This window comes from Algoriphagus oliviformis (assembly GCF_017254915.1).
GTDB lineage: Bacteria > Bacteroidota > Bacteroidia > Cytophagales > Cyclobacteriaceae > Algoriphagus > Algoriphagus oliviformis.
Window position 1 is genome coordinate 89,775 of sequence record NZ_JAFKCT010000007.1, and the last position, 57,671, is coordinate 147,445.

At 50.8% G+C, this 57,671-nt stretch carries 35 protein-coding genes, 1 CRISPR repeat array and 1 riboswitch (1 of these 37 only partly in view); of the genes, 19 read left to right on the forward strand and 16 right to left on the reverse strand.

Features of this window, described 5'->3' with window-relative positions; translation table 11 throughout:
• Window positions 1–791: 791 nt before the first annotated feature.
• The 5 genes from J0A68_RS15875 (at window position 792) to can (ending at window position 9,008) form a co-directional block, all read left to right on the forward strand.
• Window positions 792–1,121, forward strand: a complete 330-nt coding sequence (locus J0A68_RS15875; protein WP_206579213.1) for a DUF6686 family protein — start codon at window positions 792–794, stop codon at window positions 1,119–1,121.
• Window positions 1,122–1,353: 232 nt separating this feature from the next.
• Window positions 1,354–4,626 carry a glycosyl hydrolase gene (locus J0A68_RS15880; protein WP_206579214.1) on the forward strand — a complete coding sequence of 1,091 codons (3,273 nt, stop codon included), beginning with the start codon at window positions 1,354–1,356 and terminating at the stop codon, window positions 4,624–4,626.
• 1,780 nt (window positions 4,627–6,406) lie between these two features.
• Entirely contained in the window at window positions 6,407–6,703 is a 297-nt protein-coding gene (locus J0A68_RS15885) for a hypothetical protein (protein ID WP_206579215.1), read from the forward strand.
• A gap of 55 nt (window positions 6,704–6,758) precedes the next feature.
• Window positions 6,759–8,354 carry a SulP family inorganic anion transporter gene (locus J0A68_RS15890; protein ID WP_206579216.1) on the forward strand — a complete coding sequence of 532 codons (1,596 nt, stop codon included), beginning with the start codon at window positions 6,759–6,761 and terminating at the stop codon, window positions 8,352–8,354.
• 12 nt (window positions 8,355–8,366) lie between these two features.
• Entirely contained in the window at window positions 8,367–9,008 is a 642-nt protein-coding gene (gene can / locus J0A68_RS15895) for a carbonate dehydratase (protein WP_206579217.1), read from the forward strand.
• 194 nt (window positions 9,009–9,202) lie between these two features.
• Here the strand turns inward: can and J0A68_RS15900 are convergent, their stop codons facing one another.
• Window positions 9,203–10,183: an AraC family transcriptional regulator gene (locus J0A68_RS15900; RefSeq protein WP_206579218.1), complete on the reverse strand. Its 981-nt coding sequence runs from the start codon at window positions 10,181–10,183 to the stop codon at window positions 9,203–9,205.
• Window positions 10,184–10,350: 167 nt separating this feature from the next.
• Between J0A68_RS15900 and J0A68_RS15905 the strand changes: the two genes are divergently transcribed.
• The 4 genes from J0A68_RS15905 (at window position 10,351) to J0A68_RS15920 (ending at window position 18,593) form a co-directional block, all read left to right on the forward strand.
• Complete coding sequence (locus J0A68_RS15905; RefSeq protein WP_206579219.1) at window positions 10,351–11,958, forward strand: fucose isomerase; 1,608 nt, start codon at window positions 10,351–10,353, stop codon at window positions 11,956–11,958.
• A gap of 1,380 nt (window positions 11,959–13,338) precedes the next feature.
• Entirely contained in the window at window positions 13,339–15,300 is a 1,962-nt protein-coding gene (locus tag J0A68_RS15910; RefSeq protein WP_206579220.1) for an FG-GAP repeat domain-containing protein, read from the forward strand.
• Between the two features lie 236 nt (window positions 15,301–15,536).
• On the forward strand, window positions 15,537–16,880 hold the full coding sequence (locus J0A68_RS15915; protein WP_206579221.1) for a DUF3748 domain-containing protein: 1,344 nt from the start codon (window positions 15,537–15,539) through the stop codon (window positions 16,878–16,880).
• Window positions 16,881–16,910: 30 nt separating this feature from the next.
• The gene (locus tag J0A68_RS15920; RefSeq protein WP_206579222.1) at window positions 16,911–18,593 is read left to right on the forward strand and encodes a ribulokinase; all 1,683 of its coding nucleotides are present in this window, start codon (window positions 16,911–16,913) and stop codon (window positions 18,591–18,593) included.
• 118 nt (window positions 18,594–18,711) lie between these two features.
• On the opposite strand, the gene J0A68_RS15925 is transcribed toward J0A68_RS15920, so the two are convergent.
• The 9 genes from J0A68_RS15925 to J0A68_RS15965 form a co-directional block, all read right to left on the reverse strand.
• Entirely contained in the window at window positions 18,712–18,897 is a 186-nt protein-coding gene (locus tag J0A68_RS15925) for a hypothetical protein (protein WP_206579223.1), read from the reverse strand.
• A 76-nt stretch (window positions 18,898–18,973) separates the two neighbouring features.
• Entirely contained in the window at window positions 18,974–19,321 is a 348-nt protein-coding gene (locus J0A68_RS15930; protein ID WP_206579224.1) for a hypothetical protein, read from the reverse strand.
• 235 nt (window positions 19,322–19,556) lie between these two features.
• Window positions 19,557–19,940, reverse strand: a complete 384-nt coding sequence (locus tag J0A68_RS15935) for an acyl-CoA thioesterase (RefSeq protein WP_206579225.1) — start codon at window positions 19,938–19,940, stop codon at window positions 19,557–19,559.
• The gene (locus tag J0A68_RS15940) at window positions 19,940–20,422 is read right to left on the reverse strand and encodes a PAS domain-containing protein (protein ID WP_206579226.1); all 483 of its coding nucleotides are present in this window, start codon (window positions 20,420–20,422) and stop codon (window positions 19,940–19,942) included. The genes J0A68_RS15935 and J0A68_RS15940 overlap by 1 nt, the downstream gene beginning before the upstream one ends.
• A gap of 97 nt (window positions 20,423–20,519) precedes the next feature.
• On the reverse strand, window positions 20,520–22,844 hold the full coding sequence (gene metE, locus J0A68_RS15945) for a 5-methyltetrahydropteroyltriglutamate--homocysteine S-methyltransferase (protein WP_206579227.1): 2,325 nt from the start codon (window positions 22,842–22,844) through the stop codon (window positions 20,520–20,522).
• A 156-nt stretch (window positions 22,845–23,000) separates the two neighbouring features.
• Window positions 23,001–23,226: riboswitch (cobalamin riboswitch) on the reverse strand.
• Window positions 23,227–23,449: 223 nt separating this feature from the next.
• A complete protein-coding gene (locus J0A68_RS15950) occupies window positions 23,450–24,106 on the reverse strand; it encodes a DUF6266 family protein (protein WP_206579228.1) in 657 nt (218 codons plus the stop codon).
• A gap of 265 nt (window positions 24,107–24,371) precedes the next feature.
• Window positions 24,372–25,658 carry a hypothetical protein gene (locus J0A68_RS15955; RefSeq protein WP_206579229.1) on the reverse strand — a complete coding sequence of 429 codons (1,287 nt, stop codon included), beginning with the start codon at window positions 25,656–25,658 and terminating at the stop codon, window positions 24,372–24,374.
• Entirely contained in the window at window positions 25,651–26,541 is an 891-nt protein-coding gene (locus J0A68_RS15960; protein WP_206579230.1) for a HEPN domain-containing protein, read from the reverse strand. Before J0A68_RS15960 ends, J0A68_RS15955 begins: the two co-directional genes overlap by 8 nt.
• Before the next feature lie 11 nt (window positions 26,542–26,552).
• The gene (locus J0A68_RS15965) at window positions 26,553–27,149 is read right to left on the reverse strand and encodes a hypothetical protein (protein ID WP_206579231.1); all 597 of its coding nucleotides are present in this window, start codon (window positions 27,147–27,149) and stop codon (window positions 26,553–26,555) included.
• Between the two features lie 665 nt (window positions 27,150–27,814).
• Here J0A68_RS15965 and J0A68_RS15970 point away from each other — a divergent pair.
• The 7 genes from J0A68_RS15970 to cas2 all read left to right on the forward strand — a co-directional run bounded on the left by J0A68_RS15970 (window position 27,815) and on the right by cas2 (window position 35,663).
• Window positions 27,815–28,225, forward strand: coding sequence for a helix-turn-helix domain-containing protein (locus tag J0A68_RS15970; RefSeq protein ID WP_206579232.1), 411 nt, complete (start codon window positions 27,815–27,817; stop codon window positions 28,223–28,225).
• A 287-nt stretch (window positions 28,226–28,512) separates the two neighbouring features.
• Entirely contained in the window at window positions 28,513–28,788 is a 276-nt protein-coding gene (locus J0A68_RS15975) for a hypothetical protein (protein ID WP_206579233.1), read from the forward strand.
• A complete protein-coding gene (locus J0A68_RS15980) occupies window positions 28,760–29,002 on the forward strand; it encodes a hypothetical protein (protein WP_206579234.1) in 243 nt (80 codons plus the stop codon). Before J0A68_RS15975 ends, J0A68_RS15980 begins: the two co-directional genes overlap by 29 nt.
• Before the next feature lie 118 nt (window positions 29,003–29,120).
• The gene (cas9, locus tag J0A68_RS15985) at window positions 29,121–33,782 is read left to right on the forward strand and encodes a type II CRISPR RNA-guided endonuclease Cas9 (protein WP_206579235.1); all 4,662 of its coding nucleotides are present in this window, start codon (window positions 29,121–29,123) and stop codon (window positions 33,780–33,782) included.
• Window positions 33,783–33,785: 3 nt separating this feature from the next.
• Window positions 33,786–34,373, forward strand: a complete 588-nt coding sequence (locus J0A68_RS15990) for a transposase (protein ID WP_206579236.1) — start codon at window positions 33,786–33,788, stop codon at window positions 34,371–34,373.
• Window positions 34,374–34,429: 56 nt separating this feature from the next.
• Window positions 34,430–35,323, forward strand: coding sequence for a type II CRISPR-associated endonuclease Cas1 (gene cas1 / locus J0A68_RS15995; RefSeq protein ID WP_206579237.1), 894 nt, complete (start codon window positions 34,430–34,432; stop codon window positions 35,321–35,323).
• 34 nt (window positions 35,324–35,357) lie between these two features.
• A complete protein-coding gene (cas2, locus tag J0A68_RS16000; RefSeq protein WP_236025624.1) occupies window positions 35,358–35,663 on the forward strand; it encodes a CRISPR-associated endonuclease Cas2 in 306 nt (101 codons plus the stop codon).
• Between the two features lie 126 nt (window positions 35,664–35,789).
• Window positions 35,790–42,735: direct repeats of the CRISPR family, unit length 46 nt; unit sequence GCTGTGATTTCCCTAGGAAAGTACTGATTTGAAAGCAATTCACAAC.
• Window positions 42,736–42,860: 125 nt separating this feature from the next.
• Here the strand turns inward: cas2 and J0A68_RS16005 are convergent.
• Window positions 42,861–43,349 (reverse strand): hypothetical protein, encoded by a 489-nt coding sequence (locus J0A68_RS16005; RefSeq protein ID WP_206579239.1) that lies wholly within the window; start codon window positions 43,347–43,349, stop codon window positions 42,861–42,863.
• Window positions 43,350–43,487: 138 nt separating this feature from the next.
• Window positions 43,488–44,819: a glycoside hydrolase family 2 TIM barrel-domain containing protein gene (locus J0A68_RS16010; RefSeq protein ID WP_206579240.1), complete on the reverse strand. Its 1,332-nt coding sequence runs from the start codon at window positions 44,817–44,819 to the stop codon at window positions 43,488–43,490.
• A 140-nt stretch (window positions 44,820–44,959) separates the two neighbouring features.
• Between J0A68_RS16010 and J0A68_RS16015 the strand changes: the two genes are divergently transcribed.
• A complete protein-coding gene (locus J0A68_RS16015) occupies window positions 44,960–48,856 on the forward strand; it encodes a glycosyltransferase (protein ID WP_206579241.1) in 3,897 nt (1,298 codons plus the stop codon).
• A 133-nt stretch (window positions 48,857–48,989) separates the two neighbouring features.
• On the opposite strand, the gene J0A68_RS16020 is transcribed toward J0A68_RS16015, so the two are convergent.
• Together J0A68_RS16020 and nagB are read right to left on the reverse strand one after the other, a co-directional pair.
• Window positions 48,990–50,333 (reverse strand): Gfo/Idh/MocA family protein, encoded by a 1,344-nt coding sequence (locus J0A68_RS16020; RefSeq protein ID WP_206579242.1) that lies wholly within the window; start codon window positions 50,331–50,333, stop codon window positions 48,990–48,992.
• Window positions 50,334–50,739: 406 nt separating this feature from the next.
• Complete coding sequence (gene nagB, locus J0A68_RS16025) at window positions 50,740–51,570, reverse strand: glucosamine-6-phosphate deaminase (protein ID WP_206579243.1); 831 nt, start codon at window positions 51,568–51,570, stop codon at window positions 50,740–50,742.
• A gap of 250 nt (window positions 51,571–51,820) precedes the next feature.
• Here nagB and J0A68_RS16030 point away from each other — a divergent pair, with 250 nt between their 5' ends.
• The gene (locus J0A68_RS16030; protein ID WP_206579244.1) at window positions 51,821–53,992 is read left to right on the forward strand and encodes a B12-binding domain-containing radical SAM protein; all 2,172 of its coding nucleotides are present in this window, start codon (window positions 51,821–51,823) and stop codon (window positions 53,990–53,992) included.
• Between the two features lie 178 nt (window positions 53,993–54,170).
• Window positions 54,171–54,860, forward strand: coding sequence for an SIMPL domain-containing protein (locus tag J0A68_RS16035; protein ID WP_206579245.1), 690 nt, complete (start codon window positions 54,171–54,173; stop codon window positions 54,858–54,860).
• Between the two features lie 211 nt (window positions 54,861–55,071).
• Here J0A68_RS16035 and J0A68_RS16040 read toward each other — a convergent pair whose 3' ends face one another.
• Window positions 55,072–56,994: an ATP-binding protein gene (locus J0A68_RS16040; protein WP_206579246.1), complete on the reverse strand. Its 1,923-nt coding sequence runs from the start codon at window positions 56,992–56,994 to the stop codon at window positions 55,072–55,074.
• 180 nt (window positions 56,995–57,174) lie between these two features.
• Window positions 57,175–57,671: the 3' portion of a Pycsar system effector family protein gene (locus J0A68_RS16045; RefSeq protein ID WP_206579247.1), read on the reverse strand. 76 nt of this gene lie beyond the right edge of the window; 497 of the gene's 573 nt are visible here — the last part of the coding sequence; its start codon lies beyond the right edge, outside the window; the stop codon is at window positions 57,175–57,177.

Here is a 57,671-nt window from a genome sequence, read left to right on the forward strand (position 1 = left end):
CTGGGTTTACCGCGAAGACGCCGAGGGCGCAAAGGTCTCGCAGAGTTTTACTCCCATTCCTTCGTGCACTCCGTGGTGAGATTTTCTTATTGGATTTTTTTACCACAGAGAGCGGGAGGAATAGGAGGCTTTTGGTTTTGATCTATCCGGTTATTCGTTGTGCTGCTGCTACGAAACAGCGAGTTTTCCGGATTTTTTGCGGCGCTTAGGCTCTGCGAGAAAAGCACTCCCCCGAAGACTCCAAGGCGCGAAGCTTTCTCCCATTCCTCCGTGATCTCCGTGGTAAAAAAGCAGTCAAAGCCCCATCGGGGCGGCCGATGCATAGCCTTGGGTTTCAACCCAAAGATACTGGGTTAGGGTTTGGTATGGGGAGTTTTGGCCGAGAGGAGGCCAAGTGAGTCGTGCAGGTTTCGCCAAAACCGGTTGGGGATTGGGCTAGGTTTTTTGCGCTTCGCGCTGGGTTTACCGCCAAGACGCCGAGGGTGCAAAGGTCTCGCAGAGGTTTTCTCCTTTTCCTCCGTGCACTCAGTGGTAAAAAACTTTCCAAAAAATTGCAAAAAGCCTTTGTCAGCCCAGGCTCAGGGCTTAGATTTGTTTAATTTAAAATTAGTCTAAATAATAATAGGGCTTGACGACGTGTCCATCTTCGGAATGGGCAAGGAGGTCAAGTCGATTTTTAGATCCAAAAAAGACATTCAAGTCCTGGGAGATTGGCGGAATTTGGAAACTAAACCGACCACGCACCACATCCCAGGCACCAATTCCGAGTTTTTCCACCAAAATCCACGCTTATGTCCGCCTGCCATACCGAGATCATCTATCAAAACGAGGACTTTGTCTTTACCCGCTGCCAAGACTGCGGGCGTATGGGGCTGATGTATCGGCAGGCGATGATTGCCTTTGATGAGCTGAACTTTGACGCTTTTCGACGCTACATGCTCCGCATGGACTTCGATGCGGAGAAGTATCCCTTCTTTGACGGGCTGGATCGGGTGGTAATCGAGACCTACCACCCCGACGTACAGTTTACACTCCTGGAGGAAGAGTTTTACTGGCTCAAGGCAGGCGTGATCGAGGCGGACAACCACCTCAAGCTGATCGACATGATACGCAAACTCTAGGGTCAATAGGCCTTTCTTGGTTTCCGAAGCCCCCAGACTCGCGCTGGGGGCTTTTTCGTGAATAGGCCTTTTTATAGACTTTTCATTCCAAGAAAGCACGGGATGGTATTATTGTCTCATTTTGATACATTAGATCATTGTCATGACCTAACCAAAATCCCGCTTTCGTTCTGAAACAGGGCAGGATGGGAATTTGGAATCAAGTGACTAACTCCCGGTAAACTCCGACCTTATGAAAAAGACATGGACCCTCACGCTGGCGCTTTTGGCGGCCAGTCCCAGCTTTGCGCAGCAAGATCCCCTCCTCGGCAACTTCCAAAACCCCACCAACGAAGCCAAACCCCGGGTATGGTGGCACTGGATGAACGGCAACATCACCCAGGAAGGTATCCGCAAGGATCTGGACTGGATGGAAAAAACCGGAATCGGCGGCTTTCAGAACTTTGACGCCAACCTCTTCACTCCCGTGGTCGTCCCGGAGAAGTTGGTCTTCATGACCCCGGCTTGGAAGGACGCCTTCAAATTGGCTACGGACTTAGCTGGGCAAAAAGGCCTGGAAATGGCCATCGCCGGTTCGCCCGGATTGAGTGTGACCGGAGGGCCTTGGGTAAAGCCGGAGGACGGGATGAAGAAATACGTGTGGTCTGAGCTGGAGGTCGAGGGTGGAAAGCCTTTTCAGGGAAAACTTCCCCAGCCATCCAGCCAAACCGGGAAATACCAAGATGCCCACCTCGAAGGGGGAGGGATCAGTGGAGGCTTCATAGGTGAGGTGCCGAGCTTCTATCGGGACGCGCTGGTAGTCGCCTTTCGGTTGCCGGAGAGCGAAAAAGACCTCCAAGCTCTGAACCCGGTGATCACCAAAAGCGGCGGCGACTTTGACCATCAGCTGCTGCTGGACGGCAGCATAGCCGAGGCGGGCTTTTTGCCTCCCATGGAGATCGGGGAGGATATGTGGATACAATACGCCTTTGCGCAGCCCCAGACTTTCAGGGCCTTCAGTGTATCGGGAGCGATGAATGGACCTTTGGCGGAGTTTAACGGCGGGCCGGAAAACCGCCGCCTCAAAGTCTCCGACGATGGAGTGAATTTCAAAACCATCGCGACGGTCTCGGGCAGCACGGTTCCTTTCAACACGGTCGCGATTCCTCCCACGACAGCAAAATACTGGCGGATCACCTACGAAACCTTGCCAATACAGCCCAACCTGTTTGCCGCTATAGCTGGATTGCCTCCCGCGGACAAGCCGGATGGGGTGAACGTGGCCGAGTTCCAGCTTTACACCACTTCGCGCATCGACCAAGTGGAGGACAAGGCGGGTTTTTCTCCCTGGACAGAGGACAATAGGCTCGCAACTGGCTTGGAAACCTCGGGAGTAGAAGGTGTGATTGCGTCTGAAGAGGTCTTGGACCTCACTTCGAAGATGCAGGCGGACGGAAGTCTGGCCTGGGAAGTGCCATCAGGCAAGTGGAAAGTGATCCGCCTGGGTTACTCCCTTACCGGAAGGCAAAACCACCCCGCTTCCCCGGAGGCCACCGGCCTGGAAGTGGACAAGCTGGATGCGGCAGCCGTCAGGAGGTATATCAACCATTACTTGGATTTGTATCAAAGTGCCACAGGCGGAAAGTTGGGTCCTGGCGGGCTGGAGTACATGATCCTCGACAGCTACGAGGCCGGGCACATGAACTGGAGCCTGGGCTTTCCGCAGGAATTCCAAAAGAGACGGGGCTACAGCCTGATTCCTTTTTTGCCAGCCCTGACTGGCCACGTGGTCAATAGCCTGGAGGAAAGCGAGAAGTTTCTATGGGATTTCCGCAAGACCATCGGCGAGCTCATTTCCGACAATCATTACGACGTGATCGGCGAGGAGCTGCACAAGCGCGGCATGAAGCGCTATACCGAATCCCATGAAAACAAGCGCATCTACCTTGCTGACGGCATGGACGTGAAGCGGCACGCCGATATCCCCATGTCGGCGATGTGGACTCCGGGTAGCCTGGCCGGAGGGGCTGACGAAGAGGTGCGGAGCGAGGCCGATATCCGTGAGTCTGCCTCGGTGGCCAATATCTATGGAAAGCCCTTTGTGGCGGCGGAGTCCATGACTTCGGTGGGCAGGCCATTTCAGGAATATCCCGAACGCCTCAAGCGCACTGCCGATCTGGAGCTGGCCTCGGGCCTCAACCGGTTCGTGATCCATACCTCCGTGCATCAGCCCTTGGACGACAAAAAGCCCGGCTTTTCGCTCGGTCCATTTGGACAGTATTTCTCACGGCAGGAGTCTTGGGCGGGAATGGCCAAGCCCTGGATGGACTATCTGGGCAGGAGCTCCTACCTGCTGCAACAGGGGCAAAATGTCGCCGACATCCTCTATCTCTACGGGGAAAATACCAATATCACCTGGGTGGCTCGGGAGAAGCTGCCCGAGATTCCCAAAGGCTATGAGTTTGACTTTGTGAACGCCACGGCCCTGAAAGAAGCGATTTCGGCCGAATCTGGTAAGCTCAAGGCAAAAAGCGGGAACACCTACGAAGTCCTGATGCTGGATGAAAGCACCAGCCTGATGACGCTGTCTGTTTTGCGAAAACTGAAGGAACTGGCGGATGCCGGGGCAAAGATCATCGGCAAGCGCCCGGTGAAGTCTCCGAGTTTGGGAGATTCGGATGCGGAGTTTCAGCGGCTGGCAGACCAGATTTGGGCCAAGGACCATGTGGGGCCGGACGTGAAAATCTCGGCGCCCGAAGATGTCCTGATCACCGGTACGACGCATAAGGTCCTCTTCCGCCACCGCAACATCGACGGAGGGGAAATCTACTGGCTCAACAACCGGGATGTCGCCCCGACTTCGGCATCGGTGAGTTTCCGTGTGGCGGGCAAGAAGCCCATGCTCTGGAATCCCATCGACGGAAGCACGCGGGAGCTTTCCTACGAAATCAAAGACGGCCGCACCCATATTCCCCTGCTGTTTGAGTCTTGGGACGCATATTTTATCCTATTTCAAGAGCAGACTACCCGGACTTCGTTCTCCCTTCCAGTGAAAAAGGAAAGCGTGGCCCTGGCGATAGATGGGGACTGGAAAGTGGATTTTGTAGGGAAAACGGCCGATTTTGCACAGTTGGGCTCCTGGTCAGAGCAGAAGGATCCGGCGATCAAGTATTTCTCTGGGACGGCCAGCTATTCCAAAACCTTCACGCTGCCGGAAAAAAGCGAAACCTCCAGCTACCTGCTGGATCTTGGTGAGGTCAAAAACTTGGCTGAGGTGATCGTCAATGGCCAGAACATGGGCATAGTCTGGAAGACTCCCTTCCGCATAGATATTGGCGAAGCGCTCAAAAGCGGGGAAAACCATCTCGAAATCCGGGTGGTCAATACCTGGGTCAACCGCCTGGTTGGCGATGCCCAGCCTGATGCGCAAAAGACGACCTTCACCACGATGCCGTTCTATCGGGCCGATTCACCTTTGGTTCCATCCGGCCTGTTGGGTCCGGTGAAAGTGCTCCGCGTCGATTGAAATGGAGAGATTCTTTATTTGAGACAATAGGGGCTTTCAGTGAAAATCTGTGTAGTTGATCCGTGAAAGTCTGTGGGAAAGATTGGCAGCCCAGGTCCTTGTTTTTTCCCACAGATACTCACAGAAAAAGGCCCAAATCAGCACGGAAGAGGGAAATGGAGAGATTCTTTATTTGAGACAATAGGGGCTTTCAGTGAAAATCTGTGTCGTTGATCCGTGGAAATCTGTGGGAAAGATTGGCGGTCCAGGCCCTTGTTTTTCCCACGGATAATCACAGAAAAAAGGCACAGATCAGCACGGAAGAGGGAAATGGAGAGATTCTTAATTGAAGTCAGGAGGGGCCTTCTGTGAAAATCTGTGTACTTGATCCGTGGAAGTCTGTGGGAAAGATTGGCAGCCCAGGTCCTTGTTTTTTCCCACAGATACTCACAGAAAAAGACACAGATCAGCACGGAAGAGGGAAATGGAGGGATTCTTAATTGAAGTCAGGAGGGGCCTTCTGTGAAAATCTGTGTAGTTGATCCGTGGAAGTCTGTGGGAAAGATTGGCAGCCCAGGCCCTTGTTTTTCCCACGGATAATCACAGAAAAAAGGCACAGATCAGCACGGAAGAGGGAAATGGAGAGATTCTTAATTGAAGTCAGGAGGGGTCTTCAGTGAAAATCTGTGTAGTTGATCCGTGGAAGTCTGTGGGAAAGATTGGCGGCCCAAGCCCTTGTTTTTCCCACGGATAATCACAGAAAAAAGGCACAGATCAGCACGGAAGAGGGAAATGGAGAGATTCTTAATTGAAGTCAGGAGGGGCCTTCTGTGAAAATCTGTGTAGTTGATCCGTGAAAACCTGTGGGAAAGATTGGAGGCCCAGGCCCTTGTTTTTCCCACGGATAATCACAGAAAAAAGGCACAGATCAGCACGGAAGAGGGAAATGGAGAGATTCTTAATTGAAGTCAGGAGGGGTCTTCAGTGAAAATCTGTGTAGTTGATCCGTGGAAGTCTGTGGGAAAGATTGGCGGTCCAGGCCCTTGTTTTTCCCACGGATAATCACAGAAAAAAGACACAGATCAGCACGGAAGAGGGAAATGGGGAGATTCTTTATTTGAGACAATAGGGGCTTTCAGTGAAAATCTGTGTAGTTGATCCGTGAAAATCTGTGGGAAAGGTTGACGGCCTAGGCCCTTGTTTTTCCCACGGATAATCACAGAAAAAAGGCACAGATCAGCACGGAAGAGGGAAATGGAGAGATTCTTAATTGAAGTCAGGAGGGGCCTTCTGTGAAAATCTGTGTAGTTGATCCGTGAAAACCTGTGGGAAAGATTGGCGGTCCAGGCCCTTGTTTTTCCCACGGATAATCACAGAAAAAAGACACGGATCAGCACGGAAGAGGGAAATGGAGAGATTCTTTATTTGAGACAATAGGGGCTTTCAGTGAAAATCTGTGTAGTTGATCCGTGAAAATCTGTGGGAAAGATTGGCGGCCCAGGCCCTTGTTTTTTCCCAAGATTATCACAGAAAAAGGCACAGATCAGCACGGAAGAGGGAAATTGAGAGATTCTTTATTTGAGACAATAGGGGCTTTCAGTGAAAATCTGTGTACTTGATCCGTGAAAATCTGTGGGAAAGATTGGCAGCCTCGGGCCCTTGTTTTTCCCACAGGTGGCATAAAGCTGAGTTTATTGCTTCCTTTTCAAAATTATCCTCCAAAATAGCGGGCTCATTGAGGAGACTTCAGTTGAAATAGATTTATTTGCAAACGAAAATTCCAAACCTCGTCTTCACCCACTTGAAACATCTCCTGATCATGCTCAGCTTCTCCATGGCGATCCATCTGGTCGCCTGCACGAGCTATGGCATGGTGCAGCTGAACGCAGAGGAGCTGGTGGAGAATGTGGTCTTGCAGGAGCTCCTGGAGAAGGAGATGAACAAAAAGAGTGAGTACACTTTTACTTTTTTCGCCTTGCAGCATCCATTGGTCGAGGAGAAATCTACTTTTTGCTTTACCGAGAACCCGGAGGGATTTTCCACCTACGAGCTGGAGATCCACGTGCCCCCTCCCAATTTTTCCCAGGTTATTTCTTGACCTCGGCCCCCGGAATTCTTTCCGCGGGACATCTTCTCATTCTAAAAATTAAGTTATGACATCCCCATTTAAGCATGTCGGCAAGGACTTGTCGGCAAGTATTGTAGTGTTTTTTGTTGCCCTTCCCCTGTGTTTGGGCATAGCCTTGGCCAGCGGTGCGCCTTTGTTTTCTGGTCTGATCGCAGGCATCATCGGCGGGATCGTGGTCGGGGCTACCAGTGGCTCGGCACTAGGCGTGAGCGGGCCTGCTGCTGGCCTGGCCGTGATCGTGCTTACTGCCATCGGTACGCTGGGCAGCTTCGAAAATTTCCTCCTGGCAGTCATCCTTGCCGGAGTGATACAGCTGGTCTTCGGTGTGCTCAAGGCAGGCGTGATCGGCTACTATTTCCCCAGTGCCGTGATCAAAGGCATGCTGGCCGCCATCGGCATCATCATCATCCTGAAGCAGATCCCCCACGCGCTGGGTTATGACGCCGACTATGAAGGCGACGAGTCATTTGCACAGGCGGACGGTGAAAACACCTTCTCGGCGCTCTCGTCCATGCTCGACTCCTTTACCCCTGGAGCGATTGTGCTTTCTGTGGTGGCGCTGCTTATCCTGATCCTTTGGGACAAAGTGCTCAGCAAAAAACACCAGATCTTCAAGCTCATCCCCGGCCCTCTGGCAGTGGTCGTGTTGGGAATCCTCTTTCAGACGCTCATTCCACAGAGCTCGTTTCTCTACATCGGTGCTTCCCATCTGGTGAATGTACCAATCCCCGAAAACGTGGACATGTTTCTGGGACAGTTTACCCTGCCCAATTTCGCAGCCATCACCAATCCCCAGGTGTGGACCGTGGCGCTGACTTTGGCCATCGTGGCGAGTTTGGAGACCCTCCTCTCCGTGGAGGCTGCGGACAAGATCGACCCTGAAAAAAGGACTACCCCGACCAACCGGGAGCTTTTGGCCCAAGGGACGGGAAATATCCTCTCTGGCCTGATTGGCGGCTTGCCGCTCACACAAGTGATCGTGCGCTCCTCCGCCAACGTGATGTCCGGTGGTAGGACCAAGCTCTCGACCATCTTTCACGGCTTCTTTCTCCTGCTTTCCATCATCCTGATTCCCCGTCTGCTCAACAAGATTCCGCTCGCGGTGCTGGCGGCAGTCCTGCTGATGGTAGGCTTCAAGCTGGCCAATCCCGGTCTTTTCAAGTCCATGTTTAAACTGGGCAGGACTCAGTTTCTACCCTTCATCGTGACGGTGCTGGGCGTGGTCTTCACGGATATCCTGGTGGGAATCTCCCTGGGCATGGCCGTGTCCGTGCTGATCATCCTGATCGAAAACTATAAGAATTCCCACTTCCTGCACATCGTCAAGGACTCTGACTCCGAAAACCACATCCGCATGACCTTGGCCGAGGAACTTTCCTTTCTCAACAAGGGAGCGATCCTACGGGAGCTCAGCAACCTGCAGCCGGGGACATTCCTGGAGCTTGACGTGCGCAAAACCATCCACATGAACTATGACGTGATCGAGATCCTGGAGGACTTTACCTCCAAGGCTAGAGAGCGCAAAATCAGCATACAGCTCGTCACCGCCGACGGTACCATCACCAATCCGGAAAGCTATTCCGCGCTTTTCGGTGTCAAAAACGCAGTTACATCCCATTAAACTCTTATGACCATGGAAAATTCTTTCTACAAAAGCCTACTCGACAACAACAAGAAGTGGGTGGAGTCCAAGCTGTCCTTGGACCCTGATTTCTTTCACAAGCTGGCCAATGGCCAAAAGCCGCCCTTGCTTTGGATAGGCTGTGCGGATAGCCGTGTGCCGGCCAACGAGATCATCGGTGCCCAGCCGGGTGAGGTCTTCGTACACCGCAACATCGCCAACATGGTCGTCCACTCCGACATGAACATGCTGAGCGTGCTCGACTACGCCGTCAACGTGCTCAAGGTACAGCATATCATCGTCTGTGGACACTACGGCTGCGGAGGAGTGAAAGCTGCCATGGGTTCCGACGCCATCGGCCTCATCGACAACTGGATCCGCCACATCAAGGACGTGTACCGATTCCACCATGCCGAGCTGGATAGCATCGCAGATGAGGACGAGCGCTTCAACCGCTTTGTGGAGCTGAATGTCATCGAGCAGGTGCACGACCTGGCAAAGACCTCCATTGTGCAGGGAGCTTGGAGAAACCAGCAGGATCTGAGTATCCACGGCTGGGTCTACGGCGTGGGCTCTGGGGTGGTGAAAGACCTCGGGGTAAACATCGAATCCAACGAGAGCCTGGATCAGGTGTATCAGTTGAATATCAAATAGAGTATCTAGTATAGAGTAGCAAGTATCTAGTGTTATTTGTTGTATGAACAAGGTCTCGACTCCGCTCGACCTGACAATCCGGTGTCACCTTGAGCGAAGTCGAAAGGTTATTTAGGAGTCAGCGTAACACTAGTACAGCGTATCTGGTACAAAGTCCGAAGTACCAAGTCTAAAGTACAAAGCCCAAGGTGGGTTTACTGGGCTTGGCTTTGCTGCTGGAATGGAGAGGCTCCGGGGATGTAGGTTTCCGGAGTCTTTTTGTTTGTGCGGGCTTTTGGGAATTGGCTTTTTGGGCTGGGTTTGAGGCCTAAGGCGATACTTTTTTTGTAGGCAAAAGGAGTCATACCGGTGACGTTTTTGAAGTGGCGGTAGAAGTTGCTCACATTCTGAAAGCCGCACTCCGAGGAGATGGTTTCCAGTGGCAGCCTGTCTTCTAAGATGCGCTTGCAGACGTTGGAGATCCGGACCTCGATCAGGAAGCCAAAGAAAGATTTGTTGGTCATCTTCTTGAAGTAGCGGCAAAAGCTCGTGATGCTCAGATGGGAGAGGGAGGCCATCTCTTCCAGGCTGATGGTTTTGGGATAGTTTTCCATCACGTAGGAATAGATTTTTTCCAGCCGGGCCATCTCCGAGACATTGTGGAGGTGGCCGAAGGAATAGCCCGGGGAGATGGTCTCCACGTCCCGACTTTCCGCCAGGATATTGAGGATCTGCAGGAGCAGGATCAGGCGGTCCAGCTGGGAGGCCTGCAGGAGCGCGCGCAGCAGCTCGGCGACCTTTTCCTTGGTTTTTCCATTTACCTTCAGACCTTTTTTTGCCTTTTCAAAAAGAAGGGGAATTTGCTGTGCCTCGGGCAGCAGGAGAAAGTTTTTGCCCAGGCAGGTGGGCGAAAAATGCAGCACGATCGCCTCTGCTTGGACATCCGGCTTGTCCTGGAAGTACTCTTGGCTGCAGCGCCAGGAGTGGGGCAGGTTTTCTCCCAACAGGATCAGATCCCCGTCCGAAAAGCCGCTGACCGTGTCCCCGATGTACTGGATGCCACGGCCGCGGATGATGAAGTGCAGCTCTAGCTCGGGATGGTAGTGCCACAGCGTCCCAAAGTTGGGCTCGCGGTCATGGCGTATGCCAAAGGACTGGGCCAGTCCTATGGGGACTTTGTGGTAGTGGGGCTTCATCGCGCGGGGGAGTTTGCATGGAATACTGTCGCTGCCATGCCTTTGGACTAGCGTCGGGGGCGATTTCAGGATAAGATCGTATAGTTTTTTGGCAAAAAACGGGAGATCGCCGCCTCGGTTTTTCTTCATCTTTGGCAGGTACAAAAGATTGAAAACCCCGGATAACAATGGAATCGAACAAGAAAATACAGCTGGTAGCCAGCGGTGACCTGCGCCTGTCTGCCAACCAAGTGGGATGGAAGTACCAGTCGGCCATGGAGGCCAAGCTGCAGGCGGTATTGGCCGGGCTTGGATTCGAGATCGTCAGAGGCCATCCCTACAATCCCGTGAAAAAGCACGGCTTCATCGATTCCCAAAAGATGGGATTGGCGGTTTTTCGCCAGCTCGATCCGCAGCTGCCGATCATCGTGGCGGAGAGCGTGTGGCAATATTCCCACCACGTGCTGCCGGGGCTGACCACGCACCAGGGGCCTATCCTGACCTTGGCCAATTTCGACGGGGCCTCCTCGGGTTTGGTGGGTTTGCTGAATCTCAACGGCTCCCTGACCAAGGCCGGAGTGGCCTACAGCACGCTCTGGAGCATCAATTTTGACGACGATTTTTTCTTGGGAAAGCTGAAGGATTGGCTGGAAACAGGCATGGTGAAGCATGACGATTCCCATGTCAGGTCTTTGGAAAGCCTTCCGGAGGATGCCGCCACCAAAGCCGAAGCGATCGCCTACGCCCGGGATTTTCAGCGAAAGAAAGCCATCATGGGCGTTTTGGACGAGGGGTGCATGGGCATGTTCAACGCCATCGTGCCGGACAAGCTCCTCAATCCCCTCGGGATCTTCAAGGAGCGGCTCAGCCAGTCTGCTCTCTATGCCGAGATGCTCAAGGTGTCCGACAGCGAGGCGGAGGAAGTGTTGGATTGGCTCTTGGAGAAAGGCATGAAGTTCAACTGGGGCAGCGATTCCGCGATGGAGCTCACCTGGAGCCAAAGTCTGGAGCAGTGCAAGATGTACATCGCTGCCCTGCGCATGGCGGATGAGTTTGGATGCGATACCATCGGCATCCAGTACCAGCAGGGCCTGAAGGACCTGGTGGCGGCCAGCGATCTGGTGGAAGGACTGCTCAACAATGTCCATCGTCCTCCGGCCTACAGCACCGACGGTCGGGAGCTTTTCCCGGGCAAGTCCATGCCCCACTTCAACGAGGTGGACGAGTGTGCTGGCATCGACGCGCTGGTCACCACGCAGCTATGGGAGAAGCTTGGCCTTTCTCCCGAAAACACGCTCCATGACATCCGTTGGGGGCAGGAGTATGTGTTGGATGGGCAGGAGGAGTTCGTTTGGGTGTTTTTGATCTCGGGAGCTGCGCCGCCGGAGCACTTCATAGGTGGCTATGCCGGAGCGCAGAGCGACCGCCAGCCGCCCATGTATTTCCAAAAAGGTGGAGGCAGCCTCAAGGGTATTTCCAAGCCCGGTTCTATCGTGTGGAGCCGCGTCTACATCGAGGACGAGCAGCTGTGCTGCGACTTGGGAGTGGGCAAGGCGGTTTACCTGCCTGAGGAGGAAACGCAGCGCAGATGGGAAGCGACCACTCCGGCTTGGCCGATCATGCATGCCGTGCTGCCGGGTGTCTCGCGGGACCAGATGATGGGTCGTCACAAGGCCAACCACATCCAAGTTGCCTATGCCAAAGACCAAGACTCCGCGCTGCGGGCTGCCAGGCTGAAGGCGGAGGTTTTTGCCGCTCTGGGCATGCGCGTCAGCTGGTGCGGGGAGGGGATCTAGGAAGTGGGTTGGAAAATTGACGACTAAGCTGTCTTTGGGGAGACCTTTGATATTTTGAAGCTTGTAGTTCTAAAGTGGGAAGGTTGTAAAGTGCTAAAGACTGGCAATTCAGTGCATGTCTTGCCGGTAGTCTCCGCCCACCGCAAAAAAGCGAGGCTTTAAACTTTGCGTCCTTGAAGTGGCCTGGCAAAAGCAAACCTAGAACAGGGTTTCCTGTGGCGCATGAGGCAAGGTTTCTTCTTCTCTTTGTCGCCTTTGTGGTAAACCCAGCTCGAAGCGCATAAAATCCAGCCAACCCTCAACCGGTTTTGGCGAAACCAAAATGGCTCCATTGGCTTCTTCTCGGCCAAAACTCCCCATACCAAACCCCAATCCGGTATCCTTGGGTCAAAACCCAAGGCTATGCACCTGTCGCCCCGACGGGGCTTTGAATCCGTCATTGTATCATGAAGGGAAAACAAAAAAAGGTTTTCGTCCGGGTTTTTATCCCTCCTAATTCTCCTGCTCTCTGTGGTGAAAAAATCCAATAAGAAAATTTTACCACTGAGTAAACGGAGGAATGGGAGAAAAACTCTGCGAGACCTTTGCGTTCTCAGAATCTTTGCGTCAAAAAGGATGTCCGGCAGCAGGGGGTTCCGTTCGGTGGGGACACCGACCGGGGCGGAAAATTGACGACGGAGCTGTCTTTCGGGCAGACCTTTGATATTTTGAGGTTTTTAGTTCTAAAGTGGGAAGGTTGTAAAGTGCTAAAGTCGGGCAATTCAGTGCATGTCTTGCCGGTAGTCTCCGCCCACCGCAAAAAAGCGAGGCTTTAAACTTTGCGTCCTTGAAGTGGCCTGGCAAAAGCAAACCTAGAACAGGGTTTCCTGTGGCGCATAAGGCAAGGTTTCTCCTCTTCTTTGTCGCCTTTGTGTTAAAAAGGATGTCCGGGAGGTAGGGATTCCGTTCGGTGGGGACACCGACCGGGGCGGAAAAGTAGGTTTTCGTCCGGACTTTTATCCCTCCTAATTCTCCTGCTCTCTGTGGTGAAAAAATCCAATAAGAAAATTTTACCACTGAGTTAACGGAGGAATGGGAGAAAAATTCTGCGAGACCTTTGCGTCCTCAGAATCTTTGCGTTAAAAAGGATGTCCGGCAGCAGGGGGTTCCGTTCGGTGGGGACACCGACCGGGGCGAAAGAGAAGGTGATTCCGTTCGGTGGGGACACCGACCGGGGCGGAAAATTGACGACGAAGCTGTCTTTCGGGCGGAAAGTCAAAAATCCCAGGCGCCAACTAGCCTTTTTTCCGCCTTTGGGCGGTTATCTACCAAAGAACTGTCTGCAAGCCGCGGGCTATTTCTTATTTTGCCGATAGGCAAAGACCCCAAAAACCTGTACCTATGAAGACCCCAAAATCTCCCCCTATTTTTCTGGGACTGCTTTTTTTTATCTTCCAAACTCTGATCTCTCCCCTTTCAGCACAGGAAATCGGGGAGTTTCAGCTCGTCAAATACAACAATCCCGGCGCGACATCTTATGTGGGTGTCGGGCTGTGGGCTTGGCCGCTTCCGATGGACTACGATGGGGACGGGGATATGGACCTTTTGGTCTCCTGCCCGGACAAGCCATTTAATGGGCTGTACCTTTTTGAAAATAAGTCGGGGGAAAGCTTTCCTGTCTTCGAGCCACCCGTGCGACTGGGGCCAGCCATATCGCAAATCCAAGTTTCCCATACCGCATCCGGCCCTAGGTTTTTGGTGCCTGGCGCGGAGCTGAAAGACTTTGCCGCCCAGCTGGACCAGCAGCCGGAGGCGCTTTTCCCCAAAGAGGAGATCCTCAAAGACTTCCAGAAAAATCCCCGCTTCAACCAGTGGAAAATGGCTGACTACGACGGGGATGGGGACGAGGATATACTCGTGGGCATCGACGACTGGAGCGACTACGGCTGGGACAATGCCTTCAATTCTGAGGGAAAATGGACCAACGGCCCCCTTCACGGCTATGTGTATTGGCTGGAAAACAAGGGCGGAAGCTATGAAAACCGTGGACGGATCCAGGTCAACGGCCAGGATCTGGACGTGTATGGCGCGCCTTCGCCCAACTTGGCGGACTTTGACGGGGACGGGGATCTGGACCTGATCACCGGCGAGTTTTTGGACAAGATGACCTACTTCCAGAATGTCGGCACGCGCAACAATCCCAGATTTTCCGAAGGAAAGCTCCTCGGAAACAAGCAGGGCACCATCAAGATGGACTTGGAAATGATCATCCCCGTCGCCCTGGATTGGGATGGAGACGGATGGATAGACCTGGTGGTGGGCGATGAAGATGGACGGGTGGCCTTGGTGCGCAATACGGGAAAAGTCAAGGAAGGGACTCCCGTTTTTGACTCCCCAAAGTATTTTCGGCAGAAGGCAGACAACCTGAAATTTGGTGCGCTGGTCACGCCAGTCTCCTACGACTGGGATCAGGACGGGGACTTGGACATCGTGGCGGGCAACTCCGCCGGATACCTCTGTTGGATAGAAAACCTCAAGGACGGCCCCGCTCCCCAATGGGCTGAGCCAGAGCTGCTCGAAGTGGGCGGGAAGCCTTTCCGCGTCCAAGCCGGAGACAATGGCTCCATCCAAGGCCCCGCCGAGGCCAAGTGGGGCTATACCACGCTCTCCGTCGCCGATTGGGACGGGGATGGCAAGGGCGACCTTGTCATCAATTCGATCTGGGGAAAAGTCGAATGGCTGAAAAATGCCGGAAAAGGGAAGCTCCAGGCTCCCCAACCAGTGGATGTGGCCTGGGGAAATGCGCCCATCCCGGCTCCAGCCTGGAACTGGTGGAAGCCAGCCCCGACGGAATTGGCTACCCAATGGAGGACTACTCCCTATGCCATAGACTGGAACCAAGACGGCCTGATGGATCTGGTGATGCTGGACCATGAGGGCTATTTGGCCTTTTTTGAAAGGAAAAATATAGCCGGAAAGCTCATGCTGACACCCGGACAACGGATTTTCTACGGGGAAAACGCCTCCGTCTTCGGCAACAAAAACGAAGTGGTAGACGAGACTCCAGGCCTCTTGAGGCTAAACAACCGGGAAGCCGGGGGCAGTGGCAGGAGAAAGCTGAGCTTCCTCGATTGGGACAATGACGGGGACATGGACCTCCTCGTCAACAGCATCAACGTCTCGCTTTTTGAGCAGACAAAGACCGAGGATGGGAAGGTCTATTTCCGCTCGCGCGGGCAAGTGGCTCCCAATATCCTCGCCGGTCATACCACCAGCCCTACCTTTGTGGATTGGAACAAAAACGGGGTCTGGGATGTCCTCGTCGGCGCCGAAGATGGACATTTCTATTACTTGGCGAGATAGGCTTGGAGATGTACAATCGAGAATTTTTGACCGAGAATTCGAATGGAGAAAATCCCCCCGCGCCCTTTCTCGAAGAGGGAATTGACCTCACCGAGAACTTATCTGGTAACTACCAAAGCATGACTTTGAAGACGGTCATGCCATTAGCATATCAAGCACTCAACAAAAGCCGGTGGGCCCTAGCCCTTTTTGCTTTTGCCCTATACTCCTGCTCCCAACCTTCAAACCAAAGCACCGTGACTTTGACACCCAATCCCAACGCCGAAGAAAGACAAGTGACCCAAGGAAACCAGGGGCACTTCCTCAACCATCGCCAGGCTTTTTTACCCGATGACCAATGGGTGGCTTTTGACGGTCGGGGAGAGGATCCCAAAATGGGCGAAAACGACCTGATCGGCATGGTAAATCTTGAGTCCGGTGAGGTCAGGGAACTGTATCGGGTTCCCGGACAGCAATCTTTTGGGCCGGGTTCGGGCGCGGTGAGTGTCAATCCCCAAGGCGGGGAAGTGGCCTTTATCCGGGGCCTGCTTTCCGCGAGTCCCGAGTTGCCCTATGACCTGACGAGGAGATCCTGCATGGGCCTTGACCTGTCAAAACCGGGCCAAGCCGGTATTCAGAACCTGGATGCCAGGGATATCACCCCGCCCTATACGCCTGGGGCGCTGCGTGGAGGGAGCCACGCCTATTGCTATTCAGCGGATGGGCAGTGGCTCAGTTTCACCTACAATGACGCCGTGCTTTTGGAGACCTCAAAAGCCGATCCGACGGTAAAAGACCTCCGTACGGTGGCTTTTTTGGTGAAGGGAAAAAGGGTGGAGGTAGAGACCAAGCTTCCGGGTCAGGAGTTTTCTGGAGCGGCTTTTACGGTGATCGCTGCGAAAGTGGTTCCCTCTCCAAAACCCGGATCTGATGAAATCCAAAAGGCCGCCGAGGAAACCTGGGTGGGCGAGCAGGGCTTTGCCCGAGCCAACGGGGAAAAAGTATATCGTGCGATGGCCTACCTCGGCGATGTGGTGACTGCGGAGGGAAATGTGGTGACGGAGGTCTTTGTGACCGAGATTCCGGAGAACTGGGAGGAGAGCCTGGCCGACACCGATCTGCTTGGTTCCGCGACCCAGATGCCCGAGGTGCCCAAGGCCTTTACCCAACGCAGGGTGACCTTCTTGGCTGACAAGAAATATCCCGGGGTAGAGGGACCCAGACATTGGCTGCGGACGACCCGAAGCGGAGACAAGATTTTCTTCTACGCCAAGTCCGACGACGGGGTGGTGCAGCTGCATTCCGTGTCGCCCAACGGTGGCGCGCCGGTCCAAATCACCCACAACGACTTTTCCCCGGAGACGGGTTTCAGCCTGAGTCCCGATGAGCGATGGGTGGTTTTTGGCTACCAAAACCGCGTCTACATCACCGATCTGGAGACTGGGGAAAGCTTCCGGGTAGGGCCGGAGCCAAAGGCAAACGAAAGCCAGATGTGGAACTTCAACTGGTCCTACTCCGGCAATACCTTGGTGTACAACAAACGCGTGGAGGAGGATGGGGCTTCTTTTTTCCAGATTTTCACCATGAACCCCTTCCAGTAACCCCCTCAATCAATCGCCAACCAGCTAGCTATGGAAAACAACTATGTGATCGGAGTGGACTTTGGGTCTGACTCCGTGCGCTCTATTTTGGTGGATGCTGCGGACGGAAGCGTCCTTGCGACCTCGGTTTTCGCCTATCCACGATGGAAAAAGGGGGAGTTTTGCGATCCTGCCAAGAGCCGCTACCGCCAGCATCCCCAAGACCACTTGGAGGGCCTGGAGCAGACCATCCTTTCGGTTCTTTCCCAATCCGGTGTGGATCCACAAAAAGTCCGGGGCATAGGCATAGACGCGACGGGTTCCTCGCCGATGCCCGTGGACGAGGCCGGCCTCCCTTTGGCTTTTTTGCCGGAGTTCTCCGAAGATCCCGATGCGATGATGATCCTGTGGAAGGACCATTCCGCCATCGCGGAGGCCGAGGAAATCACCCGCCTGGCGAAGAATTGGGGCGGGGAAGACTACACCCGCTTTTCGGGAGGGGTGTACAGTTCGGAGTGGTTTTGGGCCAAAATCCTTTTTGTCTATAAAAACAATCCAGTATTAGCCCAATCCCAGCCCAACTGGCTGGAGCACTGCGACTACATCGCCGGGGAACTGACTGGCAAGCTCAGATCTGGGGAAGTCAAGCGCAGTCGCTGTGCGGCGGGACACAAAGCCTTGTGGCATGCCTCCTGGGGAGGTTTTCCTTCGGTGGATTTTCTGGAAAAGCTCCATCCTGGCTTGGCTACTCTTGTCCGGAAGATGGAGCAGGAAACCCTGACTTCGGATCAGGCGGCGGGCACGCTTTCGCCCAAATGGGCCGAGAAGCTAGGATTGGGAAGCCAAACATTCGTGGCGGTAGGGACTATCGATGCGCACGCCGGAGCTGTAGGTGCCGGTGTGAAGCCAGGCACTTTGGTCAAGGTCATGGGAACCTCCACCTGCGATATGCTCGTGGCCAACTATGATGATGTGTCTCCCGAGCCGGTGCAGGGCATCAGCGGACAGGTGGACGGCTCCATCCTGCCGGGTTTCGTGGGTTTTGAAGCGGGGCAGGCAGGTTTTGGGGATTTTTTGGCTTGGTACAAGCGCTTGGTCACGGAGCCGATTTTTGAGCTGATTCGGTCCAGTGCCGTAGTGGATGGGGTTTTGGGCGAAAAGCTCATCGAGGAGCTTTCCGACAAAACGCTGGCCTATCTCAACCGGCAGGCGGAAAATGAGCCCTTGGAATCCGGGGTGCTGGCCGTGGATTGGATCAACGGCAGAAGGTCGCCTGGACTGAATGAATCTCTAAAAAGCGCCCTGACTGGGCTGGACATGGGAACCGGAAATGGTGCCGTATTCAAGGCTTTGGTGGAGTCGCTTTGTTTTGGCTCAAAGCGGATCATAGCCTGGTTCCAGGAAAATGGGGTGCGGATAGACGAAGTGGTCGGCATCGGCGGGATAGCGAAAAAGTCGCCGTTTTTGGTGCAGACCATGGCTGATATCCTAGGTGTGCCCATCGCCGTGGCGGCCTCGGAACAGACCCCGGCGCTTGGTGCGGCGATCTATGCGGCGGTGGCTTCGGGGATTTATCCCGAAATGCAGGCAGCCGCGGATGCCATTGCCAGTCCCATTGAAAAAGTGTATCAGCCCAGAGCCGAGGCTGTGGTTTACTACCAGCAGAAATACCAGGCCTATCTGACGCTGGGTAAGCAGGTGGAGTTTGGAGAGATGGCTGAGGAAAGTCGCTGAAAAGGCCCAAAAAAAGGAAGCCTGCCTGGAACCCCTTCCGGCAGGCCTACCGGAGCAGCGTAGTCTCCGGTGTTTCACCCCAGTTGAATAGTTTGGCAATAAAGCTTTCGCCGCTTGCCTATTGATCTTTTTGTCTTTTGCGACGTTGGTTTTCCTCGTGGATCTCGTCAAAGTCCTCCTCGCGGGGAGGTCTCGCGCCATCAGGATTCCAAGGGCTTTTTCTCGTCGTGCCCTTGTCTACCCCGTCCCGCTTTTTGGTCATGTCCAGTCGGGGAATGATATATTGGATTGTGGTGGTTTGCATCGCGGTGGTTTTTTTAAAAGTTGGCAAAAAAACAGTGTCGTTTGGTGCTACCAAAGCAGCCTTTTTGAAAGGCTCCTTACCGTTGCCATTCGTCCAGCTCCTTCAGTTCATCCACCGGAACCCGCTTGATAAACTCGTTGTAAAACTGGTTGTCCTCGTCGGAATAGGTTCCATAGGCGTTGAGGATAAAGCCTTTTTCTCCCGAATCACTATGCAGCAGGTAGATCACCGCCATGTCGGAGGGATCTGATTCACCCTCAAAGCGGTAGGTTTTCACTATCTTCAGTTGCTCGGGCTGCAGCAGCTCGGAACCCTCTTCAAACTTCGCTCCGGCTCGGGTAATGTTCAACTCCCTGCCGTAGCCTTTCTCAGGCAGTTTGTTCAGCACCTGAGAGTACGTAGTCATTTCCTTTGATGTGCTCATGATTTCTAGGGTTTATGATTGGGAAAGCCAAAACTCTCCTTCGACCTCTTCTTTGCAAGTCTGAGTCCATGCTGCCTAAATCGGGATCGGATGGGAGAAAAATTTCAAAAAAGGGCTTCGGTCCCTTGGAAACGCACTTTTTCAGAGGGGTTATTTTGTACAGACCAAACTCTGTTGGCAAGCTGGCGGGGAAAAAATACCCCGTTGTGGGGTTTTGGATTGAAGGGATTCGCAATCAATGGATTTGCGTCGGCTGCTTTTGGTCATCGATAGCCACAAACGCGAAGTTGCCGGACACAGCCAGTTCCCGTGTATCCGCGTACATCTCCTCAAGGAAGATCTCAACGTGAACTTTCAGGCTGGTTCGACCTACTTGGGACACTTGGCCGATCAGCTCGATGATGGTTCCATGGGGTATGGGTCTTTTGAAATCGATCTTGTCGGAGGATACGGTCACCATCATCAACCGACTGTAGCGCGTCGCAGTCATGAAGGTTACTTCGTCCATCAGTGCCATCACCGTACCGCCAAACATGGTGTCGTAGTGGTTGGTAGTATTGGGGAACACGGTTTTGAAAATCCTTGTCGTGGATTTTTGTACACGTTCATCGATAGTCATCACTGCTTGGGGATTTCTTGTTCGAGGGCGATGAAGTGCCGGAGGTTTTTCTTTTCGTCAAAAAGTGGGAGGACTTCCACTTTGCATTCATAAGGGGTTCCGTCATGGCGGTAGTTTACCAAGATCGCACAAACAGGCTTGGCTTTGGCGATCTGGAGCCGCATTTTTTGCCTTGTCTCTGTGCTGGTTTCTTTGCCCTGAAGGAAATTTGGCTTTTTGCCTATTGCAAAGGCGGGAGAATACCCTGTCATTTTCTTAAAACCCCTGCTCACCCATCGTATCGTCTGATCGACTTCAGTGACCACAACTGCGTCAAAAGATCTGGAGAGCAGTCCTTCCAGTCTGACGTCCCAGTGGTATTGCGATTGGAGCTTGTAGAGGGGTTTAAACTCTTTTCTAAGCCGTTCCACGGCTCTTTGTATCGTGATGGCATCCCAGCAAAGCAATGGGTGGGATTTGGCCCTTTTAGTCTTTTTGATCATCCTGTTTTTTTTACACCCTAGCGGACTTTCGCTTTTGGGCTATCAAATGGAAAAGAATGAAAAGGGCGCTCTGGTCGGCGCCCTTTTGCATTCGATGTCAGACGACAACGCTTTCTACAATCGCTCGGAGCTCCTTGGCCGCTTGGATCATGTTTCGCATCGCCAGGTCGGTCTCCGGCCATTTTCTGGTTTTCAAGCCGCAATCCGGATTGACCCAGAGGTTTCGGGCCGGCAGTACCTTCAGGGCTTTCTTGAGCAGGTCCAGCATTTCCTCGGAGCTTGGCACTCGGGGGCTGTGGATGTCATACACGCCAGGGCCGATCTCGCTGGGGAAGCTGAAATTCACAAAGGCATCCAGCAGCTCCATCTGAGAGCGTGAGGTCTCGATCGTGATCACGTCCGTGTCCATCTCGGCGATGCTTTGGATGATGTCGTTGAATTCCGAGTAGCACATGTGCGTGTGGATCTGCGTCTCGTCTTCCACTCCCGTGGAGGAAATGCGGAAGGCGCGCACAGCCCATTGCAGATAGCCTTCCCAGTCGGTCCTTCGCAGTGGCAGGCCTTCGCGGATAGCCGGTTCGTCGATCTGGATGATGCGGATACCGGCTCGTTCCAGGTCAGAGACTTCATCGCGGATAGCCAGGGCGATCTGCGTACAGGTGTCACGGCGAGGCTGGTCATCCCGGACAAAGGACCATTGCAAGATCGTCACCGGGCCGGTGAGCATGCCTTTCATAGGCTTTTCGGTCAGGGATTGGGCAAAAGCAGACCAGTGCACAGTCATCGGCTGGGGTCTGGATACGTCGCCGTAGATGATCGGAGGCTTCACGCAGCGGGAGCCGTAGCTCTGCACCCAGCCGTTTTGGGAAAAGACATAGCCGTCCAGCTGCTCTCCAAAGTACTCCACCATGTCATTTCGCTCAAACTCCCCGTGTACTGGCACGTCGATGCCAAGTTCCTCTTGCCATCTCACGGCCTTGGCGGTTTCGTCTTCGAGCAGTTGCTGGTAGTGTGCGTCGGTGAGTTCGCCTTTTTTCCATCGGGCTCTCCAGCCACGCACCTCGTCGGTCTGCGGGAAGGAACCGATGGAGGTCGTCGGAAACAAGGGTAGGTTCAGGGCCGCCTTTTGCTTTTGCTGTCGGACGCCAAAAGGGCTTTTGCGGCTTTCGTCCGCAGGAGTGATGCTGGCTACCCGGTCTTTTACCGGAGTTTTGTGGATGCGGTTGGAGGACTTTCTGCTGGCGATGGAATGCTGGTTTGCAGCGAGGAGATGGGCGGCGCTTTCCTTTGTTTCAGGCTGAGCCAGCTGTTTCAGCGTCACCACTTCGTTAAGTTTTTGCTTCGCAAAAGCCATCCAGTCTTTGATCTCCGGAAGGAGGATTTGCTCATTCGTCTCTAAATTCAGGTCACAGGGAGAGTGAAGCAAGGAGCAGGAAGAGGCGATGAACACGCGGTCTTTGCCCAGCTTTTTGAAGGCCTTCTCGATGAAATCCAGGGATTTGGCGTAGTCGTTTTTCCAGATGTTTCGGCCGTCCACCAGACCGAGGGAGAGGCTGGTCTTGGCAGGTAGTGCTGCCAGTACCTCGTCCAGCTGCTCGGGGTAGCGTACCAGATCCACATGGAGCGCGCAGGCAGGGAGGGATACCGCGAGGTCCAGATTGTCACGCAGGCCTTCGAAGTAGGTGGCAAGGATGCTCTTTAGCTGAGGAAAGGCTTTTTTGATTTCCTTGTAGACAACGCTGTAGGTTGCTTTGGCTTTGTCCGAAAGATCCATGGCCAAGAAGGGCTCGTCAAACTGCACCCATTCCGCGCCGAGCTTTTCGAGACGGGCCAGGATTTCCAGATACACGGGCAGCAGGTTTTTGACCAAGTCGAGACGGTCAAATCCGTTTTCCTTTTCCTTACCCAACAGCAAAAAGCTCACTGGGCCGATCAGCACAGGCTTGGTCAGGATTCCAGCGTTCTTTGCCTCGACAAACTCATCGATCACCTTGGTGGAAAAGAGCTTGAACTGCTGGTCTTTGTGGAATTCGGGTACGATGTAGTGGTAGTTGGTGTCAAACCACTTGGTCATCTCCATAGCGGTGATGTCCAGCCCATCCTTTTGATAGCCTCTGGCCATGGCAAAGTACAGGTCGAGCTCCGCGTTGCCTTTTTTGTCCAAGAGGATGGGGTGGTACCGCTCTGGAATGGCGCTGACCGCGAGGGACATGTCGAGGACTTGGTCGTAAAAGGAGAAGTCGTTGCTGGTGATGAGGTCTAGGCCAGCTTGCTTTTGCAACTGCCAGTTTTGCTGGCGGATCGTGTGGCCTGCAGAGAGCAGGTCCTTCAGGGAGGATTTTCCAGACCAGTAGCGTTCACTGGCCTTTTTCAGTTCGCGGTGGCTACCAATGCGCGGATAGCCGAGGATGTGCGTAAGCATGTGCTTAAGATTAAGTGAGACATATTGCCCGGGCAAGTGTCTGGCACCGCGCTCTGCACGAAATGGACTGGGAAAGGAATGGACACAGCTGTCCCGCGAAAAAGAGTTTTTGGGAAGGTGTATCTAGGCCTGACTATGCTTCATCTCGCGAAAGCGTTTGTCAATTCGTTGTAGGCAAGTCTCCTGGCTTTCCCGACTTTTGTCCGCCTTCTCATCCTTTCTGCCACCGACGGATATCGGTTGGCGTGGACAATGGCCTGTGTGGACAGAGCTTTTTCCCTCCGTTGGGAGGGACGGGATTACAGTTGCGCGACAGCCCGTGATTTTCACACGGTTCCTTATTAATTCCCCGCTAGGGGAAACCTGCAACGGCGTTGATGGTACATCAAACAATGAACGAGTCGGGGCGAATGTACGATAAAAATGCTCGATTTCGGTGAGCGGCTGTTGGATCATGGTAAAAAGAAGGAGAGGCTGGCTATCTGAAATCAGATTGGCAAGTATTCTAAAGCCGGTGGCGCGGCCGATGATTTTGTCGAAACGATGATGTTTTACCGAAACGGCCAAGTTTTTACATAGCTTCGGCCGTTCTTTTCTCGACAGCGTTATACCATCCCGAGATAAACAGAGTCGGAAAGCGTTCTTTGCTTTGTCCATGTATTTTCTTGGCTGAAAGCAATCCAGGCATGCCATTGCGTAGCGGAATAGGTACTAGGTAATGGCAAAACATGCTTGCCGGCAGACCGCTGACTTCCCAGAAACTCCCATTCCGAGCCACTTCCGCCTACGGAAAGCAAGCATACAAAGACCTCATCAGTAGCCTTGGCAGACCCTTGCCCGGAATTGTCCGTCCAGCAGAATTCCACCCCGTTTGGCACTCGCTCGGCCCTAGGGTTTTGTGGCCCGAGGAGCGTTCCAAGGCTGATTTTGACAGCACCGATCTCCAGTACTTTTGCTTCCCCTTCAAGCCTGAAACAGTTTTTGGAGGTATAGGATACTGCCGCGTGATACTGTCTGCTTGCCCCCTCTACCTGGTTTTGGTATCCAAACCGAAGGATATGAGTGATCTTCCTAAGAAAGGCGTGGGTTTGGGTCATCACCGACTGCGAGCGGCGCTTGAGGTCAGATGTTCTCGCTTTGGTGGATTTGCTCTGCTTTCCAGGTTTCCTGCGGGTGTAGGTTTTGTCGCCTATCTTGTAGAATACCAAATCCCCTACGCTTCCCGATAGCCCCTCTAGGATTGAGTTAGTAACCCTTGCCATAACCTTGCAGTTTGATGTACAATGAAATTTAGTTTGGATGGCGGATAATTCCTAACTGTTTTATCGTGAGTGGATTTAAGGTTCTTTTTAAAAGCGATAATTAAGCAATCCACGATTGATTTTAGATTGGATAGTAGTTGATGTGCTATTGGTCATGCTATGGTGATGATTCGCTTTAGGTTAGGGGAAAGCTGAGAGCTAGCCAACTGTATCGTGCAGGGAATGGGGAAGTAGAACGAGAGGTGGGCTGGGATGGTGTGGAAATTCAGTGAGCCATCAGTTCGTAACGTTCTGTGACATAGTCCATAAAAGCCTTGATTTCGTCTTTGTAGTGGCATTTTAGTATGGCGAGTTTGTATCCATATCGGCTGAAAAATAAGACCAACTGAAAGTCGGTAAACTGATCCAACAAGTAGAGGTTTGCCGGATCGGTCCTTGAATTGACAAAAAAGGCAATATTGCGTTTCTCTGGCAAGAGCACTTTTTTATGCGCTCTGAACCGCAGCTCAAACTGGTAATAATCTCCTTTGTCAAGTCGCTTTAAGACGAGCTGGGGTCGCTCTTTTCGGATGAAGCATGGGGTAGCCCAGCGTCGCGTCGGTTTTTCCGAGAGATACTTCAATCCATGGGTATTGTAGTAGAAAACAAATTTCTGTGATAGGATCAGTCGCTTTGCCTCGTGCCAGAGCTCTAAGAGTTGACTCCCCTTGCCCCGCTTAGTGGCATCGGGAGAGAAGGGTTTCCACCAGCAGACCGAATCCACCGGCGCCAGTTCCCGCATTTTGAAGCAGATTGCATTGAGCCGTTGTTGGACGGGCGTACAGGCTGTGCCTTGCAGGTCCATCTCGCTTGCCAACGTGGAGACGAAGGATTTGATCCTTTCTCGATCTTTTGTCGGAATACCGAGAAAAGGAACCAAAAACGGATAGTGGTTAGAGTGAATGGACGACAGGTTGATATCGGCTAAAAAATACCCTAACGCCATCCCGGAAGAAGAAGATTCATCCATCGTTACGTGCTCCAATGTGTCGGCGCGGAGGTTCTGCACCGAGTTTTTGGGTTCGTGGAGCCACTCGATCAGCGCATCACCGGGTCTGTAGAAGTGTGGATACTTGGACTTGACCTCAATATCCAATCCCTGACGGTCATTGTAGACGGTGAGAAACTTGCTTCGCCCAGTCTGGGGGTCAAAGAAATCCGGCCAAAAGTACTTCTTGAAGCACTTGCCTGTGCTATATCCGATGAGGGAATACAATCCAAGATAGGCGTGGCGGCTCAGAAAGCTCGGGTAGGTGCCTGAGTCGCAGCTGACTAGGAGTGCGTGTTGGCTAACCTTCAGAAAAACCAGCTGCTCCGGTTCATCATCGATCTTGACCCCCAAAGTGAGGATTTCATTCCGGAAAAGGACGTTCCGTACCGCTACTGGGAAAGGATAGTCGGGTTTTTGAAAGGTCGAGTTCAGGTTTAAGGTTTTTTCGGTCAGCTCAAAAGAGCCTTCTTCAAAAGGCAGGCGATAAAAAGCTTTCAGGTCAGGAATTTGGGGTTTAGTCATGGTTCGAGTCGTTTTCGGGGCGTAGTGTCATACTGGGAACCTCGGCTGCGAATGCCTCCATTTTGGCGGCGCACATCGTCTTGGCCAACTCAAACAGGGAGGCGGCTTTTTGGTAGAGTTCCTCGGCGTCTTTCTGGCCGACGTGGAACTCCGGAGCATACCGGGCTCGGCCATAGCTGCTGGTGAGTAGGCTAAACACTTTTTTGTCGGCGGGGCGGTCTCCTATCATCAGTTGGATGGGGAGATCGGAGAAACACCGAGTCAAGCCCAGCAGTCGGTGGAGGTTGTGGAATTCGGAGCGGTAGTCGATATGTACCCTGATCAGAACAATGAGGGATTGCTCCACGGCCTGATGCAGGAGGAAGGTGGAGATGTTGTACTGCCCTTTTTGTAGACTGGCAAATGCCGATTCCAAAAATCCCCTGGCAAGCGAGATCCGGTGGAAATAGTGTTTCTCGGCTTTTTCCAAGACCGTGGCGGGGTGTACGATGGGCTTGAATTCAAGGTCAAAGAAGCCGTCTCTGGTGTAGAGTGGCTTGCCCTGGGAGAGCACGGTGGCGAAGAAGCGGCTGTCCGACTGGGTTTTTTCCTGGACGGTAGCCTCCCCATGGCAGAGGATGGTAACTTGCCCCTCGTGATAGTGCGTATTGGCAAAATCCTGTACCTCATACTCGATGCGGGCGCTGGACTCGGTACAGACCAGCAGGCAGTGGTGCTGGTGCTTGATCTGCCTGCTGGCAAAGCACCCGGAGATTTCATTCAACTCTGTTTGGGTGCCAAAGGAGATAATCCGGGTAGGTTGGAATTTTTCGACGAGCAGCTGCAGAAAGTCTCTGAAGTGTTCTGCCCGATCTTGATCGGTTCTTGAGATTTTGACTTGCATGGGAATGGAGGTTAAAAGGAAGAATAGCGGACAAAGATCAGGTAGCTGGCTTCCAGTAGCTTTTTGAGATAGGTAAAGTCTTCCAGATACTCCCCTTCATCTCCATCAAAGGTGGAATCTTGGTAAAAGGCCATTTCGCGGAACTGATTCCAGCGCTTGATCCATTTCATTAGGGACTGCTTTTGGTAAAATGCTTTGATAAAAGCTGAGGGGTCGAGGATTTCTTCTTGGCTAAGATTTTTTGGGCCGTATTGGAGGATTTGTAGGGGAAGGAGGGTTTCGGATTCTTTCTTGCACCGCCTTTGAATCCAAGCGTCTGCTAGATGGCTCCAGTCAAGTTTATTCTTGTCCATTGCGGGGAATTCCTGTAGGTGGACACTGGCGTAGATGACTTTGAGTATCAGTTGGCCGGAGTAGAGCAGGGAATCAGGAGAAGTCTTTTCGAAATCAATCTCATGATTGAAAACCGCCTCTTGAATTGTTCCGATTTTTTTCAGCCAGGAGGAGATGTCCGTGACACTTTGGAGGACATAGTTTAAAGTGACAAAGGCCTCGTGTTGGTTTTTGCATCGAAAAGCCCTGCGGCAAGTGCTAAAAGTGTTTTCCATCGTGAAATCAGTTTGGTGCGGTTGGTCGTTCCTTTCGGAGGAACTATGCGTCCAAATTCATGATCTTCAATGGGGTATGGTATTCTGGAAAGGAATAGCTTAGTAGGGATTTGGGATAAATTATTCTTGCAAAGGATGGGCTTTGTAAAATGCCGTAGGCATGATCGATTATTTAGCCAGTCATGGTTGGTGAGCGGAGTCGAACCATAATGGCTGGAATATGGATTTTGTGATAAGTTCCCGAAATGCCGTAGGCATGGCAGATATACCAGGCCATCGGGACAAGGCAGGGATAAAACATGAGTTTTTAAGCTGGGACTGTGGAGTCGCAAAAGAGGGGAACAACGATTGATGTTGGCCTTTCTAGCACTAAATATCGTTTGGATAGGCGCGTTGGGCTGACGCAGCAGCGGGCCGGACGCTGGCTCGCTGGCAAATCCTCCCCCCGCGCCTATCAGATTAGTGTTTTGTGTTAGGCTGGCAAAATTCCATGGTTGCTGTACTTTTTGAGCGGCTGCGTCAGGAAAGGCAGACTTGGTAGAAGAATTAGAGACAGCAAATGTCCCGGTTTGAGTGTGCTTACTTGGATAAAATCACCCACCTGAATATCTTAGTTTAGTCAATTCGGGGGAATTTCTTAATTTCCCTTTCTAAACCCTTCACCTATGAGCGACAAGATCCACCACGGCAGAAACATCAAGCGATTCCGGGAGATGATGGGCATCAAGCAGGAAGCCCTGGCCTTTGAGCTGGGCGAGGACTGGTCCCAAAAGAAGATCAGCCTGCTGGAGCAAAAGGAAGAAGTGGAGGAAGCGCTGATCCGTCAAGTCGCCGAGATTTTGAAAGTGCCAGTGGAGGCTATTAAAAATTTTGACGAGGAGAAGTCTGTAAATATCATTTCTAACTCATTTACTTCTCACGACAATGCAACAGGATTGATTTACAATCACAACCCAACTTTCAACCCTTTGGATAGGCTAGTCGAAGCCCTAGAAGAAAACAAGAAGCTCTACGAGCGGCTCCTGGAATCGGAGCGGGAGAAGGTGGAGATCCTGAAGAAGCTGCTTGACAAGTAGCAGCTGTCATACGATAGAAGATGAGCCTTCCCGAGAATCTGGGAGGGCTTTTTTTTGGAATTGATTCGTTGGAATCACTCGAGATGTAGCGCGTTCTCGGGAGAACTGTAGGACTTTTAAATCAACGTAGACTGGTTTTGACAAAGTCTATCGGAGATGGACTAAAAATACCCAGTACTGGGTATTTTGTAGAATTTTCCAAATGATATATTGCAGTATGAAGTTTTGGGATTTGAAGGAAGGTATATAAAGGCATGATTGCAGAATCGGATGAAGTAGCGCAAGAAATGACAAATAGAAATGAAAGTGGCATTGGCCGAAAGGAATTTCTGAAAACCATGGGACTCGGGACGGTGTCTCTGTTCACTCCGGATATAGCACCCAAGCCGGGCTTGCTTACCCAGCTGATCACCCAGCCGATCAAGATCTATGACAACTATCCGCGGGGAGTACAATACTATGGGCTGTCCGAGTGCCTAGGCGATATCAAAGTTGGAGATCAGGTCGAGCTCAAGTGCTTCCCGGATCACAAGCATGACCGCTTTGCAGTGGGAGTGGAATAGGTATTTCCTTGGCTACTTGCCAGCCTATGAAAACATCGTCCTCGCCAACTTGCTCGGTGCCGGGACAAGACTCATCGCAATGGTGACTGCCAAGCATTCCCTCTACGAAGTCGGGATTGGTGTCTGGACGGATCTGATCCTGAGCGGTCAAGGAGCCAATACTGGCTTAAGTTACCAAGCGGCGGATGAGGTGGAGGATAGGTATAGGGGGTGAAAAAAGAAAAGGCGACTTGCGCCGCCTTGAATGTTTACACAACGGAATAATCCTTATTGTGAATTGCTTTTAAATCAGTGTCTAAAAGTATAGAAAAAGTATAAACTTCCAAAATAATATGAAAAAGATTTTAGGTCTTGATTTGGGAACCAACTCAATTGGGTGGGCGCTGATCGAGCAGGATTTTGAAAAGAAAGAGGGCAAGATCCTCGGGATGGGAAGTCGGATTATTCCGATGTCCCAGGATATCTTGGGAGAGTTCGGTAGGGGGAACTCCGTGTCTCAAACCGCTGAACGTACGAGATTAAGAAGTGTCAGGCGTCTCAAGGAAAGGCATCTCTTACGAAGAGAACGATTACATCGGGTCTTGAATGTATTGGGTTTTCTGCCTTCCCATTATGCTTCGCAGATTGATTTCGAAAAGCGTCTTGGGAAGTTTGTTGACGATGCCGAGCCGAAGGTAGCTTATCAGGCAGAGTGGAATGGTGCTAAAAACAAAAATGAATATGAATTTCTGTTCAAGGAATCCTTTCAGGAGATGTTGGAGGAGTTTCGTCAATTTCAGCCCCAACTGCTGATAAACAAGAAAGGTGATGCTGCCTTGATTCCCTATGATTGGACAATCTATTTTCTCAGGAAGAAGGCTTTGACCCAGAAAATCACCAAAGAGGAATTGGCGTGGATCATTCTCAATTTCAACCAAAAAAGAGGGTATTACCAGTTGCGTGGAGAAGAGAAGGACGAAAATCCGGATAACCTGGTAGAATTCCACTCGCTCAAGATAGTGGATGTAGTAGCAGACGAGGCTCAAAAAGGAAAGCCAGAAGTCTGGTATTCCTTGATATTGGAAAACGGATGGGTGTATAGGAGGTCTAGCAAGACTCCTTTGTATGACTGGAAAGATAAGGTTCGGGATTTCATTGTTACTACCGGTCTCGAAAAAGATGGTAGCTTCAAGACCGACAAGGAAGGAAATGTTAAGAGGAGCTTTAGAGCACCTGGGGAGGATGATTGGAATCTGGTGAAGAAGAAAACCGAAAAGGAAGTCGATCAGTCTAACAAGACCGTTGGTGCCTATATCTACGATTCTTTGTTGCAAAACCCCAAGCAGAAAATTAAGGGGAAACTGGTTCGTACTATAGAACGGAAGTTCTATAAGGACGAGCTCAGACGGATTTTGGCAAGGCAGGTGGAGTTTCATTCGGAATTGCAGAGCCAGGAGTTTTATGAGGACTGTGTCCGCGAGCTCTATCGTAACAATGACGCGCATCAGGCGATTTTGGGACAAAAAGATTTTGTCCATTTGATCGTGGAGGATATCATTTTTTATCAGCGGCCCTTGAGAAGCCAAAAGTCATCCGTTGGCAATTGTTCATTGGAGAAAAGGCCAATGAGGGATGAGAAGGGGAATCCGCTAAAAGATGGCGATGGGAATCAGGTGTTCAGGCCTTTGAAAGCTACTCCCAAGTCGAATCCATACTATCAGGAATTTCGGCTCTGGCAGTGGATTTACAATTTGTCAATTTACCCCAAGGATGAGGATGTCAATGTTACCAGTGATTTCCTAAACAGTTCGGAAGATTGGGAAGGACTGTTTGAATTCCTCAATGACAAAAGGGAGATAGAACAGAAAGTTTTGCTTGAATATCTGCTCAAACAAAAAGGATGGAAAGGGAAATTGCTGAGTGCTGAAGTGGAGAAGTATCGGTGGAAGTATGTGGAGGACAAGAAATATCCCTGTAATGAGACAAGATCTTTGATCAGGACGAGGCTGGATAAAGTGGAGGGAATTAGCGAGGGGTTTCTCACAAGACCTATAGAACAACAGCTATGGCATATCATCTACTCTGTGACAGATAAAGTAGATTATGAGAAGGCATTGAAGTCATTTGCGGTCAAAAATCAACTGGACGAAAGCACATTTGTTGAGGCGTTTAGGAAGTTTCCTCCATTCAAAAGCGAGTATGGGGCTTTCTCGGAAAAGGCGATCAAGAAGCTTTTGCCCCTAATGAGGGTAGGTAAATTTTGGAATGAAAATGACATTTTACGGGAATCCCCTTCTTATTTAAAGAACATCGAACGGCTACTTCAAAAGTTGGAAGAGCAAAATAACAAGATATCGAATTCGGATCGAGAGATATGGAATAAGGATATCAATACGAAGCTTTACCAAGAGCTTAGCCTGTTTTTGGATGGAGACGTAGCGCTATTCCAAAAGCTAAGACTTCATATTGCATCCTACCTGGTGTATGGACGGCATTCGGAGGCTGCTGAGATAGGTAAATGGAATTCTGTGGATGACATGGAAGAATATCTTCGAGAATTTAGACAGCACTCTCTTCGCAATCCTATAGTAGAGCAGGTGGTCACGGAGACGTTGAGAGTGGTCAGGGATATCTGGTCAAAGTATGGAGGGGGAGCTAGGGATTTCTTCGGTGAAATTCACATTGAACTCGGTAGGGATATGAAAAATAACGCTGACGAGCGGAAGCAGATCACCAATCGAATGACTGAAAATGAAAATACCAATTTGCGAATCAAAGCACTTCTGGCAGAAATGGCACAGGATATCAATGTCGAAAACGTACGGCCTTATTCGCCAATGCAGCAGGAGATTCTGAAAGTTTATGAGGAAGGGGTGCTTAATTCAGATATTGATATTGATGATGATATATTGAAAATAAGTAAAACACCACAGCCTTCAAGTGCTGATCTCCGAAGATACAAGCTTTGGCTGGAGCAGAAATATTGTTCTCCCTATACGGGGAAGATTATTCCGCTGAATAGATTGTTCAGTCCTGATTACGAAATAGAACACATTATTCCGCAGAGCAGGTATTTTGATGACAGTTTTAGCAATAAGGTCATTTGTGAGACTGCAGTCAATAAGCTTAAGGGGAACCAAATCGGACTTGAATTTATCAAGAGCCATCACGGTCAGATAGTCGAATTGGGTATGGGTAAGTCTGTGAAGATTTTTGAAGTGCCTGCCTATGAGGAGTTTGTTAAGCAGAATTATGTCAAAAACCGCTCAAAGCGAAATAAGCTCTTATTGGAGGAAATTCCGGAAAAGATGATTGAGCGTCAGTTAAATGATACCCGATACATTAGCAAATTCATAACTTCTGCATTGTCTAATATTGTTAGAGAAGATGGTGGTGATGAGGGTCTTAACTCAAAGAACATTGTTCCTGGTAATGGAAAGATTACGACCGAACTCAAGCATGACTGGGGGTTGAATGATGTTTGGAACGAACTGATACTGCCTAGGTTTGAGCGGATGAATCTACTCACTAAATCCACTCATTTCACGGCTTGGAATGAGAATCACCAGAAGTTTTTGCCTACCGTGCCACTAGAGTTTTCCAAAGGGTTTTCCAAGAAGAGAATAGACCATCGCCATCACGCGATGGATGCCTTGGTCATTGCCTGTGCTACAAGAGACCATATTAACCTTTTAAATAACCTACATGCTAAATCGGCAAAACGGCATGACCTGAATAGGAAGCTTAGAAATTATGAAAAAGTGGCCTATATCGATGGGAAGACTGGTGAAAGAATTGAGCGAGAAGTTCCGAGGGATTTTGTCAAGCCATGGAATAGCTTCACTACCGATGCAAAAGATGCCTTGATAAATATAATTGTAAGCTTCAAACAGAACCTCAGGGTTGTAAACAGAGCAAACAACAAGTATGAAAAATGGACAGAGAAAGATGGAGTGAAGGTCAAGGAAATGCATGCACAGACAGGTGTGAACTGGGCTATTCGAAAACCAATGCACAAGGATACGGTTTCAGGGCTTGTTCATTTGAGAGGAAAGAAAATTGTTTCATTAAATCAGGCATTGGGTTTTATTCCAGATATAGTTGATAAGGGGTTGAGGAGGGAGTTGAAAAGACTGGATTCAATTGGATTGGATAAAAAGAAGATTTCCAAACATTTTAGAGAGGTCGATAACAATTTTGATGGGCAGGATATATCTAAAGTGGAAATCTACTATTGGATGGAAGACAATGTGGCTTCCAGAGTCTCACTAAACGATACCTTCAATGAAAAGAGAATTGAATCTATAACTGACTCTGGAATTCAGAAAATATTGCACAGTCATTTGGATAAGTATCGAGGCCGAGTGGATGAAAAAGGGAAGGAGATTCCAGCAGAGTTGTTGGCATTTTCGCAGGAGGGAATTGAAGAAATGAACAAGAATATACAGGCCTTGAATGGAGGGAAACATCATCAGCCAATCTTGAAAGTCCGTACCTACGAGCCAAAAGGTAATAAATTTGTAGTGGGCCAAAAAGGTAATAAAGGGAGCAAATTTGTCGAAGCAGCTAAGGGAACTAATCTTTACTATGCTGTCTACAAGGACGAGAATGGAAAGAGAAGCTATGATAGTGTTCCTTTAAATGTGGTAATAGAGCGACAAAAGCAAGGATTAAGCCCGGTGCCCGAGCGAAATGAAATGGGACACAGTTTGTTGTTTTTTCTTTCGCCGAACGATCTAATATATGTGTCGAAGGATGAAGCGGGTGATTTACTTGATGGTAGGAAGTTTGATCAAAGTGTAGTTGAAGTTGATGGAATTTATAAAGTGGTGAGCTTTACTGGCAATAGGCTCTATGGAGTTCCTTGCCAGGTAGCCAAATCGATAGTAGATAAAGTTGAATTGTCACAGCTGAATAAGATTGAAGTTTCTTTAGATCGTAAATCTCTGAAGGAAAGCTGTGTGAAGTTGAGCGTCGACAGGTTAGGGGAAATTAGAGGCATTGTGTCTCGTTGATTCATGGAATACGCCCAATCCTACCATGTCTACAACCACGCCAACGGCTCGGAAAATATCTTCCGGGAAGAGGAGAATTATCGGTTTTTTCTGAGCCAGTATGCGAAGTACCTGGGGGATGTGCTGGATACCTATGCCTATTGCCTGATGCCAAACCACTTCCATTTTCTGGTGGGAGTGAAGGAGACAGACCTGTCAGGTTTTCAAAACCTGACAGGTCTGATCGGGCATCCCTCAAGAAATCCGGCGATCAAGGGGTTTTCAGACCTTTTTAATTCCTATACCAAAGCCTTCAACAAGCGGTTTGGGCGAAAAGGAAGCCTGTTCCAAAGAGCGTTTTCGAGAAAGCCAATCTTGAGCCAAGAGCAGTGGCAAGAAACCTTCCTCTACATCCATCTGAATCCCGTCAAACACGGTTTTTCGGATTCAATAGAGCACTGGAAATGGTCGAGTTGGAAGGCATACAATCACCTAGAGCAGGCTTCACTGGTAGATAGGTCGTATTACAGGAATTTCTTCGATGGGATGTCCCATGTATGGGATATGATCTCGGTGAAGAGAGAGTTGATTTTGAGTAAAGAATTTGAATAGACTAGTCCTGACAGGTTTTCGAAACCTGTCAGGACTTTATTTTTCGGCAGATATCCATGATTAAACGAACCCTTTTCTTTGGCAATCCTGCCTACCTGAGTACCAAAAATGAGCAGTTGCACATCAGCTTTCCGGATGGGCAGCCGGATCGCACGGTGCCCATCGAGGATATCGGGATGATCGTGCTCGAAAACCAGCAAATCACCGTCACCAACGGACTGTTGGCCAAGCTGACCAACCAAAAGACCGCTGTCGTCTCCTGCAATGCCCAACGCTTGCCTGATGGCCTGCTGCTTCCCATGCACGGTCACAGCGAACAAACCGAGCGCATCCGCCACCAGCTGGACGCCAGTGTACCACTGAAAAAGAACCTCTGGCAACAGACGGTGTCGGCTAAGATCGCCAACCAGGCGGGCCTTTTGGAGGAAAAGGGGATACCGGCGCAGAAGCTTCGCCATTTGGCAAAAAACGTAAGTTCGGGGGACAAGGATAACCACGAAGGCCAAGCAGCGGCCTACTATTGGCAGAACCTGTTTGTGATTCCAGGCTTTACCCGGGAGCAGGCTGGCCTTCCGCCCAACAATCTGCTCAACTACGGCTATGCCATCCTCCGAGCGGTGATCGCCCGGGCGCTGGTATCCTCCGGGATGCTGCCCAACGTCGGCATTTGGCATCGCAATAAATACAATGCCTATTGCTTGGCTGACGACATCATGGAGCCTTATCGCCCCTACGTGGATCTGGTCGTGTCGCACATCGTGGAGACGGAGGATGATTTTGGCGAATTGACGACCTCGCTTAAGAAAGAGCTTCTGAGTATCCCGGCCCTGGATGTGGTGATCGACGGTCAGAAGAGTCCCCTGATGGTAGCTGCCAGCCGGACCACGAGTTCCCTTTTTGACTGCTTTGCGGGGATCAGCAGGAAAATTTCCTATCCCGAATATGGATAATGGCTATTTCTCACGACTTAACCAATACCGGACTTTGTGGGTATTAGTGTTTTTCGACCTTCCCACGGAGACCAAGAAGGATCGGAAGGTGGCGACAGCTTTCCGTAAGAAACTGCTGGACGACGGATTTGCCATGTTCCAGTTTTCGATCTACATGCGTTTCTGTGCCAGTCGGGAAAATGCGGATGTCCACCTGAAGCGGGTCAAAAAAAACCTTCCACCCAAGGGCAAGGTAGGAATGATGTCCATTACGGACAAGCAGTTTGGGATGATGGAGATTTTTTACGGGACCAAGCCTATAGAACCTGAGCCTCCTTCTCAGCAGTTGGAGTTGTTTTGAAGTAAAAGACCTGTCAGGTTTTCAAAACCTGACAGGTCTTTCGTTTCCAGCTCCAAAGCACAGCCCTTTTTTTGATTCTAAATTATGGAATAAAAAACAGCATACCAGCCGTTTACGGCATGGTATGCTGTGATTTCCCTAGGAAAGTACTGATTTGAAAGCAATTCACAACAAGACCGCTATGTCTGCCAATTCCATCATAGCTGTGATTTCCCTAGGAAAGTACTGATTTGAAAGCAATTCACAACAGTCCATATCTTTAGCGAATCGCTCCAGTGCTGTGATTTCCCTAGGAAAGTACTGATTTGAAAGCAATTCACAACGGTCTATGAGATACAAGAAAATTGGAAAAGGCTGTGATTTCCCTAGGAAAGTACTGATTTGAAAGCAATTCACAACCAGGGATACGGTTACGTATCGGTTGGCAGAGCTGTGATTTCCCTAGGAAAGTACTGATTTGAAAGCAATTCACAACAGATCCGCCTGATTCTGGACTCCATGTGGCGCTGTGATTTCCCTAGGAAAGTACTGATTTGAAAGCAATTCACAACAAATCTTCACGTCAGGCGATGCTTGAAATGCTGTGATTTCCCTAGGAAAGTACTGATTTGAAAGCAATTCACAACGGTTAGGTCATTCCTTGGCAACGGAGGTTTGCTGTGATTTCCCTAGGAAAGTACTGATTTGAAAGCAATTCACAACTTATAACACATTTCTAAGGTGTGTTTAGTTGCTGTGATTTCCCTAGGAAAGTACTGATTTGAAAGCAATTCACAACGCTTCGAACTCAGCTATCCTAGCCCTTTCAGCTGTGATTTCCCTAGGAAAGTACTGATTTGAAAGCAATTCACAACAGATGACACCTGAGCCGATCTTGATCAGCTGCTGTGATTTCCCTAGGAAAGTACTGATTTGAAAGCAATTCACAACCGATTCGACCGTCCGCTCCTAGAATGTGAGGCTGTGATTTCCCTAGGAAAGTACTGATTTGAAAGCAATTCACAACAATGCCGCAATGCAAGAAAAATCGCTTGCGCTGTGATTTCCCTAGGAAAGTACTGATTTGAAAGCAATTCACAACGCCCCACGACCAACACGCGCTCCACCTCCAGCTGTGATTTCCCTAGGAAAGTACTGATTTGAAAGCAATTCACAACTGATTTAAATATCGCTGAAAGTTTTTAAACGCTGTGATTTCCCTAGGAAAGTACTGATTTGAAAGCAATTCACAACAGACGACGAGGTGGAGTTCAACTTTCCGGTGCTGTGATTTCCCTAGGAAAGTACTGATTTGAAAGCAATTCACAACGAAACTGCTTTTTTTCAAAAATACCCCCATGCTGTGATTTCCCTAGGAAAGTACTGATTTGAAAGCAATTCACAACCCGGATGCCGCCGTACTCGGTCAGGGCGACGCTGTGATTTCCCTAGGAAAGTACTGATTTGAAAGCAATTCACAACTGGATCGGCATTGAAGCGCTCCACCAGCTCGCTGTGATTTCCCTAGGAAAGTACTGATTTGAAAGCAATTCACAACTGTAATATTAGATGATTGATTTCATAAGCGGCTGTGATTTCCCTAGGAAAGTACTGATTTGAAAGCAATTCACAACAAGTCTCTTTAGAGTCTTCTCAAGCTTTTGCTGTGATTTCCCTAGGAAAGTACTGATTTGAAAGCAATTCACAACCCCATAATGACCAAAATCATATCGTATATGGCTGTGATTTCCCTAGGAAAGTACTGATTTGAAAGCAATTCACAACCCTGTCTGGTTCTATCCTTGTTTTATTGCCGCTGTGATTTCCCTAGGAAAGTACTGATTTGAAAGCAATTCACAACTTCCCAATGTTCATTAGATTCATCAAGGAAGCTGTGATTTCCCTAGGAAAGTACTGATTTGAAAGCAATTCACAACCCTAGTATCCTGTTTTAGCCTGTAATTAATGCTGTGATTTCCCTAGGAAAGTACTGATTTGAAAGCAATTCACAACGTACGTAACCATCTGCCTGGCCCCGATGGAGCTGTGATTTCCCTAGGAAAGTACTGATTTGAAAGCAATTCACAACGGAGGCCTACTTCAATGTCGCCATCAAGTGGCTGTGATTTCCCTAGGAAAGTACTGATTTGAAAGCAATTCACAACGAGCCCCGGAGTGATGTCCTGGTCTTTTTGGCTGTGATTTCCCTAGGAAAGTACTGATTTGAAAGCAATTCACAACAAGAACGGGAATAGGATTTTTGAGGGGGATGCTGTGATTTCCCTAGGAAAGTACTGATTTGAAAGCAATTCACAACAAAGGCGTTATGTCTTGGAGTGACTTTTGCGCTGTGATTTCCCTAGGAAAGTACTGATTTGAAAGCAATTCACAACGTGTTGTTTATTGATTATTAAAAGATATTTGCTGTGATTTCCCTAGGAAAGTACTGATTTGAAAGCAATTCACAACAACTTTTAAGCGAGTAAACTTGCCGGAAACGCTGTGATTTCCCTAGGAAAGTACTGATTTGAAAGCAATTCACAACGCCCTTGGGATTCGGTTGCTTGTGTAGGATGCTGTGATTTCCCTAGGAAAGTACTGATTTGAAAGCAATTCACAACATGTCGGACAGCGCGGCATTCTTTTTCCTGGCTGTGATTTCCCTAGGAAAGTACTGATTTGAAAGCAATTCACAACCGGTGAGCTCATGGAGTTCGCTTTTCAGGAGCTGTGATTTCCCTAGGAAAGTACTGATTTGAAAGCAATTCACAACTGATGTCAGGATAGCGTTTATAAAGGCGTGCTGTGATTTCCCTAGGAAAGTACTGATTTGAAAGCAATTCACAACGCCTGTATTGTACTCAAAATCGACCCGTATGCTGTGATTTCCCTAGGAAAGTACTGATTTGAAAGCAATTCACAACTGACCAAACCCACGGCTACCAAAATGAACGGCTGTGATTTCCCTAGGAAAGTACTGATTTGAAAGCAATTCACAACACAAGCTGCTTCACCGGAGGAGGCTTGGGAGCTGTGATTTCCCTAGGAAAGTACTGATTTGAAAGCAATTCACAACTTGGACAAAAGTTAAACTTTTTGTTCACTGCTGTGATTTCCCTAGGAAAGTACTGATTTGAAAGCAATTCACAACAGTCCGCCTGCACCTACATTATGGCAAAGAGCTGTGATTTCCCTAGGAAAGTACTGATTTGAAAGCAATTCACAACTCATTTAGGTTGTTGTCGCCAAAAACTTTGCTGTGATTTCCCTAGGAAAGTACTGATTTGAAAGCAATTCACAACTAGATAGCCCTGCATTGGTATAAGTCCACAGCTGTGATTTCCCTAGGAAAGTACTGATTTGAAAGCAATTCACAACGAATCACAATCAGCCCAACCAAAACCAACTGCTGTGATTTCCCTAGGAAAGTACTGATTTGAAAGCAATTCACAACTTCCAAAGCCTCGCCAAGTGCCTCGTCAAGCTGTGATTTCCCTAGGAAAGTACTGATTTGAAAGCAATTCACAACTCTAGGGCACCCGCAGATGTAGAGGGGTTGGCTGTGATTTCCCTAGGAAAGTACTGATTTGAAAGCAATTCACAACTGTGTAGCGATTCATCATGAAGTTTCAACGCTGTGATTTCCCTAGGAAAGTACTGATTTGAAAGCAATTCACAACAGGCTCCCTCGAAAAGAACGCCTTCAATTCGCTGTGATTTCCCTAGGAAAGTACTGATTTGAAAGCAATTCACAACAGCGGATGGGAGGAAAGCCCCGAGTTGGCTGCTGTGATTTCCCTAGGAAAGTACTGATTTGAAAGCAATTCACAACGGAGACCCTCACCGTGCTCCAGCACGCCGAGCTGTGATTTCCCTAGGAAAGTACTGATTTGAAAGCAATTCACAACCTGGGTGGCGATGTCCTGCGCGGCGTCAAAGCTGTGATTTCCCTAGGAAAGTACTGATTTGAAAGCAATTCACAACGCTGGTGCTGGGACTGGGCAGCTACGACCCGCTGTGATTTCCCTAGGAAAGTACTGATTTGAAAGCAATTCACAACAATCAAGAGCTGAGCAAAGCCGTGGCCCAAGCTGTGATTTCCCTAGGAAAGTACTGATTTGAAAGCAATTCACAACGTATAGGGAATGGCGTATATATCGGTGTTAGCTGTGATTTCCCTAGGAAAGTACTGATTTGAAAGCAATTCACAACAGTACTAAATTCATGCACTGTATTTGATCGCTGTGATTTCCCTAGGAAAGTACTGATTTGAAAGCAATTCACAACTAGTGCGCTACTGCATTTTATTAGAGCCGTGCTGTGATTTCCCTAGGAAAGTACTGATTTGAAAGCAATTCACAACTCAGGTATTCTTTCCACCACTTGCCAATCGCTGTGATTTCCCTAGGAAAGTACTGATTTGAAAGCAATTCACAACGATCCAGGTGGACAACTTCAACCTGATCTTGCTGTGATTTCCCTAGGAAAGTACTGATTTGAAAGCAATTCACAACCGGATCGACCGCTATCAAAAATTCCTGCATGCTGTGATTTCCCTAGGAAAGTACTGATTTGAAAGCAATTCACAACGCATTCCAACGCTACCGCACTCTTGGAATCGCTGTGATTTCCCTAGGAAAGTACTGATTTGAAAGCAATTCACAACCCTGTAAAAACTCCAATTATCCGGCTTTGAGCTGTGATTTCCCTAGGAAAGTACTGATTTGAAAGCAATTCACAACCAGGAGCTTGACGATTTTCGAAATCATCGAGCTGTGATTTCCCTAGGAAAGTACTGATTTGAAAGCAATTCACAACCGTGGGCAAAATGTTAATATATTGGCTAAGCTGTGATTTCCCTAGGAAAGTACTGATTTGAAAGCAATTCACAACTATAGTGAAAGAAACCCGCTCAACATCTCCGCTGTGATTTCCCTAGGAAAGTACTGATTTGAAAGCAATTCACAACGCGTGGGGTCTTTGGATGGATCGGGGTATCGCTGTGATTTCCCTAGGAAAGTACTGATTTGAAAGCAATTCACAACTCCCACGAAGTGGATGCCGGAAAAGATCAGGCTGTGATTTCCCTAGGAAAGTACTGATTTGAAAGCAATTCACAACTACTATGGAATCCTCTTTTTATAAAATCTGGCTGTGATTTCCCTAGGAAAGTACTGATTTGAAAGCAATTCACAACCTTTGGGGCTTTTGATTTTTTAAAAAGTTTGCTGTGATTTCCCTAGGAAAGTACTGATTTGAAAGCAATTCACAACGTTGTGAATGATGCCCTGGGCGAATATTTGCTGTGATTTCCCTAGGAAAGTACTGATTTGAAAGCAATTCACAACGGACACATTGCCCGGAATGTAGATGGTGCGGCTGTGATTTCCCTAGGAAAGTACTGATTTGAAAGCAATTCACAACTCATTTTCGACCATTGTCCTACCACACAGAGCTGTGATTTCCCTAGGAAAGTACTGATTTGAAAGCAATTCACAACCCTATCGCTCCAAAGAAGGCTCGGCGAGTCGCTGTGATTTCCCTAGGAAAGTACTGATTTGAAAGCAATTCACAACGGATCTTCGCTGGTGGCCACAAATTCATTGCTGTGATTTCCCTAGGAAAGTACTGATTTGAAAGCAATTCACAACAGTGAAATGATATCCCCGGTCGGTGTCCTCGCTGTGATTTCCCTAGGAAAGTACTGATTTGAAAGCAATTCACAACGCACGTCAGATAGCGGTAGCGGCTGCTTCAGCTGTGATTTCCCTAGGAAAGTACTGATTTGAAAGCAATTCACAACGGATCATATATCGGTGCCGTCTAGGGTGATGCTGTGATTTCCCTAGGAAAGTACTGATTTGAAAGCAATTCACAACGGTTTTGGGGTTTTGGTAAGAGCTTCTATCGCTGTGATTTCCCTAGGAAAGTACTGATTTGAAAGCAATTCACAACTGATTATCTACTTTAATGTAGTATCTTAGAGCTGTGATTTCCCTAGGAAAGTACTGATTTGAAAGCAATTCACAACCTTAGGGGTCACGATGATCCGAGCGGACGAGCTGTGATTTCCCTAGGAAAGTACTGATTTGAAAGCAATTCACAACTGGTTCAGGAATGTTGATATAAGGGACAAAGCTGTGATTTCCCTAGGAAAGTACTGATTTGAAAGCAATTCACAACGTTGCCGTCGGTGTCATAGCCAAACAGGATGCTGTGATTTCCCTAGGAAAGTACTGATTTGAAAGCAATTCACAACGACATGCCGGGTGCCCCGGTGGCCTGGATCGCTGTGATTTCCCTAGGAAAGTACTGATTTGAAAGCAATTCACAACTGTTCCCTATAAAGCTAGTACACTAGATCGGCTGTGATTTCCCTAGGAAAGTACTGATTTGAAAGCAATTCACAACTACATCGCATGTCTAAGACCCGCAAACTGAGCTGTGATTTCCCTAGGAAAGTACTGATTTGAAAGCAATTCACAACGCAGAGGCTGATGATGGCGGGCACGACCTTGCTGTGATTTCCCTAGGAAAGTACTGATTTGAAAGCAATTCACAACTATTATGCTGTTTACATATATTTATAATTGGCTGTGATTTCCCTAGGAAAGTACTGATTTGAAAGCAATTCACAACCAGGCTAAAGGCGGTGTCTTTGAATATGCGCTGTGATTTCCCTAGGAAAGTACTGATTTGAAAGCAATTCACAACCAACATGATGAGCGCGTTCACGGTGTATATGCTGTGATTTCCCTAGGAAAGTACTGATTTGAAAGCAATTCACAACACGGCTGGGGTAAACGGCACCGCATCGATGGCTGTGATTTCCCTAGGAAAGTACTGATTTGAAAGCAATTCACAACCAGACAATTCCCTGACTGTTCTTTTCCCAGCTGTGATTTCCCTAGGAAAGTACTGATTTGAAAGCAATTCACAACTAGTTGAAGCTGACTTGCTTCTCATGCTGAGCTGTGATTTCCCTAGGAAAGTACTGATTTGAAAGCAATTCACAACCTTGGCGGAGCTCTTTTCCAACCGTGAGGGGCTGTGATTTCCCTAGGAAAGTACTGATTTGAAAGCAATTCACAACGAAACGTTGCCTTCAATCGCACCAAGCAAGAATTGAAATTTTTGATGGCTCGGCAGAGGGAAAACTGGCCTTCCGCAGCAAGCTCAAAATCCCTTTCCAAATACCCCTCTTGGTACTGGCTCTTGTCAGGGGTGGGCTGCTTGAAAAAGACCTCTAAGCTTTTCCAGATCGGAGACGCTTCGCCCATGCGTTGTTTTTTCGCCTGAGCTGTTGGCGTACATCGAGGAAAAGGTGCAGAAGTGGGTTTTCAGCTGGCCGTTTTCCCCCCGTCGGGCAAAGATCAGCCAAGTCTCGCTTTTGTCGATGCCCATGTCGCAAGAAGACCAGCGTTCGGTAACGGTTTTGTTTCCCCCGTGTATGAGGATAGAACCCTGGGTGTCTCCTTTGAAGGACTCCAAAACGGTCAGGTCCGCTTGGTAAAACAAATCGTTTTCATGGGTTTTGGGGATTGCCGAGGCATAGATGGAGTCGATTTGAACCAAAGCGACAAAGTCATAACCCGCCAGATCCTCCTGAGTGTTGAACTCATAGTTGCCGGAGCAGTGGCAGGAAAAAGCCTCGATGGAGGCAAAGAGATTCAACAACAAAACCGCCAGGAATACCAATTTTTTCATTTTCGCTTGTTTGAGCAATGAACAGATAGTGCTTCAGCAGGAGCCGAAACACCTAAGAATCCAAGTTAAAGAAGCTTGGAGGAAAAGCAAACGGATTACTAAGAATGTTGGATATCTCTGATCGGTGTAGTTCTCAGCTTACTTCATCACCACGTAGAAGGGTACATTGTAGGAAGCGACGTTGCCTTGCTGGTCGTAGGCGAAAGCAAAGATCCGGTAGGGGCCTTCTTCTTTTGGCGTCTTGAACCTGACGCTGTCGCCTTCGACGCTATCTATCAGGTGCTCCATGGTGTAGCCCGTCATATTGTAGTCGTAGCCTTTGACTTCGATGAAGTAGTTTCCCTCGTGCCGGATTTCCCATCTGTAGGTGAGGGAGTCCCCTTCGAGATCTTCGGTAAAAGCCTTGGCGATGTATTCGGTGTTGTTTTCGAGATACACATTGTCGTAGGCGGGGCCTTGGGCAGTTTCTATGAAGATGTTGCTGATGTCGGGAGCGGAGTTTTCGGCTTGTTCTTTTGACCAGGCATATCTTAGGAAGTTGGCCAGTTCGGTTTTGCTTCCATCTTCGGAAAATACGCTAAACCAGGTATGCGTCGCCTCATACTTATGTCCCCAGTAGAATGCGTAGCTGCCCAAAAGCAGGGAGCTGTCCGAGGCGATTTTGTCCCAATATTCCTTCATGACTTGGATCTTCTCGGCGGTTCTCATCTCCTTGGGTGCGCCCCACTCCGTGGCGGGAATCTCCCAATGGCCATCGGGCCCCCATTCGGAGACGATGAAAGCCTTGCCCCAGCCCTTGTCCTCATAGACCCTTTCGTACATTTGGTCTATGGTCTTGAAGGCATTGAATCCCAAGATGTCGATGTGAGGCATCACATGTCGGTAAGAGGCCACTTTGTTTTGGCTGGAAAAGACGTCCACAGCAGTCATCGTGGGGTGGTTGGGATCCACTTCTTTGATCATTCGGGCGACCTGGTCGATGATGTAAAAGACCACCGGTCTAGGTCCGCCACCATATTCCTTGACCTCATTGCCCACTCCCCACATGAGCAGGGCGGGATGGTCTTTGTATTTTTCGATCAAGGGACGCAATTCCTCTATTTTTCTATCCACTTCCCAATACTTCCAGTAGCTGAAATCATTGCCCCAGGAGGGCCGCCCCACCTCCAGTCCCAGGGTGACGGTCAGCCCCTTTGCATGGGCTTCGTCCAAAATCCTATCCGCGTCGTGAAGGCTCCAAGTTCGGATAGAATTGCCGCCGTATTCGGCCACGAGATCCAGGTGCTCCGTTCCGGCAGCGCCCTTGATGTAATAAGGCTCGCCATGCCGGTAGAGTTGGGCTTTTCCGTCTTGATACCTAACTTCGACCGTGGGATTTTCGACCTTTGGAAGGTCTTGGTCGCAAGCACAGAATAGGAATAAAGCGATAAAAAATGTGACTAATTTATGCCTTTCAAAATTGGTTTTCATGGCCTTTTAGTAAAACTGATCTGTCGGTTGGTTGACGAAATGTGTTGGTTTCCTTTTTCGAACGAAAAATAGAATAATAAAATTTGCAATTCAAATACTTAATAATGTATTTTGAATCTGAAATTGTCTTTGCCTAATCAATGAGTAGAAAACTATTTTTCGGAAAGTTAATTCTGATTTTTGGCCTTTTGTCTTTGATGCTGTTTTTATATGGCTTTTTGGAAGAGGTCGGGGTCGGACAGCGGGTTTTGTTTTGGCTGCTTTCGGGCTCCCTTTTCTTCAAACTGCTGAAGGTGGGCTTTGAGTGGTATCACTATGCCGGCCTTCCCGAGCCTCCGCAAAAGTCCGTCAAACCCAAGGCTCCCGAGCACCCCTTCACGGTGGATATGCTGACTACTTTCTGTCCAGGCGAGCCATTTGACATGTTGGAGCGCACTTTGAGGGCGATGGTGGGCGTGCGCTATCCCCATACGACCTACCTCTGCGATGAGGGCAACGACCCTGTGGCCAAAAAACTTTGCGAAAAACTCGGGGTGGTGCACGTCACCCGGGAGACCCACGAAAACGCAAAGGCTGGAAATATCAACAATGCGCTGAAGCAGGCGACCGGCGAGATCTGCGTCATCCTGGATCCAGACCATGCGCCTTTTCCCGAGTTTCTGGACCATGTGCTCCACCATTTTGACAATCCCGAGATCGGCTATGTGCAGGTGGTCCAGGCCTACGGCAACCAGTCGGAGTCGCTGATCGCACAGGGGGCAGCCGAGCAGACCTATATTTTTTACGGTCCCTACATGCAGGCCATGAGCGGATACGGCACGGCGCAGGCCATTGGTGCGAATTGTACTTTTAGGAGAGCTGCTTTGGACTCTATAGGAGGACACGCTCCGGGATTGACCGAAGACATGCATACCTCGATGCTGCTCCATGCGGAAGGGTGGAAGTCGGTGTATGAGCCGGTGATCCTCTCCCGGGGACAGGTTCCCAGTAGCATCTCGGCCTACTACAAGCAGCAGCTTAAGTGGAGCAGGGGGACTTTCGACCTTTGGCTGAACCTCTTTCCCAAGTTGTTTTTCAAGTTTGATTGGAGGCAAAAGCTCCACTATGGCTTGTTGCCGGTTTACTATTTGTTTGGATTGATCGGTATTGTCGACTTCGTCGTCCCGATATATTCCCTGCTTACGGGCGAATACCCTTGGCTCGTGGATCCCGGGGTGTTTTTTGTGTTTTTTACCCCTTTCTTTCTTTTCAGCTTGGCCTATAGATACTATGCGCAGGGCTGGCTCAACCATCAGGAGGAGCGAGGCATTCATCTCATGGGCGGGATTTTGCGGGTAGGCACCTGGTGGATCTACACCATAGGATTTGTGTACACCCTGCTCAATATCAAGGTGCCCTATATTCCTACGGAAAAAGAACACTCCACCAAGGGGGAGTTTCTCTTGGGACTGCCCAATCTTCTGGTGGCGATCATTTCCCTTGGGGCAGTGGTGTATGGGCTTTCCCAAGACTGGCAGCCTTACAGCATGCTGATGGCCGCTTTTGCCCTGGTCAATGCCTTTGTTCTGTTTTTCGCATTTGCCATCGGGCAGACGACCTGGGTCAGCCAGTCCAAAAGCAGTTTTTACAAGTTTAGAGATCGATATGCGATCAAGGAACAGCACCTGTCCTATCTCAAATTGAGTCGGCTGAGCTTTCGCTTTGCCCTGGTCTTGCTTCTGGCATCGACTTCCCTCCTGATCGTGGGAGCCATCAAGATCGGCAGCGACCAATACCTCGATCCCCTTCCCAAGACTCCCATCGAAAAAGAGCTTGGAGGCTTCTACCTGGGGATGTACAATGCCCAAGCCGATGTGAAGTCGGACTTGTCTCCCATCCGGGCTATCGAAAATGAATCGGGGATGCAATGGTCTATCATCTCTACCTACGTGGCCTGGGGAGATGGGCAGGTACCGACCGGGAAACTGAGGGACATCGTCGCCCATGGGGCCATCCCCATGCTTACCTGGGAGCCTTTTTCCAACTTGTTTGAACAGTATCAAGATGTCGCGGACCTGAAGGAAAACAAGCGGATCTTTCGCTACATACTCGACGGATACTTTGATTCCTATATTGACGAAATGGCGGTGGCACTGCGGGACCTCCATTCCCCGGTGTTTTTGCGGTTTGCCCATGAGATGGAGAATCCCATGTACCCATGGTCTGTATCCGGAGGAAATAGTCCGGAGGACTTCGTGGAGGCTTGGAAGTACCTTCACTATAGGTTTGAAAAAGTAGGGGCGCACAACGTCTCGTGGGTTTGGAGCCCTTGGTCAACAGAGGGATTCGAATCCTATTTTCCCTACGGCAATGACGGCTCCTACAGCCAGTACGTTGACTGGATAGGCTTGACTGGGCTTAACTACGGCTTGGCCTCGCCGGGGCAGTCCTCCAAGTCTTTTGACGAAATCTATTCGCCCTTCAAAGAGCGTATCAAAGCCCAAGGCCTGGAGCTTCCGGTGATGATTGCCGAGTTTGGCTCCACCTCGTACGGAGTCGATGGCAAGCAGTGGGTGGACCAGGCCATGGCATCCATCCAGGAGCGACACAAAGAGATCCGCTCGGCTGTTTTTTTCTACAGCGATCTGGACAAAAACTGGGTGACAGCCTGGCGGCCGGCAGAGAATGCCCAATTCATCGATTGGACCTTTGATCTTGGGGGCGTCTCTAAGGCAACTGAAGAGTTTGAGCTGTTTGAGGGGAAAAACTACCTGACGGAATCGGGTGAGGGCGGACTCAGCCCCAAGATGCTGGTCGCCCGAAACGGAGCGCATGAGCTTCTAGTGGACGGCGAACCGTTTTACATCAAAGGAATCGCCTACAACGCGGGCAATGACTGGGAGGAAGGCTTCAAGCCTTTGTCCCGAAAGCAGCTGGATGCGGACTTTGAGCTCATCAAGCAGATGGGAGCCAATACCATCAGGAGGTATGAGCCAGGGATCTATGACCGAAATATTCTCAGGGCGGCAGATGAGCATGGACTGAAGGTCATGTTTGGCTTCTGGTTTGACCCGAAGGTGGACTACCTGCAAGACCAAGGGAAGCTGGATTCCTATCGGAAAAAGGTGCTCGCAGCCGTCGAAAAGCACAAGGACAACCCGAGCATCATCGCCTGGAACATCGGCAACGAGACCTGGGGGCTTCTGAAAAAGCACTATGCCCAACCCTACCTCAGCGTGGTGAGGAGAAGCTATCTGGAGTTTTTGGACGGGCTGGCGGTACAGATCCGGGAGATCGATCCCCAGCGTCCCGTATTTTCGTCCGAAGAGCATGACAACGAACGCCTGATCGGCGCTATTTCCCAATACAGGGCTTTTGCCCCCCATGTAGATGTGATCGGGATCAATTCCTACTACGAGGAAAACATCAGCGAGCTCCAAGAGATCATGGAGCAGGCCTATCCCGGTAAGCCTTACGCGGTCACCGAGTTTGGCCCCAAGGGCTATTGGAACCAAGAGCTGGGAGACTATTGGAGGGATAGCTTGCTGATCGAGCTTTCCTCGGTCAAAAAAGCCGGCTGGTATCGAGACCAGTGGCTCGAATACATAGAGAAGCACAAGGGGGACAACCTGGGCGGAGTGGCTTTCAGCTGGACCGACCGCTACGAGGGTACGGCAACCTGGTTTGGGATCACCGACCACAAGGGGAGGCTGAAGCCTTCCTACTATTCCCTGCAGTCCGTATGGCAGGAAGAGCCGTCGCAGCCAAGATCATTTCCGGATATCACGATTTCCGGGCATTGGCATGTGCTCAGCCCTGGAGAGACCCTTTGGCTGTCCGCCGCCGTGACCAATGGGTATGAGGGGGATTTGGAGTACAGCTGGGAAGTGTACGACGAAAACTGGCAAAGGAGTACTCCCGTGCTGGCAACCAAGCTGGAGGGGAAGTTTGTAGAGATACAGATGCCTGCCAAGCCTTCGAGACTCTACCTCTATGCAAAGGATTCTGAGGGAAACACGATCACCGCATCCAGGCCGCTGTTGGTATCGGGGCAGTAGATCTTTTTGAAAAGCAACAATTCCAGTTGTGGGAAAGGCCGGTTTGTGGTCGTTTCGATAGCATGGAAGAAAAAAGAAAAACCCGGCAGGAGCGATCCTGCCGGGTTTTATTGTTGGGGTTTGTCATGGTCGCTTAGACCACATCCGGCACCTCAAAGCCTTTTCTGTAATTGCGGGTCAGCATCGCGTCTGCTTCGGCGTCATTGACAAACTTCTCCGATTTGGGGTCAAAGTTCAGTACGCGGTCGAGACGGTAGGCGATGTTGCCCAGGTGTGCCAAGGCTGAGGAAAGGTGGGCGGTCTCCACGGGGCCGTTGAGGATGGAGCTGTCGCGGGTGCGCACGGCCTTGATGAAGTTTTCGAAGTGCGCATCGGTACCTCCGAGTCCACGATCGACGCCGCTGGCAGCCTGGCCTCCGTCAGAGTTGGACTTGCCTGGGGTATTGTCCTTGCCGAGGAAGGAGCTGTACTTGTCGTAGCCGTCGATCACGATGTAGCCCTTGTCTCCATAGAAGATGTTGCCCACGGTGGCGCCGCCTTCGTTGTTGGTCAGCCATGGACGCACCTCAAACTGGATGATCTTGTCCTCCTCGGGATAGTGGTAGATGGAAGTCAGGAGTTCCGGGGTTTCTTTGCAGTCTTTCCAGAGAAACTTGCCGCCCATGGAGGTGATCTTGGTAGGCAGGCCTACGTCCAGTCCCCACTGGCAAAGATCGGTCTCGTGGATGCCTTGGTTTCCCACGTCCCCGTTCCCATAGTCCCAGTGCCAGTGCCAGTTGTAGTGCACCAGGTTTTCGGTGAATGGACGCTTGGGGGCCGGGCCGGTCCACAGGTCGTAGTCCACGCCTTCGGGGATAGGGGAAAAGCCTTTGTCGCCGATGTCACCACGCATGCGGAACACCAAGCCGCGGGCCATGTACACCTTGCCTATGTAGCCGTCGCGCATCAGCTGGATGGCTTCCTGCACTGCGGGAGAACTTCTCAGCTGCACGCCGTGCTGGACAATGCGGTCGTACTTGTAGGCCGCCTCGACCATTTTTCGCCCTTCGGCGATGTTGTGCGAACCGGGTTTTTCCACGTAGACATCCTTGCCCGCTTGGCAGGCCCAGATGGTCGCCAGGGAGTGCCAGTGGTTAGGCATGGCGATGCTCACCACGTCGATGTCCGGGTTGTCGTAGACTTTGCGGAGGTCTTGCTCCAGCGCTACGTCCGCCTTGTATTTTTCCTTGAAGCTTTTCTGTCTTTCCTTCAGCAGTCTCATATCCGGATCGCAGAGTGTAGTCACTTGGACATTGTCCTGCACCATGAGGCTGGCGATGTGGGTTTGTCCCCGACCGTTCACGCCAAGTACGGCGGCGTTGATGCGGTCATTGGCGCCAAAAGCTTTGGCGGGGATGATGGTGGGCGCAAAGACTGCCGCCGCGCCGGCGACTGCGGTCTTTTTCATAAATGATCTTCGGGATGGGTTTTTTGCCATTTCTATCTGTTAGTTATTAGGTTATTTATCGTCGTCGAAAGTTTCCTCGCAGTCGTCTAAGTGGACATTTGACCGTGGTTTTTCCAGGCAAGTCCTTTGCTCACAGAGGGAAGATAAATTTTAATTCTCTAAACATCCCCAATAAAGTGTGCAACGGTCAAAGTATTAACTCAAACGATTTCGGACCTTTTCATCCGAAAAACAGAAGAAAATGGTCAGCGCCCGATAGCGGTGTCCGCAGTGCAAAAAGCTGCTTACACGGCTAGGCTTGGGGGCTCAAGCGGGAATCTCTCGTGGATATAACTTTCCTTTTTCGCAAAAAGACTAGTGTCGCCTTGCCACTTTGGTCACAGACTTGTCCCTTTCGCTTTGCCCATACCATTCAATGCTTACCGCTCACCAGTCGCTAAAAGAGGTATTCCTCCCCGTCCTTGCCCAGGCTAGGGCCGATGTTGTCCTTTTCGATGTCCTTGAAGTACTTGTAGGTGCTGACTTTGAGTTCGTCGGTAGCTGCCTCGTCGCAGACGATCATGGACTTGTTGTGGAGCTGCAGGGCGCTGAGCGTCCACATGTGGGAGACGCCTCCTTCCACGGCCATGTGCAGGGCGCGGGATTTCTGGTGGCCGCTGACGATGATGACCACTTCCCTGGCGTCCATCACCGTGCCCACGCCGACGGTCAGGGCCAGTTTGGGCACTTGGTTGATGTCGTTGTCAAAAAATCTGGAGTTAACCATGCGGGTCTCGGTGTTCAGGGTTTTGACCCGGGTGCGGGAGCTGAGGGAGGAGCCGGGCTCGTTGAAGGCAATGTGGCCGTCTATCCCTATCCCGCCGAGGAAGAGGTCTATCCCGCCGACAGCCTTGATCTTTTCCTCATACTGCTGGCATTCCGCCTCGAGGTCCGGGGCGTTGCCGTCCAGGATGTGGATGTTTTCGGCGGGGATATCGATGTGGTTGAAAAGATGGGTATACATAAACGAGTGGTAGCTTTCCGGGTGGGACTCCGCGAGTGCCACGTATTCGTCCATGTTGAAAGTGATGACGTTTTTGAAAGATACCTTGCCCTTTTGGTTGAGCTTCACCAGCTCCCGGTACGTTCCTACCGGGGAGGAGCCGGTAGGGAGCCCCAGGACAAAGGGTTTTGTGCTCTTTTCCTGGTGGGCTTGGATCTTGCCGACGATGTAGTTTGCCACCCATTTGGAAAGCAAATCATAGTGTTCGTGAATGAGGAGTCTCATCGTGTGAGTGGTTTGATTGGATATTTGGGTCGCAATTTCAAAAAAAGTCCAGACCAGGCCTCGGCCTGAATCCATTCTTTTCCCCAGCTGCCTGAAACAATACCCCCTTTTTTGCCAATAGTACTAGCGGTGCCTGCCGGGATTCCGCATCCCTCCGGGCCGTGGGGGACAGATTTGTCCCGGCTTGAATGCTCGCGGTGAAAAAATCCCCATTCTTTCCGACCTTTGGCCCAGTCAAATCCCTTTTCCCTTGTCGACCAAAGTCCTATTCGTCACGCCGCCGTTTACCCAGCTCAACACGCCCTATCCGGCGACGGCCTACCTCAAAGGTTTCCTGAACACGCTCCAAGTGCCGTCCCGGCAGGCGGATCTGGGCATAGAGGCGATTCTGGCGCTTTTTTCCAAAAAAGGCCTGACGCAGGTTTTTGAAATCGCGGCGAAAAAGGCGGATGAGCTCTCCGACAACGCGGCGCGGATTCTCCGGATGAAAGCCTCCTACCTCCAGACCATCCGCTCGGTGATCGACTTCCTGCAGGACAAAAATCCCACCCTGGCCTACCATATTTCCGAAGGGGATTTTCTGCCCGAAGCAGGCCGATTCGAGCAATTGGACGATATGGACTGGGCCTTTGGTTCGCTGGGAGTGCGCGACAAGGCCCGGTATCTGGCCACGCTCTACCTGGAGGATATCGGCGACCTGATCACCGAGGCGGTGGATCCGCATTTCGGTTTTAGCCGCTACGCCGAGCGGCTGGGTATGTCCGCGCTGAGTTTTGACGAAATGGACGAGGCGCTCAGGCGGCCGCTCAGCCTGATCGATTCCCTGATGCTGGAGCTTTTGGAGGAAAAAATCCAGCGCTGGCAGCCGGAGTCGGTGGCATTTTCGGTGCCTTTTCCCGGCAATCTCTACGGTGCGCTCAAGTGCGGCCAATACCTGAAAAAAAACCACCCTGCCATCAAAGTATGGATGGGGGGCGGCTATCCCAACACCGAGCTTAGAAGCCTGAAAGATCCCCGTGTCTTCGACTACGTGGACTACATCACACTGGACGACGGGGAAGCTCCCGTACGTCTGCTCTTGGATCATTTGGAGGGGAAAGTCCCCTTGGAGGGACTGAAGAGGACTTTTGTCCGGACAGCGGGAGAGGTGAAATTCATCAACAACCCTGCGGTCAAAGACCTTCCCCAGCGTGAGGTGGGGACACCGGACTACGGGGACCTGCAGCTGCGGGACTACCTGTCGGTGATCGAGGTGGCCAATCCCATGCATAGGCTCTGGAGCGATGGGCGATGGAACAAGCTCACGCTTGCCCATGGCTGCTACTGGGGGAAGTGTACCTTTTGCGATATTTCCCTGGACTACATCGGGCGCTACGAGCCCATCAATGCCGCCATCCTTTGCGACCGCATCGAGGAGATCATGGCCCAGACCGGTACCAATGGCTTCCATTTTGTGGACGAAGCCGCGCCTCCCGCTTTGATGCGGGATCTTGCCATAGAGATTTTGAGGAGAGGCCTGGTGGTGGTCTGGTGGACCAATATCCGATTTGAGAGCAGCTTCACCGCAGACCTGTGCCGACTGCTGCGGGCTTCCGGATGCATTGCCGTGTCGGGAGGCTTGGAAGTGGCATCGGATCGGCTTTTGGCTCTGATCAAAAAGGGCGTGACCGTGGCGCAGGTGGCCCAGGTGACCAACCATTTTACCCAAGCGGGCATCATGGTGCATGCCTACCTCATGTACGGCTATCCGACGCAGACCGCCCAAGAGACGGTGGACTCCATGGAAATGGTCCGGCAGCTCTTCGAGGCGGGAGTCTTGCAGTCAGGCTTTTGGCATCGCTTCGCCATGACCGCCCACAGTCCGGTAGGCATGGATCCGGCCGCCTTCAGCGTGAAGCGCACCGATCTGGGACCGGGTGCTTTTGCAAACAACGAGCTGGACTACGAAGACCCCACCGGGGTTGACCATGCGCTCTTTTCCGAAGGTCTGCGAAAATCCCTCTTCAACTACATGCACGGCGTGGGATTTGAGATTCCGCTGCGGGACTGGTTTGACGTGAAGGTGCCTGCCACCTCCATCCCCAAAAAATACATCGAGCGGCAGATCCAGTCTGAGGCTGCTCCCGGCTATCGGGATCAAAACCGTGTTCTTTGGATCGGTGCACAGCCCGATTTGGTCGATGCCGAGGAGGGCTTTTGCGAGCTGGTTTTCTCGGGGAAAAAGGAGGATTTCGCCATCGAGCTTCCGCTGGAGCTGGGTGAGTGGGTGGCTTGGCTTTTGGCCACCACCAGCTACGAGCAAGCGCTGAATACCCTGAAGCCGATCCGGGAACGCTACGAGGAGGAATTGGGCGACTTTGGGGAACTGTTGGAGTCCGAGGTTTGGGATATCCTCAGGGAGCACGGCTTGCTGGTGTTTTGAGTCCAGGCCTTTTGGCCGGTGCCGGGGAAGTTGCTAGGCTTTGTGATGGGCAGTCAGACTTTCCCTTTTACCTTCTTAATTTTTCTAAATTCACTAGGCAGAAAAGCTATTTTCTGTAGCACCTTCCTTTCTGGTGCGTCTTTTGACCAGTATCATTCGCAACTAAACTGAGATCACTATGAAACGACTCCTGACTTTAACCCTGGCCCTCGCTCTGGCTTTCCCGATTTTTGCGCAGCAAACCCAGCAAATCCCCCTGATCGAGGTGGAAGGCTATGCAGAGCGCAAGACGGCTCCGGACGAGGCGATCTTCATGATTTCCCTGGAGGAAAAAGCCATGAAGGTCAATGACGCGGTCAATGTACTCAACAAAAAGGCCCAAAGCCTCGCCGATGCCCTCCGCAAGGGGAGGATCAAGGACTACAAGCTGGTGGCCGACAACTACGCCGTGGACGTCAATCGCATCTACCGCTCCGGTACCCAAAAGGACAGCGGCTACGTAGCCCGACAGAACCTGCGTATCGTGACCTCCGCGACCAACGAGGACCTGCACAAGATCTCCGACGCCATCCAAGGAGCAGGTGACATGAGCTACAACCTTAGCTTTGGAGTCTCCGAGGCCACCCGAAAATCCCTGGAAAACACGCTGCTGGCCGAGGCGCTGAAAGATGCGGAGGCACGGGCAAACCTCATCGGCAGCACGCTGAACTTGAAAGGCCTGCGGGTCTTCAATGTGACGATGGAGCAAAACTTCCGCCCTGTGCCGATGTACAACGCCAAAATGGCAATGGCCGAGTCGGCGGACATGGTCATCGAGACCGAGGAGCAGTCCCTGACCAAAAGAGTCTATGTGAAGTACACGTATTGAAAACGACAATCATGAGCAAGTTAGGAAGCCCGGGAGACCGGGCTTTTTTTATGATCTTCCGATTTCCCGCAAATTTTCACAGAGGGCAGCACGGATCCCTGACGAATCAACACCTTTCGGTTTTCTTGGATGGGGGATCTACCATCCGAGTTTTTTGTGTCGAGTAAGGGAGTCCAAGTTTGAATCGCTGCTGCCGGGGGACGGGTTGTTATTAGTTTAAGACGATCCTGAAAGTACTTCCCTTGCCGGGGCTGCTTTCCACGAGGATTTTTGCGCCTATGCTCTCGGCAAATTCCTGACAGAGCATCAGGCCGATGCCGGTGCCGGATTCGCCTTCGGTGCCTTTCTGCGATGCGACCCTGTCGGTGAAAAGCTTCGCGAGCATGGTGGGGGACATGCCCGCGCCGGTGTCCCGGATGAGGATCTCGTCGCGGCTGGGATAGGCGACGGTGATTTTTCCCTCCGAGGGAGTGAATTTGATGGCGTTCATCAGGATGTTTCTCAGGATGAAGCTGAGGCGCTCCCGGTCGGAGCTGATCCTGAGCCCAGCCTGACGATCGAGGCTGAGCGTTTGGTTTTTTTGCAGGATCTGGGGGAGCAGCAGGTCGATGTTTTCGGAGACCAGTTCGTCGAGGTCAAACTGGCTGGCCTGACCCTCCTCGGTACCCAGGTGGGATTTGGCCCACATGAGGAGATTGTTGAGCATGAGTGAGAGGGCGTTGGTCTCGCGGGCAATCAGGGGCATGACTTCGAAGAGTTCTTCTTCGGAAAGGATCTTTTTGTCCCAAAGCTGGATGATGCTGTGGAGGGAGGAGAAGGGCGCCCTGAGGTCATGGGAGATCACGGAGAAGATCTTGTCCCGAAACTTGCTGGCACGGCTGAGTTCGTGGTTGGTGGCGTTGAGACGGTCGGCCTGCTCCTGTATTTGCGCGTTTTGGCTCGTTGCCAGCAGGTGGGCGTCCTCCAGCTGCTGATGGGCGCGCTTGAGCTTTCCGTGGTTTTTTTTCTGTTGCCAATACAAGACTCCCAACACCAGCACCAAGACGGCGGTACCGGCCAGAAGCTCGTTTCTGCGCTGGATGGAGAGGTCCAGAAACTGCTGCTCATGGGTGAGCCGTTGATTTTCCAGCTCTTTCTTTTCGGTTTCGTACTGGACGAGCAGCTCCTCGCGGATCTTCTGGCGGCTGTCGTTGAAGACGGCTTCGTCAGCGTCCTTCTTGATGGAGAGGTATTCGTAGGCGGCTTTGTAGTCGTTTTGGCCCAGCGCGGCATCGACGAGATACTCGGCGGAGATGGAGATGTAGAAGTGCGAGCCGGCCTCCTTGGCGAGGGTATAGGCCTGTCGCGCGTAGTCTTTGACCTGGGCGTAGTCCTTTTGCTGGAGATGGTAGTTGGCCAGCTCGTGGAGGACTGAGATCTTGTTTTCCGTGTTTTGGTTGGCCTCGGCGATGGACAGCGCCCGCAGGAGGTATTCTTTGGCTTTGGTCTTGTCTTGGATGGTAAGCTGGGAGAGTTGGGTCAGTGTTTTCACCAGGCCGTTGTGGTCATTCAGTTCTTCCTTGATCCGCAGGGATTGCTGCACGTAGGTCAGCGCCTGTTCGTAGTCTTTTGGGTCTTCGGTGCGATTCCATCGGTCTTTGTAGTAGTTGCCGAGGTTGTTGTAGATCATGGATTGCCCTCTTAGGTGTTTGACGGCCAAGGCATAGCCAAGTGCCTTCTCGTACATCTCCGCCGCCCTGCCCATGTCGCCGTTGCGGTAGTAGACGTTTCCGATGTTGATGTTGGACTCCATGACGCCTGTGGAGTCTTGGAGTTTTTCCCGAATGGCCAAAGCCCGAAGATGGGTTTTCAGCGCCTCCTCGTACTCCGAGCGGATCAGAAGCGCCACGCCCATCACATTGTAGGCGTTGGACTGGATTTTTTCCTGCCCTGCGCGCTCTGCCAGCTCCAGCGACTGCTGGGCGTAGCGGATTGCCGTGTCCTGCTCAAAGCCATAGTAGTGCTTGGCAAGATCGAGGTACATGGCCGCTTTGGCGGAGTCGGATTCTGAGCGGGAAATTTGGTGGAGCAGACTGTCGGGAAAGGACAGGGGAGTCTGTAGACTTGTCCAGAGGACTAGCAAAAAAGCGAGCATTCGGTGTGGGAGGTTTTGCGCAGCGGGTGATGGCTAAATATGCATTCGAAAACGAAGAAATCCATGCAGGATTACACGGAATTCGATAGGATATTATGGCCGGAAAGCTGTTTTTCCAGAAGGTGGAGGAAGGAATGGTTCAGCAGGGTGTTTGTCCCGGACAGCGCTTAAGTCCGGGTGTCAGTAGGCGATAAAGCCAATGAAGCTCAAAATGCCCACGGCAAGTCCCAAGAGGAATATTTCATAGGCTTTTCGGACAAGCCGGTACTTGCGGTTCAGCACTTTTCCTTGGTAGTAGAGCGAGGTGGTCATTTGGTCCAGGATCTCGCCTTTGTTTTCCAGCATCTCATGGGTTTCGCTGAGGTAGTCCTCCAGGCTGAACTTGGAGCTTTCGGCAAAAAACAGGAGGCTGGATCTTGGTTTACCGTTGGGTCTTTTTTCCGTACCGATGATGGAGGGCTTGGCAGCCTGTACCGCCAGCATGGTGGAGGCTAGGATTACCGAGAGAAAAAGCAGCACCGGGCCTATGGTGAGCAGGGAGTCCAGTTGGATTCGATGGGAGACGGTGCCGTAGCCGAGTACCGCGATGGTGGAGGAGATGACCACAGAGTTGATCGTGATGATGATGTTGGCCTTGTTGTCGGCGATCTGGAGCAGGTTGCAGTTGTTTTTGAAAG

Bases quoted from the DNA above. Each gene is read 5' to 3' on its own strand.
- J0A68_RS16010 (WP_206579240.1), bottom strand. From the start codon at position 44,819: ATGAAAACCAATTTTGAAAGGCATAAATTAGTCACATTTTTTATCGCT.
- J0A68_RS15950 (WP_206579228.1), bottom strand. From the start codon at position 24,106: ATGGCAAGGGTTACTAACTCAATCCTAGAGGGGCTATCGGGAAGCGTA.
- J0A68_RS15905 (WP_206579219.1), top strand. From the start codon at position 10,351: ATGGAATCGAACAAGAAAATACAGCTGGTAGCCAGCGGTGACCTGCGC.
- J0A68_RS16020 (WP_206579242.1), bottom strand. From the start codon at position 50,333: ATGGCAAAAAACCCATCCCGAAGATCATTTATGAAAAAGACCGCAGTC.
- J0A68_RS15940 (WP_206579226.1), bottom strand. From the start codon at position 20,422: ATGATCAAAAAGACTAAAAGGGCCAAATCCCACCCATTGCTTTGCTGG.
- J0A68_RS15930 (WP_206579224.1), bottom strand. From the start codon at position 19,321: ATGAGCACATCAAAGGAAATGACTACGTACTCTCAGGTGCTGAACAAA.
- J0A68_RS15980 (WP_206579234.1), top strand. From the start codon at position 28,760: ATGACCGCTTTGCAGTGGGAGTGGAATAGGTATTTCCTTGGCTACTTG.
- J0A68_RS16015 (WP_206579241.1), top strand. From the start codon at position 44,960: ATGAGTAGAAAACTATTTTTCGGAAAGTTAATTCTGATTTTTGGCCTT.
- can (WP_206579217.1), top strand. From the start codon at position 8,367: ATGGAAAATTCTTTCTACAAAAGCCTACTCGACAACAACAAGAAGTGG.
- J0A68_RS16005 (WP_206579239.1), bottom strand. From the start codon at position 43,349: ATGAAAAAATTGGTATTCCTGGCGGTTTTGTTGTTGAATCTCTTTGCC.
- J0A68_RS15965 (WP_206579231.1), bottom strand. From the start codon at position 27,149: ATGGAAAACACTTTTAGCACTTGCCGCAGGGCTTTTCGATGCAAAAAC.
- J0A68_RS15875 (WP_206579213.1), top strand. From the start codon at position 792: ATGTCCGCCTGCCATACCGAGATCATCTATCAAAACGAGGACTTTGTC.
- J0A68_RS16040 (WP_206579246.1), bottom strand. From the start codon at position 56,994: ATGCTCGCTTTTTTGCTAGTCCTCTGGACAAGTCTACAGACTCCCCTG.
- J0A68_RS15955 (WP_206579229.1), bottom strand. From the start codon at position 25,658: ATGACTAAACCCCAAATTCCTGACCTGAAAGCTTTTTATCGCCTGCCT.
- J0A68_RS15990 (WP_206579236.1), top strand. From the start codon at position 33,786: ATGGAATACGCCCAATCCTACCATGTCTACAACCACGCCAACGGCTCG.
- cas1 (WP_206579237.1), top strand. From the start codon at position 34,430: ATGATTAAACGAACCCTTTTCTTTGGCAATCCTGCCTACCTGAGTACC.
- J0A68_RS15970 (WP_206579232.1), top strand. From the start codon at position 27,815: ATGAGCGACAAGATCCACCACGGCAGAAACATCAAGCGATTCCGGGAG.
- nagB (WP_206579243.1), bottom strand. From the start codon at position 51,570: ATGAGACTCCTCATTCACGAACACTATGATTTGCTTTCCAAATGGGTG.
- cas9 (WP_206579235.1), top strand. From the start codon at position 29,121: ATGAAAAAGATTTTAGGTCTTGATTTGGGAACCAACTCAATTGGGTGG.
- J0A68_RS15900 (WP_206579218.1), bottom strand. From the start codon at position 10,183: ATGAAGCCCCACTACCACAAAGTCCCCATAGGACTGGCCCAGTCCTTT.
- J0A68_RS15910 (WP_206579220.1), top strand. From the start codon at position 13,339: ATGAAGACCCCAAAATCTCCCCCTATTTTTCTGGGACTGCTTTTTTTT.
- J0A68_RS15880 (WP_206579214.1), top strand. From the start codon at position 1,354: ATGAAAAAGACATGGACCCTCACGCTGGCGCTTTTGGCGGCCAGTCCC.
- J0A68_RS15960 (WP_206579230.1), bottom strand. From the start codon at position 26,541: ATGCAAGTCAAAATCTCAAGAACCGATCAAGATCGGGCAGAACACTTC.
- J0A68_RS15925 (WP_206579223.1), bottom strand. From the start codon at position 18,897: ATGCAAACCACCACAATCCAATATATCATTCCCCGACTGGACATGACC.
- metE (WP_206579227.1), bottom strand. From the start codon at position 22,844: ATGCTTACGCACATCCTCGGCTATCCGCGCATTGGTAGCCACCGCGAA.
- J0A68_RS15890 (WP_206579216.1), top strand. From the start codon at position 6,759: ATGACATCCCCATTTAAGCATGTCGGCAAGGACTTGTCGGCAAGTATT.
- J0A68_RS15920 (WP_206579222.1), top strand. From the start codon at position 16,911: ATGGAAAACAACTATGTGATCGGAGTGGACTTTGGGTCTGACTCCGTG.
- J0A68_RS15935 (WP_206579225.1), bottom strand. From the start codon at position 19,940: ATGACTATCGATGAACGTGTACAAAAATCCACGACAAGGATTTTCAAA.
- J0A68_RS16035 (WP_206579245.1), top strand. From the start codon at position 54,171: ATGAAACGACTCCTGACTTTAACCCTGGCCCTCGCTCTGGCTTTCCCG.
- J0A68_RS15975 (WP_206579233.1), top strand. From the start codon at position 28,513: ATGACAAATAGAAATGAAAGTGGCATTGGCCGAAAGGAATTTCTGAAA.